Annotated in this window: 57 protein-coding genes, 1 other RNA gene, 1 pseudogene and 2 other annotated features (1 of these 61 running past the window's edge); of the genes and pseudogenes, 47 read left to right on the forward strand and 12 right to left on the reverse strand. The window is 38.6% G+C overall.

Annotated elements, in window-relative coordinates; all coding sequences use genetic code 11:
* The first annotated feature begins 253 nt into the window (after positions 1-253).
* From nusG to rplL, 9 genes are all read left to right on the forward strand, one after another.
* On the forward strand, positions 254-796 hold the full coding sequence (gene nusG / locus CBG10_RS00690) for a transcription termination/antitermination protein NusG (RefSeq protein ID WP_003666296.1): 543 nt from the start codon (positions 254-256) through the stop codon (positions 794-796).
* A gap of 129 nt (positions 797-925) precedes the next feature.
* Positions 926-1351, forward strand: coding sequence for a 50S ribosomal protein L11 (gene rplK, locus CBG10_RS00695; protein ID WP_003666299.1), 426 nt, complete (start codon positions 926-928; stop codon positions 1349-1351).
* A gap of 91 nt (positions 1352-1442) precedes the next feature.
* The gene (rplA, locus tag CBG10_RS00700; protein WP_003666300.1) at positions 1443-2135 is read left to right on the forward strand and encodes a 50S ribosomal protein L1; all 693 of its coding nucleotides are present in this window, start codon (positions 1443-1445) and stop codon (positions 2133-2135) included.
* A gap of 175 nt (positions 2136-2310) precedes the next feature.
* The gene (locus tag CBG10_RS00705; RefSeq protein ID WP_003666302.1) at positions 2311-3504 is read left to right on the forward strand and encodes an aminotransferase-like domain-containing protein; all 1194 of its coding nucleotides are present in this window, start codon (positions 2311-2313) and stop codon (positions 3502-3504) included.
* Positions 3505-3760: 256 nt separating this feature from the next.
* Positions 3761-3895 (forward strand): hypothetical protein, encoded by a 135-nt coding sequence (locus CBG10_RS11645; RefSeq protein WP_257525234.1) that lies wholly within the window; start codon positions 3761-3763, stop codon positions 3893-3895.
* A gap of 314 nt (positions 3896-4209) precedes the next feature.
* Positions 4210-5190 carry a glycosyltransferase family 2 protein gene (locus CBG10_RS00710; protein ID WP_263851429.1) on the forward strand — a complete coding sequence of 327 codons (981 nt, stop codon included), beginning with the start codon at positions 4210-4212 and terminating at the stop codon, positions 5188-5190.
* A gap of 16 nt (positions 5191-5206) precedes the next feature.
* Entirely contained in the window at positions 5207-6328 is a 1122-nt protein-coding gene (gene wecB / locus CBG10_RS00715) for a non-hydrolyzing UDP-N-acetylglucosamine 2-epimerase (protein WP_094511341.1), read from the forward strand.
* Positions 6329-6374: 46 nt separating this feature from the next.
* Positions 6375-6493, forward strand: a sequence feature (ribosomal protein L10 leader region).
* Between the two features lie 32 nt (positions 6494-6525).
* Complete coding sequence (gene rplJ / locus CBG10_RS00720; RefSeq protein WP_003666309.1) at positions 6526-7026, forward strand: 50S ribosomal protein L10; 501 nt, start codon at positions 6526-6528, stop codon at positions 7024-7026.
* Positions 7027-7088: 62 nt separating this feature from the next.
* On the forward strand, positions 7089-7454 hold the full coding sequence (gene rplL, locus CBG10_RS00725; RefSeq protein WP_003666310.1) for a 50S ribosomal protein L7/L12: 366 nt from the start codon (positions 7089-7091) through the stop codon (positions 7452-7454).
* 185 nt (positions 7455-7639) lie between these two features.
* Here rplL and CBG10_RS00730 read toward each other — a convergent pair whose 3' ends face one another.
* From CBG10_RS00730 to mscL, 3 genes are all read right to left on the reverse strand, one after another.
* A complete protein-coding gene (locus tag CBG10_RS00730; protein WP_094502073.1) occupies positions 7640-7924 on the reverse strand; it encodes a hypothetical protein in 285 nt (94 codons plus the stop codon).
* Positions 7925-8052: 128 nt separating this feature from the next.
* On the reverse strand, positions 8053-8283 hold the full coding sequence (locus CBG10_RS00735) for a hypothetical protein (RefSeq protein ID WP_094511343.1): 231 nt from the start codon (positions 8281-8283) through the stop codon (positions 8053-8055).
* A gap of 133 nt (positions 8284-8416) precedes the next feature.
* Positions 8417-8788 carry a large-conductance mechanosensitive channel protein MscL gene (gene mscL / locus CBG10_RS00740; protein ID WP_003666313.1) on the reverse strand — a complete coding sequence of 124 codons (372 nt, stop codon included), beginning with the start codon at positions 8786-8788 and terminating at the stop codon, positions 8417-8419.
* A 190-nt stretch (positions 8789-8978) separates the two neighbouring features.
* Here mscL and CBG10_RS00745 point away from each other — a divergent pair, with 190 nt between their 5' ends.
* From CBG10_RS00745 to CBG10_RS00755, 3 genes are read left to right on the forward strand one after another with little or no spacing between them, the layout of a single operon-like run.
* The gene (locus CBG10_RS00745; protein WP_003666314.1) at positions 8979-9311 is read left to right on the forward strand and encodes a PadR family transcriptional regulator; all 333 of its coding nucleotides are present in this window, start codon (positions 8979-8981) and stop codon (positions 9309-9311) included.
* A complete protein-coding gene (locus tag CBG10_RS00750; RefSeq protein WP_003676338.1) occupies positions 9304-9915 on the forward strand; it encodes a DUF1700 domain-containing protein in 612 nt (203 codons plus the stop codon). Before CBG10_RS00745 ends, CBG10_RS00750 begins: the two co-directional genes overlap by 8 nt.
* Positions 9916-10671: a DUF4097 family beta strand repeat-containing protein gene (locus CBG10_RS00755; protein WP_094502071.1), complete on the forward strand. Its 756-nt coding sequence runs from the start codon at positions 9916-9918 to the stop codon at positions 10669-10671.
* Positions 10672-10770: 99 nt separating this feature from the next.
* Here the strand turns inward: CBG10_RS00755 and adhE are convergent, their stop codons facing one another.
* The 4 genes from adhE to nrdH all read right to left on the reverse strand — a co-directional run bounded on the left by adhE (position 10771) and on the right by nrdH (position 17386).
* On the reverse strand, positions 10771-13407 hold the full coding sequence (gene adhE / locus CBG10_RS00760; protein WP_094507826.1) for a bifunctional acetaldehyde-CoA/alcohol dehydrogenase: 2637 nt from the start codon (positions 13405-13407) through the stop codon (positions 10771-10773).
* Positions 13408-13759: 352 nt separating this feature from the next.
* Positions 13760-14779, reverse strand: a complete 1020-nt coding sequence (gene nrdF, locus CBG10_RS00765) for a class 1b ribonucleoside-diphosphate reductase subunit beta (RefSeq protein WP_094502067.1) — start codon at positions 14777-14779, stop codon at positions 13760-13762.
* Positions 14780-14893: 114 nt separating this feature from the next.
* Positions 14894-17065 carry a class 1b ribonucleoside-diphosphate reductase subunit alpha gene (gene nrdE, locus CBG10_RS00770; protein ID WP_094502065.1) on the reverse strand — a complete coding sequence of 724 codons (2172 nt, stop codon included), beginning with the start codon at positions 17063-17065 and terminating at the stop codon, positions 14894-14896.
* Between the two features lie 99 nt (positions 17066-17164).
* Positions 17165-17386 (reverse strand): glutaredoxin-like protein NrdH, encoded by a 222-nt coding sequence (gene nrdH, locus CBG10_RS00775; protein ID WP_003666324.1) that lies wholly within the window; start codon positions 17384-17386, stop codon positions 17165-17167.
* A gap of 256 nt (positions 17387-17642) precedes the next feature.
* On the opposite strand from nrdH, the gene tadA reads away from it, so the two are divergent.
* The 19 genes from tadA (at position 17643) to tsaD (ending at position 33940) form a co-directional block, all read left to right on the forward strand.
* Positions 17643-18155 (forward strand): tRNA adenosine(34) deaminase TadA, encoded by a 513-nt coding sequence (tadA, locus tag CBG10_RS00780; RefSeq protein ID WP_094511345.1) that lies wholly within the window; start codon positions 17643-17645, stop codon positions 18153-18155.
* Between the two features lie 35 nt (positions 18156-18190).
* Positions 18191-18288: signal recognition particle sRNA small type (gene ffs, locus CBG10_RS00785), an RNA gene on the forward strand.
* Positions 18289-18427: 139 nt separating this feature from the next.
* A complete protein-coding gene (gene dnaX / locus CBG10_RS00790; protein WP_094511347.1) occupies positions 18428-20263 on the forward strand; it encodes a DNA polymerase III subunit gamma/tau in 1836 nt (611 codons plus the stop codon).
* Between the two features lie 20 nt (positions 20264-20283).
* Positions 20284-20592: a YbaB/EbfC family nucleoid-associated protein gene (locus CBG10_RS00795; RefSeq protein WP_035160796.1), complete on the forward strand. Its 309-nt coding sequence runs from the start codon at positions 20284-20286 to the stop codon at positions 20590-20592.
* Between the two features lie 3 nt (positions 20593-20595).
* Positions 20596-21198 carry a recombination mediator RecR gene (gene recR, locus CBG10_RS00800; protein WP_179225404.1) on the forward strand — a complete coding sequence of 201 codons (603 nt, stop codon included), beginning with the start codon at positions 20596-20598 and terminating at the stop codon, positions 21196-21198.
* A gap of 4 nt (positions 21199-21202) precedes the next feature.
* The gene (locus CBG10_RS00805; protein WP_003667379.1) at positions 21203-21451 is read left to right on the forward strand and encodes a YaaL family protein; all 249 of its coding nucleotides are present in this window, start codon (positions 21203-21205) and stop codon (positions 21449-21451) included.
* Between the two features lie 9 nt (positions 21452-21460).
* On the forward strand, positions 21461-22102 hold the full coding sequence (tmk, locus tag CBG10_RS00810) for a dTMP kinase (protein WP_094502059.1): 642 nt from the start codon (positions 21461-21463) through the stop codon (positions 22100-22102).
* Positions 22103-22118: 16 nt separating this feature from the next.
* Positions 22119-22442: a cyclic-di-AMP receptor gene (locus tag CBG10_RS00815; RefSeq protein WP_003666336.1), complete on the forward strand. Its 324-nt coding sequence runs from the start codon at positions 22119-22121 to the stop codon at positions 22440-22442.
* Between the two features lie 14 nt (positions 22443-22456).
* Positions 22457-23470 carry a DNA polymerase III subunit delta' gene (holB, locus tag CBG10_RS00820; protein WP_094504141.1) on the forward strand — a complete coding sequence of 338 codons (1014 nt, stop codon included), beginning with the start codon at positions 22457-22459 and terminating at the stop codon, positions 23468-23470.
* A gap of 10 nt (positions 23471-23480) precedes the next feature.
* Positions 23481-23831, forward strand: a complete 351-nt coding sequence (locus CBG10_RS00825) for a DNA replication initiation control protein YabA (protein ID WP_003676322.1) — start codon at positions 23481-23483, stop codon at positions 23829-23831.
* An 8-nt stretch (positions 23832-23839) separates the two neighbouring features.
* Positions 23840-24706: a 16S rRNA (cytidine(1402)-2'-O)-methyltransferase gene (gene rsmI, locus CBG10_RS00830; RefSeq protein WP_019252263.1), complete on the forward strand. Its 867-nt coding sequence runs from the start codon at positions 23840-23842 to the stop codon at positions 24704-24706.
* Between the two features lie 9 nt (positions 24707-24715).
* Complete coding sequence (locus CBG10_RS00835; protein ID WP_094502053.1) at positions 24716-25477, forward strand: acyl-[acyl-carrier-protein] thioesterase; 762 nt, start codon at positions 24716-24718, stop codon at positions 25475-25477.
* Between the two features lie 163 nt (positions 25478-25640).
* Complete coding sequence (locus CBG10_RS00840) at positions 25641-27155, forward strand: exopolyphosphatase (protein WP_094504143.1); 1515 nt, start codon at positions 25641-25643, stop codon at positions 27153-27155.
* A 1-nt stretch (position 27156) separates the two neighbouring features.
* Complete coding sequence (locus CBG10_RS00845; RefSeq protein ID WP_094502049.1) at positions 27157-29400, forward strand: RNA degradosome polyphosphate kinase; 2244 nt, start codon at positions 27157-27159, stop codon at positions 29398-29400.
* 3 nt (positions 29401-29403) lie between these two features.
* The gene (locus CBG10_RS00850) at positions 29404-30375 is read left to right on the forward strand and encodes a Ppx/GppA family phosphatase (protein WP_019252267.1); all 972 of its coding nucleotides are present in this window, start codon (positions 29404-29406) and stop codon (positions 30373-30375) included.
* 111 nt (positions 30376-30486) lie between these two features.
* The gene (gene galE / locus CBG10_RS00855) at positions 30487-31482 is read left to right on the forward strand and encodes a UDP-glucose 4-epimerase GalE (protein WP_003666351.1); all 996 of its coding nucleotides are present in this window, start codon (positions 30487-30489) and stop codon (positions 31480-31482) included.
* 144 nt (positions 31483-31626) lie between these two features.
* Positions 31627-32352: a tRNA (adenosine(37)-N6)-threonylcarbamoyltransferase complex dimerization subunit type 1 TsaB gene (tsaB, locus tag CBG10_RS00860; RefSeq protein ID WP_094511349.1), complete on the forward strand. Its 726-nt coding sequence runs from the start codon at positions 31627-31629 to the stop codon at positions 32350-32352.
* Positions 32336-32890 (forward strand): ribosomal protein S18-alanine N-acetyltransferase, encoded by a 555-nt coding sequence (gene rimI / locus CBG10_RS00865; protein ID WP_019252269.1) that lies wholly within the window; start codon positions 32336-32338, stop codon positions 32888-32890. The genes tsaB and rimI overlap by 17 nt, the downstream gene beginning before the upstream one ends.
* An 18-nt stretch (positions 32891-32908) precedes the next feature.
* Positions 32909-33940 carry a tRNA (adenosine(37)-N6)-threonylcarbamoyltransferase complex transferase subunit TsaD gene (gene tsaD, locus CBG10_RS00870; RefSeq protein ID WP_094504146.1) on the forward strand — a complete coding sequence of 344 codons (1032 nt, stop codon included), beginning with the start codon at positions 32909-32911 and terminating at the stop codon, positions 33938-33940.
* A 111-nt stretch (positions 33941-34051) separates the two neighbouring features.
* On the opposite strand, the gene proC is transcribed toward tsaD, so the two are convergent.
* From proC to proB, 3 genes are read right to left on the reverse strand one after another with little or no spacing between them, the layout of a single operon-like run.
* Entirely contained in the window at positions 34052-34825 is a 774-nt protein-coding gene (gene proC / locus CBG10_RS00875) for a pyrroline-5-carboxylate reductase (RefSeq protein WP_094504147.1), read from the reverse strand.
* A 17-nt stretch (positions 34826-34842) separates the two neighbouring features.
* Positions 34843-36087, reverse strand: coding sequence for a glutamate-5-semialdehyde dehydrogenase (locus CBG10_RS00880; RefSeq protein WP_094511351.1), 1245 nt, complete (start codon positions 36085-36087; stop codon positions 34843-34845).
* An 11-nt stretch (positions 36088-36098) separates the two neighbouring features.
* The gene (gene proB / locus CBG10_RS00885) at positions 36099-36887 is read right to left on the reverse strand and encodes a glutamate 5-kinase (protein ID WP_094502033.1); all 789 of its coding nucleotides are present in this window, start codon (positions 36885-36887) and stop codon (positions 36099-36101) included.
* A gap of 309 nt (positions 36888-37196) precedes the next feature.
* Positions 37197-37440: a binding site (T-box leader), on the forward strand.
* Positions 37441-37478: 38 nt separating this feature from the next.
* Between proB and CBG10_RS00890 the strand changes: the two genes are divergently transcribed.
* The 3 genes from CBG10_RS00890 to CBG10_RS00900 are packed head-to-tail and all read left to right on the forward strand — an operon-like array spanning position 37479 to position 40438.
* Positions 37479-38264 (forward strand): carbon-nitrogen family hydrolase, encoded by a 786-nt coding sequence (locus CBG10_RS00890; RefSeq protein ID WP_168353422.1) that lies wholly within the window; start codon positions 37479-37481, stop codon positions 38262-38264.
* A gap of 16 nt (positions 38265-38280) precedes the next feature.
* A complete protein-coding gene (locus tag CBG10_RS00895) occupies positions 38281-39459 on the forward strand; it encodes a pyridoxal phosphate-dependent aminotransferase (RefSeq protein WP_029507767.1) in 1179 nt (392 codons plus the stop codon).
* A gap of 13 nt (positions 39460-39472) precedes the next feature.
* Positions 39473-40438 carry a ketopantoate reductase family protein gene (locus tag CBG10_RS00900; RefSeq protein WP_094507849.1) on the forward strand — a complete coding sequence of 322 codons (966 nt, stop codon included), beginning with the start codon at positions 39473-39475 and terminating at the stop codon, positions 40436-40438.
* A 30-nt stretch (positions 40439-40468) separates the two neighbouring features.
* On the opposite strand, the gene CBG10_RS00905 is transcribed toward CBG10_RS00900, so the two are convergent.
* Entirely contained in the window at positions 40469-42406 is a 1938-nt protein-coding gene (locus CBG10_RS00905; protein WP_094511355.1) for an ABC-F family ATP-binding cassette domain-containing protein, read from the reverse strand.
* 239 nt (positions 42407-42645) lie between these two features.
* Between CBG10_RS00905 and CBG10_RS00910 the strand changes: the two genes are divergently transcribed.
* From CBG10_RS00910 to CBG10_RS00950, 9 genes and pseudogenes are all read left to right on the forward strand, one after another.
* Positions 42646-43290 (forward strand): redox-sensing transcriptional repressor Rex, encoded by a 645-nt coding sequence (locus tag CBG10_RS00910; RefSeq protein ID WP_003666366.1) that lies wholly within the window; start codon positions 42646-42648, stop codon positions 43288-43290.
* A 234-nt stretch (positions 43291-43524) separates the two neighbouring features.
* On the forward strand, positions 43525-43809 hold the full coding sequence (gene groES / locus CBG10_RS00915) for a co-chaperone GroES (protein WP_003666368.1): 285 nt from the start codon (positions 43525-43527) through the stop codon (positions 43807-43809).
* Positions 43810-43900: 91 nt separating this feature from the next.
* A complete protein-coding gene (gene groL, locus CBG10_RS00920) occupies positions 43901-45529 on the forward strand; it encodes a chaperonin GroEL (RefSeq protein WP_094502023.1) in 1629 nt (542 codons plus the stop codon).
* A 92-nt stretch (positions 45530-45621) separates the two neighbouring features.
* Positions 45622-46110 carry a prolyl-tRNA synthetase associated domain-containing protein gene (locus tag CBG10_RS00925; protein ID WP_094511357.1) on the forward strand — a complete coding sequence of 163 codons (489 nt, stop codon included), beginning with the start codon at positions 45622-45624 and terminating at the stop codon, positions 46108-46110.
* Between the two features lie 81 nt (positions 46111-46191).
* Positions 46192-47802: an APC family permease gene (locus CBG10_RS00930; protein ID WP_094511359.1), complete on the forward strand. Its 1611-nt coding sequence runs from the start codon at positions 46192-46194 to the stop codon at positions 47800-47802.
* A gap of 84 nt (positions 47803-47886) precedes the next feature.
* On the forward strand, positions 47887-49725 hold the full coding sequence (locus tag CBG10_RS00935; RefSeq protein ID WP_003667429.1) for an APC family permease: 1839 nt from the start codon (positions 47887-47889) through the stop codon (positions 49723-49725).
* Between the two features lie 27 nt (positions 49726-49752).
* Entirely contained in the window at positions 49753-50013 is a 261-nt protein-coding gene (locus tag CBG10_RS00940; RefSeq protein ID WP_019251227.1) for a hypothetical protein, read from the forward strand.
* A gap of 260 nt (positions 50014-50273) precedes the next feature.
* The gene (locus tag CBG10_RS00945; protein WP_094511361.1) at positions 50274-50684 is read left to right on the forward strand and encodes a MarR family winged helix-turn-helix transcriptional regulator; all 411 of its coding nucleotides are present in this window, start codon (positions 50274-50276) and stop codon (positions 50682-50684) included.
* Positions 50684-52063, forward strand: a pseudogene (locus CBG10_RS00950) (MFS transporter). Before CBG10_RS00945 ends, CBG10_RS00950 begins: the two are co-directional and overlap by 1 nt.
* 42 nt (positions 52064-52105) lie before the next feature.
* On the opposite strand, the gene CBG10_RS00955 reads toward CBG10_RS00950, so the two are convergent.
* Complete coding sequence (locus CBG10_RS00955; RefSeq protein WP_094511362.1) at positions 52106-52738, reverse strand: YigZ family protein; 633 nt, start codon at positions 52736-52738, stop codon at positions 52106-52108.
* 61 nt (positions 52739-52799) lie between these two features.
* On the opposite strand from CBG10_RS00955, the gene CBG10_RS00960 reads away from it, so the two are divergent.
* The 4 genes from CBG10_RS00960 to secA form a co-directional block, all read left to right on the forward strand.
* Positions 52800-54131: a DEAD/DEAH box helicase gene (locus CBG10_RS00960; protein WP_094502009.1), complete on the forward strand. Its 1332-nt coding sequence runs from the start codon at positions 52800-52802 to the stop codon at positions 54129-54131.
* Positions 54132-54381: 250 nt separating this feature from the next.
* Entirely contained in the window at positions 54382-54792 is a 411-nt protein-coding gene (locus CBG10_RS11390) for a ComF family protein (protein ID WP_225359844.1), read from the forward strand.
* A gap of 131 nt (positions 54793-54923) precedes the next feature.
* The gene (gene hpf, locus CBG10_RS00970; protein ID WP_003666382.1) at positions 54924-55472 is read left to right on the forward strand and encodes a ribosome hibernation-promoting factor, HPF/YfiA family; all 549 of its coding nucleotides are present in this window, start codon (positions 54924-54926) and stop codon (positions 55470-55472) included.
* 210 nt (positions 55473-55682) lie between these two features.
* Positions 55683-57671 carry the 5' portion of a preprotein translocase subunit SecA gene (secA, locus tag CBG10_RS00975; RefSeq protein WP_003666386.1) on the forward strand. The gene runs 375 nt beyond the window's last position, so the window shows 1989 of its 2364 coding nt (coding positions 1-1989); it begins with the start codon at positions 55683-55685; the stop codon falls past the right edge of the window.

Genomic DNA, 57671 nt, shown 5'->3' on the forward strand with positions numbered 1-57671 from the left:
AATTGGAGCAGTACAAGGAATAATTCCGATTAACACGGCCACAAGTAGACCAATGGGACAACTTTTTAAGGCACTAACCCACTAAAACTGTATATTTAAAGGCTACCTATGAAAACTTGACAGATACCTTTGTTTAACATTAGTAGTCAAATAGAAATTAGTTTGTTATACTAAATTTAAGGGAACTTCGTAGCTATTACGAAGTTTTTTATTTTACTGAAAAATGATTTGAATTATGATAGGAGGATTCATCGTGGAATCACATGAAAAACGTTGGTATGTGCTCCATACCTACTCTGGTTACGAAAACCGGGTTAAGAGCAACTTGGAATCACGGGCTCAATCAATGGGAATGGAAGACTACATTTTTCGCGTAGTTGTTCCTGAAGAAGAAGTTCGCCAGGTTAAGGACGGTCAAGCAAAAGAAACAATTGAAAAGACATTCCCAGGATATGTTTTAGTTGAAATGGTAATGACTGATCAAGCTTGGTACATTGCTCGTAATACTCCCGGTGTAACTGGTTTCTTAGGATCTCACGGTGGTGGTTCCAAACCAACCCCATTGCTTCCTGAAGAAGTTGATCGGATTATGAAACGGATGGGAACTGAAACAACCGTTAGTGATATTGATGTTAAGGAAGGCGATACTGTGAAAGTTATTGCGGGCTCCTTTGCAAATATGACTGCCAAGGTTGTAGAGGTTGATCACGAAAAGCAAAAGATTAAGGCAACCGTTGAAATGTTCGGCCGTGAAACTGCTGCTGAATTAGGCTTCGACCAGATTGATACATTTTAGTTAGTAAAAATCATTGAAATAAATTGAGAATTGTGGTATGTTTTCTAAGTATGCTATTAACATACTGTGGGAGAGGTAAAACTTACTGCCTCATCATGACCACAACACGGACTAAGGAGGTTTTGTCTCGTGGCAAAGAAAGTAGCTAACATTGTCAAGTTGCAAATTCCTGCCGGTGCCGCTACACCAGCTCCACCAGTAGGTCCTGCACTTGGACAAGCAGGTATTAACATTATGGGCTTCACTAAGGAATTCAACGCACGGACTGCAGACCAAAAGGGTATGTTGATCCCAGTTGTAATTACTGTATATGAGGACCGTTCATTCGACTTCATTACTAAGACGCCACCTGCTGCTGTCTTACTAAAGAAGGCCGCTGGTGTTGAACATGGTTCCGGTGAACCTAACACAAACAAGGTTGCTTCAGTAACGAAGGACCAAGTTAAGGAAATCGCTGAAACTAAGATGCAAGATCTAAACGCAGCTGACGTAGAAGCAGCTATGCGCATGATTGAAGGTACTGCTCGTAGCATGGGCTTCACTGTTGAAGACTAATTACTAGCAGTCGGGATGCACTATGAAAATAGTGCACCCACGTGGGAGGTATAACTCCGCTAGACCACATTTGCAAGGAGGAAAACACAAGATGGCTAAAAAACGTGGTAAGAAGTACCAAGACGCGCTCAAGAAAGTTGACAGCAAGAAAGAATACGCTGTTAAAGACGCTGTCCAATTAGTAAAAGATATTGCCTACGCTAACTTCGACTCTACTATCGAAGTAGCATTTAACTTAAATGTTGACACAAAGCAAGCTGACCAACAATTACGTGGTGCCGTTGTTTTACCAAACGGTACTGGTAAGGATCAAACAGTTATTGTTTTCGCTAATGGTGAAAATGCTAAGGCTGCTCAAGAAGCTGGTGCTGACTTTGTTGGCGACGATGATTTAGTAGAAAAGATTCAAGACGGTTGGCTTGACTTTGATGTTGCAATCGCAACACCAGACATGATGCCTAAAGTAGGTCGTTTAGGACGTGTCCTTGGACCTAAGGGCTTAATGCCAAACCCTAAGACTGGTACTGTTACGATGGACGTAGCCAAGGCTGTTTCTGATGCCAAGGCTGGTCAAGTAACTTACCGGACTGACCGTGATGGTAACGTTGCTGTACCATTCGGTAAGGTTTCATTTGATACTGACAAGTTAGTTGAAAACTTGGCTACTTTAGAAGATATTGTGGCTAAGGCTCGTCCAGCTTCAGTACGTGGAACATACATCAAGCACGCTTCCATTTCTTCAACGTTTGGACCAAGTGTTACGCTTGATTTAACTACATTTTAATTTGAATTAATTAAAATTAACAAGACTTTGAGATTTTTGCTCAAAGTCTTTTTTTGTTTCAATTTTTACTTCACAATAGAGATTTGTTGTGCTATATTATTAATCAATGATAAAAAGATTAAAAAATAATTAGATTTTATCATTTGAGTTTAAAATTAATTAAGGAGTGACGACAATGACACAATTTAAATATTCAAAGCGTGTTCCAGCAGATGGTACGGATGCGGTTGGTGCAATTTTACAAGCAGCGGCGGATCCTAAAATTATTTCATTTGCTGGGGGATTGCCGGCACCCGAATTGTTTCCTGTTAAAGAAATGAAAGCTGCTGTTGATAAGGTTTTTGAAGAACATGGTCAAGAAGCGATGCAGTATGGGGCAGCGAAGGGAGTCACAGCTTTACGTGAGGTTATCCAACAACATGTAAAGGAAAAGGAAGATGTGGATTCCAAATTAGACAATGTTTTAGTAACAACGGGATCAGAACAAGCCTTAGATTTAGTGGGCAAGGCATTTGTTGACCCGGGTGATACTGTATTAGTTGAACAGCCAACGTACCTCTGTGCTTTAGATGTTTTTCGTTCTTACGGTGCTAATTTTGCGAGTGTTGAGATGGATGAAGATGGGATGAAGATGGATGCTTTAGAAGAAGCACTAAAGGCTAATCCAAATACCAAACTCATCTATACTGTGCCAAACTTCCAAAATCCAACTGGACGGACAATGACTGAAGAACGACGAAAGCAGTTAGCTGAATTAGCAGAAAAATATGATGTATATGTACTAGAAGATAATCCATATGGTGAAATTCGTTTTGCTGGCCAACATGTACCAGCAGTTAAGTCATTTGATAAATCAGGTCATGTCCTTTACATGAGTACATTTTCAAAGACGTTAGCCCCAGGATTTCGTTTAGGATGGTTGGTTGCTGATAAAAATGTAGTTAATAAATTGACGGTTCTTAAGCAATCAGCTGATCTCCATACAGATAACTTAGCTCAATTCGCGGTTGCCCAATTCTTTGCCGATAACGATGTGGATGCCCATGTTAAAGAAATTAGTGCTTTATACGGCAAACGTAAAGATTTGATGCTTGAGGGAATTAAAAAGTATTTCCCAGAAGGAGTTAAATATACGGATCCTGAAGGTGGCATGTTCTTGTGGGTAGAAGTTCCTGGTGTTGATGATACAGTAGAGTTATTTAAGGAATGTCTTGAACATGATGTAGCCTTTGTTCCAGGTGATCCGTTCTTTGCTGGTGAAGTTCAACCTGGTGCTTTCCGTTTGAACTATTCAAATATGAAAGAAGACCAGATCGAAGTTGGTTTGAAACGTTTAGGAGCGGCCTTAACAGCTGCAGTTAATAAGTAATTATTTCAGCCATTAATAAATACAATCCTAATAAAAAACAAAATTAAATGATTGTGAGACTATGGAGCATTTTCCGTAGTCTCTTTTTTATTACCGAAAATGAATTGTGTTAATAAACTTCCTCTGTACTTTGAGTTAATTGTGATTATAATTATATTAATTGCTGAAAAGTTTTAAATATTCGGGTTTCTGGCTATCTAATTGGGATAGGAATAAGCATTATCAAAAATTTTTAAGGGAAAAGGAGTTTTTGATAATGTCAATGATAGATTTCACTAATACAGAAATGGCAGTAGCCGTTATCTTTACTTTAATAATAATGTTTGTAGCATCTTTTGTAACTAGTCTCTTATTTTGGCTGATTTACCACCAAAATATGAAAAAGGGATAATTATAGATGGTAATTATAGTTTTTACGCTTATTTGGGGGATCGCGCTGTTTATATTTTTATTTTATTCGTTGATTAGTCTCTTATTTCGGGTAATTTCATATCCTCGGGACTTTTATCACTTTGCAGGGAACCAGCAACCAGCAAAAATTGACCGTGATTTACAATATTATGTCATTGTCCCATGCTTTAATGAAGCAGCAGTTATTCAACGAACAATCAAATGCTTGTTGGGATTTAAGCAATTTAAAATAGTGGTAGTAGTGACGATTCAGTTAGTCAGATTAAGCAGATTACTAACTCACGGGTCCATCTTTTGCGTCGGTATACTCCTAATGCCCATACAGGTAAGGGCGACGTATTAAATTTTGCCCTGGATTATATCTGTCAGAGCGCTATTCGTCAGCAGGTTCCTTTTGAAAAGGTTATTGTTGGCGTAGTGGATGCAGATGCCCAATTAGCTGATAATGCCCTGCAGCGATTAAATGCCTATTTTTCCTCACCAAGGACGAATATTACCCAAATGCGAGTTAAAATGTATCCACATTTTAAAAATTGGTTGCAGATTTTACAAGATATTGAGTTTTTTAGTATTAATCATATGGCCCAAATTATGCGAATGTATACTAAAACAGTTGGTTTAAGTGGAAATGGCCAGTTTTTCCGACTTGCACCAATTATTGATAAAATTGGTGCGCATCCATGGGGCAATGCGCTCTTAGATGACTACGAATTAACGATAAAAATGATGTTGAAAAAATTGCATGTTGATTATATGACAGATACGTATGTTTACCCGGAAGCATTAACGTCTCCAAAAAGGTTTATTCGGCAACGAAGCCGGTGGGTACAAGGCGATTTAAATTGTCTTAAGTATCTTCCCCAGATTATTAAAAGTCGCATTTTAAGCAGGACGCAGAAACTTGGCATATATTATTTCCTGTTTCAACCATGGCTCAATTTTCTTGCGGATGTTGCGATTATTATTTTAACGACGATTACCCTTACTCATTGGCACGATCTTTATGGTCACTTGACTCTTATGACCTTTTCATTAATGATGGTTGGCTTAATAGCTTTTTCGTTATTTTGGGGAATAATATTTGGGATATTTTACTACCATGATTTAGTCGTCTATCATGAACCTCCTTTAAAAAAGCACCAATTGGCCTTATTACCGCTTGGAATTTCCTATATGTATGTTATCTTATTTTTTAGCATTATAATGGCTTATTGGCGGTGGAGTTTTCGCCAAAATTCGTGGATAAAAACGGAACATGGAAAAAACGTTTCTTGAATAGCGAGGAGATATGATGAGAAAGGTAAAAGTAATGACGGTATTTGGAACTCGGCCAGAGGGAATTAAAATGGGTCCAGTGGTCAAGGCTCTGGAGCATGATGATCGCTTTTCATCAATAGTTGTTTCAACTGGTCAGCATGCTGAAATGCTTCAACAGGTTTTAGCTGTTTTTCAAATAACCCCTGATTATGATTTAAAAATAATGCGTCCTGGACAAACATTGACGAAAATTACAATTAAAACGATGACAAAGCTTGAGCCGATCATTCAAAAAGAGCAACCGGATATTGTGCTGGTTCATGGCGATACTAGTTCTGCCTACGCATCAGCTTTGGTTGCCTTTTATAATCAGGTTGCTATTGGTCATGTCGAAGCTGGTTTGCGAACATGGGATAAATATTCGCCTTATCCAGAAGAGATGAACCGGCAAATGATTGATGATCTTGCTGATTTATATTTCGCTCCCACCCAAACAAGTGCTAACAATCTCAAAATGGGAAATCATCTGCATGGAATTATAGTGACGGAAAATACTGCCATCGATGCTTTGCGGTATACGATTGATCATTCGTATCATCACCAAGTATTAGACGAAATTGATCCCGACAAGAAGATTATTTTACTTACTATGCATCGGCGAGAAAATTGGGGTAAACCGATGGAAGAAACCTTTAAGGCGATTAAAGAGATTGTGGATCAACGGAATGATATTGACATTATTTACCCGGTTCATCTGAATCCTAAAGTTCAAGCGGTTGCTAATAAAATTTTTGAAAACGATAATCATTTTCATTTGATTTCGCCATTAGATGTTGTTGATTTCCATAACATTATGAGTAAGTCTTTACTTGTGATGAGTGACTCGGGCGGGGTTCAAGAGGAAGCACCAGCACTTCATAAACCAGTTCTAGTTTTGCGTGATACTACAGAGCGGCCGGAAGGGATAACTGCTGGAACTCTTAAATTGATTGGGACGCAATTTAATAATGTAACGAAAGAGTTATCGTCCCTATTAAATAGTCCTGAAGAATATAATAAGATGAGTGAAGCACAGAATCCTTATGGGGATGGGCATGCAAGCGAACGAATTTTAGATGCTATTGCTAAATGGGTAGCAACTCAAAAAGAATTATAAAAAGTCCCTTTACAGAACTTCAGAGAATATGTTAAACTGTAACAGTTGATTAAATATGACTCTGCCTAAGACTCAGGTGGCGAAAGCCTTAATCGAATGCCTGCCGAGGAAGAAATGAAAGTTCCTTCTCTATGTCTGCGGTCATAGGGATTTTTTTATAAATCCGATCAAAAAAACATTGCAGGAGGTGAAAATTCATGAGTGAAGCAGCTATTGCTAAGAAAGCTGAAATCGTTAAGCAAACTACTGATATGCTTAATGCAGCTCAAAGTGCTATCGTTGTAGATTACCGTGGTTTAACTGTTGCGGAAGTTACTGACTTACGTAAGCAACTTCGTGATGCTGGTATCCAAATGTCAGTTATTAAGAACAAGATTCTTGATCGTGCTGTTGAAGGTACTGACTACGAAGATCTTCGTTCTACTTTTGTTGGACCAACTGCTGTTGCCTTCTCTGACGAAGACCCAATTGCTCCAGCTAAGATCTTGAAGAAGTTCGCTGATGACCACGACGCTCTTGAAATCAAGGGTGGTTTCATCGAAAAGAGTGTTAAGACTCTTGACGAAATCAACGAATACGCAAATATGCCAGGTCGCGAAGAACTGTTGTCAATGCTTGCATCTGCATTGCAAGATCCAATGCGGAAGATTGCTCGCGCAGTCAAGGCTATTGCCGACAAGGAAGACGAAGCCGCATAATTGCTGTATATCAATACAATATAAAATTAAAATTAATTACCTAAATATTGGAGGAAATAAACATGGCTTTTGATAAGGATGCTATCATTGCTTCATTAAAGGAAGCATCAATCTCTGACCTTAACGACTTAGTTAAGGCTATCGAAGAAGAATTCGACGTTTCTGCTGCTGCTCCAGTTGCAGTTGCAGGTGCTGCTGGTGGCGATGCTGCTGCTAAGGACAGCTTCACTGTAGAATTAACTGAACCAGGTTCAGCTAAGGTTAAGGTTATTAAGGCTGTTAAGGACATTACTGGTCTGGGCCTTAAGGACGCTAAGGACCTTGTTGATGGTGCTCCATCAGCTATCAAGGAAGACGTTAAGGAAGACGAAGCTAACGACATCAAGGAAAAACTTGAAGCCGCTGGTGCTACTGTTACCCTTAAGTAGTCTTAAATTATTAAATAAAAAAGAGTTACGAGAAGTAATTTTTCGTAACTCTTTTTTTGTTTGGGTTCCATATAAGATATTCCTTTATAATACGAAAATAGCCCCTACTATTTAATAATGAGGAGCTATTTTATAATGTGTGCAAAAAATCTTAAAAATAAGAAAGTTCAAAAAGGTCAATAGTACTACTTTGCAGGGTGAGTAGTACTATCGTCACTTGTGCGGTAACCAAAGTAGAATTGAATAGCGGCGATCGCAATGTTAACCCAGTTCATAGCAATAAACCAACCGTTGATTGCGCTTGCATCGTGTGATACACCATAATAAACCCAGAAACCGATAATAATTGCACAAACATTGATCCAAGCGAAAGTCTTTTGTAGTATTTGATTATTAAGTTGGAACCACATCCAAATAACATTAATAACAAACCAAATAGCTAAGATCCAAAAAATAACATTAAATAACATGAGATATCCCTCCTTAGGGCCTAGGTAAACGGTAATAAACGCGGAACTGATGAATAGCAACATTCGAAAAAAAGTATTACACGGTGTGGTTAGCAATTGAAGTTATTTACAATAATTGGCAATGCTTACTATTTTTGGGAAAGTTGTTGCTTGGCATCTTCATATCCGTCAACATAGTCACGAATAGCATGCATCTTACCTTTAATAAACTTATTGGTGACATTAATAATGCGTTGTGGATACTTCCGGAAAGGTTCTAGTGCCTTATAATCCTTAACTGCCTGATCATAACCTTTTTGGTATGCGTTTGTTGCATTTTTTTGGCTATTTGACGTAGGACAATTTTTCTTTTTAAACATAATCATCACCTCTTTTGTTGTCCTACCATAATAGTAACAAGTATATAAATTCAATTCCAATAATAAGGTATAAAAATAAAAATATTATACAATAATAAAAATGCTGATTAAAAACTTTTAACCAGCATTTTTATTATTCTTTATTCTTTTTTAGAAGTTCAGCAATTTCTTTGAGATACATAACTTCTTCACTTGGAGTCTCTGTTTTTTTGTCTTCTTTTTTGCGGAAAGTGTTGATTGCCTTTACCATTAAGAAAACGACAAAGGAAATAATTAGGAAATTAATGACCGCATTAAGAAAACTTCCGTATTTAAACTGAGCGTCGCCGACTGTCAAGACAAGGTTAGATAAGTCAATTCGACCAATAAATAGGCCAATAAGGGGGTTGATAAGGTTATTAACTAATGATTTTACGATTGATGTAAAAGCTGCACCGACAATTATCCCAACTGCCATGTCAATAACGTTACCGCGGGCAATGAATGTTTTGAATTCTTTTAACATAAAATAGGCCTCCTTCTAGCTCTAGAGGGGAACAACTTCAATTATGATTATATCAAACAGAATTAAATGCTTAGGGCTTTTATGAGATGACATAAGGAGATTTAATTTATTTTTAAATAATACTTGTATACTATATCCAACTATTATATTATATTCCATATAATATTACTGATTAAAAAGGAGGGATAGAATGAAGATTCAAATTACAGCAGACTTACTCGATGGGATGGTCTTAGCAATTCTTGAACACAAAGATTATTATGGGTATGCCCTAACCCAGCGAATGCAATCAGCTATTACCATTTCCGAATCAACAATGTATCCTGTTTTACGCCGGTTAAAGAAAGATGGCTATTTAACAACTTATGATCAGCCTTATCAGGGACGCAATCGCCGTTATTATCAAATTACAGAGGCCGGCAAGGAACACTTACAACGTATTCGTAAGTTATGGAATGATTATAAAAATAGTTTAGATGGTATTTTTTATGGGTTAGGTGAGGGAGAAGATAAAGATGAATGAACGTCAAAAATACATCAATGATTTATCAATATATTTAAGACAATTGACTGATGAAGAACGAAATGATGCCTTAGAATTTTATGATGAGTATATTGCAGATGCTGGACTAGAAACCCGAACAGCAATTGAGGAAAGGTTAGGCACACCACGACAGTTAAGCCATAAGATATTAGCCGATTATTCAATTAAAGCGAATAATGAGTCAATCAAAGAAGGACACCCTGCTTCGCCTCATTCTAGTTGGCGCGTATTTTGGTGGGTACTAGTAGCGATTATTACATCACCGATAACTTTTGGACTAGGAATTGCCTTACTAGCACTACTATTGGCAGCCGGGGGAGTCGCCTTAAGTTTGATTGTTGGAATAGTTGCTTTAATCTTTGGGGTTGCTGCCATAGCGATCGTATCTATTTATATTGGAATTGGTTTAATTGCAACAAACTTGTTTAGCGGACTATTTTATTTTGGCTTAGGAGTGACCCTCATCGGCTTATTCCTTGTTTGTTTACCTTTAATTTACTGGTTAATCAGAGTTATTGTTCAAGGGATTGCAAATTTTGCTAAATTCATTTATGCAAAAGTGCAGGCAAGGAGGAAAAAGTAAATGAAAAAAACGTTTAAGGTAGGATTAATTGTTTTAATCTTAGGAGTAATTCTCCTTGGAATAGGCTTCTTTAATAATGGTAACAAGGCTGTTTATTTTGAGAACAATCGTCCAGCAATTTTTCATTCTCACACTAAAACGATAAGTACTAATAAAGCTTTTGAACGGATTGATATATCAGCATCGACGGCTAATGTAGTAGTTCATGAAGGCAAGAATTATCAGATTACTTATTCTGGCATTAGTAAGCACTCTCCGGCCGTAACTGTTCATAATAACGTTGCTTCAATTCGCCAAACTGGTGGCTTTCCGCTTGTCTTTAACTTTAATGATTATCAGCCCCACCAAGATTTAATCATTGTGACTATCCCGCATGATCAAGCCTTAGCTGGGCGCATTCATTTAGAAAGTGGTGATCTAACAGCTTCTAAAGTTAAAATGGACAATATTGATGTTAATAGTGGCGCAGGCGAGGTTGAATATCGTCAAGTTACATTACGCGGTGGAAGTACAAAACTTTCGTCGGGTAACTTTACAGGACATAATTTAATAGTTCAAGGACACTATACTGTTAATAATCAGTCTGGTGATAATACAATCACAAACACGACTGTCGATGGTTATTTCCTAAAGACTGATGCAGGTGATAATGAGCTTAACGGTGAAGATAAAGGTGAAGAATCATTGCATCAAAATGATGATGCAGAAAATGTGCTCCGCTTAATAACGCAATCTGGTGATAATGAAGTAAATTAAGTAGACTAAGATCAATAAAAGCCCCTCGACATCTAGGTAGTTAGATATCAAGGGGCTTTTTAATAGGAGAAAAGTCTTAATTTTTAATTATGCGCTGGATTATTTTTCTTCAACGCCAGTACCATCGTAGCAACGTTCAAGTAATTCCTTTAGTTGACTTACGAGTGGCTCAACTGGGTTAGTAGTAGTACATTGATCTTCGTAGGCGAGAACGGCAAGCTTGTCGACAACCTTGTCAAACTCTTCGCGACTAACCCCATTAGCCTTTAAGCTTAACTTAACACCACATTGGTGAGCAACTTCGATGTACTTCTTAGCATATGCTTCAGCGAGTTCTTCATCAGTATCACCTTTAAGACCGATAAAGCGAGCAATGTCAGCGTAGTCCTTAGTTGCATGGTAAGTTTCGTAGTGTGGCCAAAGAGCAAGCTTTTGTGGCCGTTTAGCGTTAAAGCGAATTACTTGTGGCATTGCGATTGCGATCAGTAAACCGTGAGGAAGGCCGAATGCTCCCCCCATCTTGTGGGCAAGGGAGTGGTTAATTCCTAAGAAGGCTTGACCAAATGCCATTCCGGCCATTGTTGAGAAGTCGTGCATCTTCCGTCGGGCAAGCTTGTCACCCTGAACAGACTTAGGAAGGTATTCCATTGCTCCCTTGATTGTTTGTAGTGACCAACCACGAGTGTAATCAGTTGCCATAACTGAAACATATGATTCAGTGGCGTGGCAGAGAACGTCTAAACCCGTGTAAGCAGTAGTCTTTGGTGGGACTGTTTCAACAAATTGGGAGTCAACAATCGCAATATTTGGTGTAAGTGCATAGTCAGCAAGTGGGTATTTAACATGAGTCTTGGAATCAGTGATAACCGCGAATGGGGTAACTTCTGAACCAGTACCAGACGTAGTAGGAATACCGATAAGTTGTGACTTAGTAGGCTTCTTGATTTGGTAAGCACGCTTACGGATATCAAGGTACTTTTGCATAACACCGTACCATGATGTTTCTGGGTGCTCATAGAACATCCACATTGCCTTGGCAGCATCCATTGGTGAACCACCACCGAGGGCAATAATTGTGTCCGGCTTGAAATCGTTCATCATGGCAACACCTTTTTCAACGGTGTTTGTTGATGGGTCTTCTTCAACATCATCAAATACTAAGAAGGCAGTGTCATTTTGCCGTTGACGTAATTGATCAATGACGCGTTGAACGTAACCCCGTTTGCTCATTCCTGGACCGGTAACGATGAATGCCCGGTTAATGTTTGGGATATCTTGCAATTCTTTTAGTGAGTTGCGTTGAAAGTATACTTTTGGGGGGATCTTAACCCATTGACGATTTTCACGCCGCTTAGCAATTGTTTTGATGTTTAAGAGGTCCCAATCAGTAACGTTGTGTGAAATGGAGTTACCACCATATGAGCCTGTACCTAAAGTAAGGGATGGGGTCATATTGTTGTAGATATTACCAATACCACCAATACCAGATGGGGAGTTAACGATAATCCGGGAAGCACGCATCTCAAGACCGTACTTAGTAGCTAAGTCATCATCAAGGGTGTGGATGGCAGCAGTATGTCCTTCACCACCGTAGTGTAATAATTGGGCACAGATGTCAAAGGCGTTTTCGTGAGAAGTTGCCTTGTACATTGTCAATACTGGTGAAAGTTTTTCGGCTGAAAGTGGGTACTTGTCACCAACACCTTCATATTCAGCAATAATCACCTTAGTATTTTCAGGAATTTTAATTCCACACATATCAGCGATGGCATTGGCAGAACGACCAGCAATTGGACCACGAACTTGGTGACGGTCTGGATCAATAAAGCCATCAGTAAACTTATCAATTTCATCAGGCTTTAAGAAGTAACAGTTCCACTTCTTAAATTCTTCCTTAACCTTATCGTAAATTTCTTCATCAACAACAATTGAGTTCTCAGTAGCACAAATCATTCCGTTATCAAATGTTTTGGAAAGAACGATGTCGTAAACTGACCGTTCAATGTTAGCAGTCTTTTCAATGTAGGCTGGACCGTTACCAGGACCAACACCAAGGGCAGGATTACCGGAACTGTAAGCAGCTTTAACAAGGGATGGACCACCAGTTGCAAGAATAGTAGCAGTCTTTGGGTGTTGCAATAATGCAGTGGTGTTTTCCCGAGTACTTTCAGGAAGCCATTGAATCATGTTCTTTGGGGCTCCCGCTTTTTCAGCTGCTTCTTGGAGAATTTTAGCAGTCTTAATGGATGATTTCATGGCTTGACGGTGGAAAGAGAAGATAATTGTATTCCGCGTCTTAGCACTAATAATTGATTTGAAAATGGTAGTTGAAGTAGGGTTAGTAACTGGAACAATTCCAGCAATGATACCAAGAGGATCAGCAATCGTGATTGTTTGGTCTTCGTCATTATCCTTGATAATACCAACAGTCTTGTCATGACGGATGTTGTTCCAAATATATTCACTTGCGTAGATGTTTTTAATTGCCTTATCTTCGGCAACACCACGACCTGTTTCTTCAGCAGCATCGACTGCTAGGTCCATGTGGTGTTCTTCAGCAGCAAGTGCCATTGCTTGACAAATTTTGTCGACTTGTTCCTGTGAGTAATAACGTAATTGTTCAAAAGCAGCTTCACTTTTGGCAATTAAGTCATCAACTAAGTTTTGCGCATTTTGCTTTTTTTCTTCTTCAGTTAATACGTTCTTTTCAACTTGTTTTTTGTTGTTAGCGGGCATAATTGAAATCTCCTTTTTCAATTCTTTTCTTTGTTAACCTTTGAACATGTATAATATTACTACGTTTTTTTGCTTTGTAAATACTTTTGTGAAAGTTTAAACAATGGTTGATTTTTTGAATTCGCTTACAACGTTGTCTTTATAATACTTATATAGTAAGAAAAAACATTGGTATTATTTTTAAGGCTAAGAGGTAATAGATTCGATAACCATCATCGATTGAAATGTATTTCACAAAATGAATATAAAGTATAATATATTGATTGAATTTAGATAGTTATTAAATTAACTAATCGCTGGAAGATTATTGTTGAGAATAATAAAAAAGCCACCAAAAAAGGTGACTTTTTTATTAATCGCGGGCATTGAGATCTTTACCTGCATTTGGATCTTTAACGTCATAATCGCTATCATTCATTGCCTCAACGGCTCCCATACGATATCCATTACCGACTTGGCTAAAAAAATCATGATTTGAAGTTGAAGTAGAGATACCATTCATAACAACAGGGTTAACGTCAGAAGCAGTATCAGGGAATAATGGGTCTTGACCAAGGTTCATCAAAGCCTTATTAGCGTTATAACGAATGAAAGTCAAAACATCATCTGTCCAACCAACTTGATCGTAAAGGAGATGAGTATATTTTTCTTCATTATCATATAGTTCATAAAGGAAATTATACATCCAATCCTTCATATCTTGTTGTTGTTTTTCCGTTCGATCACGCAATCCGACTTGGAATTTGTATCCAATATATGTCCCGTGAACTGATTCATCCCGTAAAATTAGCTTAATGATTTCGGCCACGTTATTTAACTTATTGTGACCAAGATAATAAAGGGGAGTGTAGAAACCAGAATAGAATAAGAAAGTTTCAAGGAAAACGTTGGCTACTTTCTTTTTTAGTGGATCTTGACTTGGATCAAGATACATATTTGCAATTTTGACAGCCTTGTTTTGCAAATATTCTTCAGTATCGGACCATTCAAAGATTTCTTTGATTTGATCTGGGGTATTAAGAGTAGAGAAAATAGTTGAGTAACTTTTAGCGTGAACTGATTCCATAAATTGGATGTTGTTAAGAACAGCTGTTTCATGAGGAGTTTTAACATCTTCTTTAAGGGCAGTTAATCCTGCTTCTGATTGGACAGTATCTAGAAGGGTTAGACCACCAAAAACATGTCCGACAGTCCATTGATGATCATCATCTAATTCACGCCAATCATCCATATCATTGGCAACAGGAATCCGGGTATCAAGCCAGAACTGTTCTGTTAGCTTTTCCCAGGTAGCTTTATCGATCATGTCGGAAACTTCATTCCAGTTGATTGCTTTATATTGATTTACAGGTTTAAATTCTTCCAGTTTCATTGATTGAGCTCCTCCAAATACGTTGCTTTTAATAAATTAAGATACCAAAAGCCATTTGTATACATAATAACAAGTTTACCAGCGCCCAACGTTTAAATCAAATTCTGATTAGGCTTAGATAACACAGCTTTCACATTGGTTTGCGCCAATTTCACCGCTATCATCAGTAAATGTTCGAATGTAGTAAATTGACTTGATACCGCGTTTGTAGGCATAGTGCCGTAAGATATTTAAATCACGGGTAGTCATTTTATCTGTACGTCCATTCTTCCATTCATAAAGGCCTGCAGGAATTGTTGATCGCATAAAGAGGGTCATTGAAAGGGATTGATCGATGTGCTGTTGTGCAGCTGCATATGTATCAATGACCTTTCGCATATCCATATCGTAAGCTGAACGATAGTAGGGCATTGTATCGTTTGAAAGGTATGGAGCAGGATAATAAATTTTACCGATCATCTTTTCCTGCCGTTCTTCAACACGATTAATGATTGGATGCAGACTAGCAGTTGAGTCATTAATGTAAGAAGTTGAACCATTTGGCGCTACAGCAAGACGATATTGATTATAAAGACCGTCTTTCATCACCTTTTCTTTCAATTTCTTCCAATCTTCAATTCCAGGGATAAAAATACCTTCAAAAAGGCCTTTAACAACATCAGATTGTGGGCCCCAATCCTTAGTGACATATTTTTCAAAATAAGAACCATCCGCATATTTACTATTCTCAAAATCATGGAAAGTTTCCTGTCGCTCTTTGGCAATTTCATTTGATGCCACCAATGACCAATAGTTTAAAAGCATAAAGTAAACACCTGTAAATTCAATTGCAACCGGACTTCCGTATTGAATATGGTGCTTAGCGAGATAGCTATGCAATCCCATTGCCCCCAAACCAACTGAATGGGCAAGCCGATTTCCGTTTTGAATAGTTGGAACAACATCTAGGTCTTCTACGTCACTGATTCGGGTTAGTCCCCGCATCATTGCCTTAATTGATTTACCGAAGTCAGGGCTTTCCATCATGTTAGCAATATTGGTTGAACCAAGATTACAACTGATATCAATTCCCATTTCTGAGTATGATTGATCATCATTTACACGAGCTGGTACTTGTACTTGAGCAATCTCTGAACATAAATTACTCATCACGATTTTTCCATTAATCGGATTATCCCGGTTTTCTGTATCAATGTTGATAATGTAAGGATAGCCTGATTCTTGTTGGAGTTTGCTGATTTCATCTTCTAAGTCACGGGCATTAACTTTCTTCTTGCGAATATCATCGTTTGCCACTAAATTATCGTATTCTTTTGTGATATCGACATAGGAGAATGGCATCCCATATACTCGTTCAATATCATAGGGACTAAACAAGTACATATCAGCATTTTGTTCTACTAATTCATAAAACTTATCAGGAACCGTAATGCCTAGTGAAAGGGTCTTTAAACGAATCTTTTCATCAGCGTTCTCCTTTTTAGCCCCTAAGAATTCAATAATATCTGGATGGAAGACGCTTAGGTAAACAACTCCAGCTCCCTGTCGCTGTCCAAGCTGATTAGAATAGGAAAAACTATCTTCTAAGAGCTTCATTACAGGAACAACTCCACTAGCAGCACCTTGAATTTTCTTGATTGGTGCGCCGGCTTCACGAAGGTTGCTTAAATTGATTCCAACACCACCACCAATTTTAGAAAGTTGGAGGGCTGAATTGATTGTTCGGCCAATGGTGTTCATGTCGTCCGTTGTTTGAATCGCAAAGCAAGAAACAAATTCTCCTCGACGTTTACGTCCAACATTGAGGAAGGTTGGGGTCGCGGGTTGATAACGTTGGTGGATGATTTCATCAGCAAGTTGCATTGCTAACTCTTCATCACCATTAGCGAGGTAAAGAGCATTCATTGCGACCCGATCGATATAGTTTTCAAGGTAGTACTCTTTATCATTTGTTCGTAAGGCATATTGAGCATAAAACTTATAAGCAGCCATAAAAGAATGGAAGTGGAAGTTTTGTGCTTTTAAATATTCGTAAAGCTTTTCAATGAATGCTTCACTATATTTATTCATAAATCCTTCTTCAATATAATCATTTTCTTCTAACCATTGAAAACGTTCCTTTAATGAAGAAAAGTTTTTGGTATTTGGCTCAACATTATTTTTGATAAAGTCTTCTAAAGCCAATTTATCTTTATCTAGTTGAATTTGTCCGTTTTTAGGGATATTTACTTCGTTGTTATAATCGTAATATTTAACTTTGGTCATATCGATATCGGATAACGCCATTTTAATAACTCACTTTCTGAATAAATTTGATTATGTCAATAAAGAAGCCAGCGCACCAATAGCGAATTGATGCCTGGCAAAATATTAGTTTATTTAAACTTAGGCAAGTTGGTTTAATTGATCAGGACGAAAGCCAGAAAAAGCTTGACCGTTAGGAAGCTTTACAACTGGAGTCGCCATAAAACCCTCTGACTTAAGTTGCGATATGTATTCTGGTTGTTCATCGATGTTGTGTTCAATAAATGAAATTTTGTGCTGTTCAAGGAAACGTTTTGTCATTTTGCATTGGATACAATTATTTTTTGAAAATACAGTTACCATCTTCACGAGGCCTCCTAAACGATTAGTCGATGTTTTCTAGTATAACGGTGAATCAGAAAAAATCAATTAAAAAACACTATATTTCGTGCTTGCGGAATAGTGAAACACAATATATAGTACTTGAACTGGCGATTGACATCTGTGAAACTTTTTTTGATAAAATGCCTAAGCAGGTGATTAATAAAATTAATTTGAAAAACCAGTCTATTATTATACACTTAAAAGCAGGGTAATTTTAAGTAATTGGAGAAAAAGAATGAAAAAAAATAATTCATCATTATCTGAACAACAAAAGTTTATGAAGATGGCGATTGCAGAAGCAAAACAAGCCAGAATTTTAGATGAAGTACCAATTGGTGCGATTGTTGTCCACGATGGACAGGTAATTGGATGTGGTCATAATATGCGTGAAAAGTTTCAAGATGTTACCTATCATGCAGAAATGCTTGCAATTATGGAAGCATGCACAAATTTAGGGAGCTGGCGCTTAGAAGATTGCGACTTATATGTTACGTTAGAACCGTGTATTATGTGTAGCGGTGCCATTATCAATGCACGGATAAAAAATGTTTATTATGGTGCCACTGATCCGAAAGCAGGGGCAGTTAATAGCTTATACCATTTACTAAGTGATTCACGTTTAAATCATCAGGTTAATGTTCATTCTGGTATTTTAGAGGATGAGTGTAGCCAAATGTTAAAAAACTTTTTCCGTGAAATTCGCCGTCGTCGGAAAGAGGCCCGAAGAAAAAATAAGACTAACCTCTAGTAATTTAAAGAAAAATAGTGTATCATACTATTTGCCGTAAGGCCTTAGAGCAAGGGCATGCTTACGAACCGTGTCAGGTCTGGAAGGAAGCAGCACTAAGTATGATATGCCTTGTGCTCTAAGTTTTATTGATAATTAAGCTGACTCGTAATAATTTGTTGCGGGTCTTTTTTATTTTAAAATTTTAATTAAAATGTATTTTAACTACTTTATATGCTTAATTCCTTGTATAATATTTTATAGTATTTTAAATTCAGAAAGGGAGTCTAGCGATGAGTTATCAGGCATTATATCGTGTCTGGCGACCACAGCGATTCGATGATCTTGTCGGTCAACAGATTGTTACAAGAACCCTAAAAAACGCCATTATCACTCACCAGATAAGCCATGCATACTTGTTCGCTGGTCCACGTGGTACTGGTAAAACCTCAGCAGCGAAGATTTTTGCTAAAGCGGTTAATTGTCATCACTCCAAGGATGGCGAACCATGCAATGAGTGTGAGATTTGTAAAGCAATTACGAACGGGCAATTAAATGATGTAATTGAAATCGATGCGGCTTCTAATAATGGGGTTGAAGAGATTCGTGATATTCGGGATAAGGCAAAATATGCCCCTACCCAAGCGGATTACAAGGTCTATATAATTGATGAAGTTCACATGCTTTCAACAGGGGCCTTTAATGCATTACTAAAGACGCTTGAAGAACCACCAGCCAATGTGATTTTTATTCTTGCAACTACGGAACCCCATAAAATTCCTTTAACAATTATTTCGCGAGTTCAACGATTTGATTTTCGACGAATTTCAGCAGAAGATGCATTTAATCGAATGAAATATATCCTTGATCAAAAGGAAGTTACTTATGATGAAAAAGCATTATGGGTAATTGCAAATGCTGCTGAAGGAGGGATGCGGGATGCATTGAGTATCCTTGACCAGGTTCTTTCTTTCAGTGATAATGAGGTAAAGTTGGACGATGCTTTATTAGTTACAGGAAGTGTTACTAAACAGTTATTAAAGAAGTACTTTATAGAAATTAGTAAACATGAAGGGGCGACTGCTCTTGATACTATGAAGGATATTTTAGATGAAGGAAAAGACGGTCAGCGGTTCATTGAGGACTTGATTTCCTTTATTCGTGATATTCTGTTGTACCAAGAATCACCAAGCTTGATTAGTGTTGAAAGTACAGGACTAAAGCAGGAAGACTTTGAAGAAATAGTCCAACTTGCTTCTTCAGCGACCTTATACCGAATGATCGATGAACTAAATAATATTCAAGAAGAGATGCGTTTTACGACCCATCCAGATGTGTATTTGGAAGTTCTCACAATAAAACTTGCACAAATCGAACCACAAAAGAATATTCAATCGACACCAGCAGTTTCTGCGGATACAAGTACTGAAGCTACTAAGACGATTGAAAAATTACAACAAGAGATTCAGCAATTGCAACAAACAGTAAAACAGTTGCAGAATACGCCGATAAAGGCTAGTCGACCATCACCTCGTCAGCATAATGAGCAGCCGCGAGTACAACAAAAGAAAGTGCAGGTTAATCTCAATAAGATTTACCCAGTATTAGAAAATGCGACTCGTCAAGATTTAATAAATGTTCGTGAGTTATGGGGAGATATGTTGAACCTATTGTCGGTGCCGCAACGGTCCTTACTTCACGTTTCACAACCGGTTGCCGCTAGTGCCGTGGGAATAATTGTTGCTTTTGATTATCCGTTCTTATTCCAGCAAGCCGCTGATGATACAACGTTGTTAAAGAATATGGAAAGTGCTTTGCAACGTTTAAATGGGAATGAACGGCAAGTTGTTTTTGTACCTAAGGATAAGTGGCCAAAAATTCGGCAAGATTTTATTAAAGATCATGGTTTTAGTAAGAATCAGCAAAAGCCGCAGCCTACTAAACAAAAGCCACAAACTACTGAAGGAAGCGGGCAAACTCCTGTGGTCACACCAGCACCAATGGAAGAACCACTGCTACCACCAGAAGATGAAGCACCGACTGAGGAAACGTTACCTCAAGAAGATAACCAAGTAGCAACAGCACAGAAGTTATTTGGTAGTGATATTGTTAAAGTAGAAGATAATTAAGAAAAAGGATGGATGATATTATGATGCGTGGAATGAATATGCAACAAATGATGAAGCAAGCTAAGGCAATGCAAAAGAAAATGATGGCTGAACATGAAGAACTTGCTAAACAGGAATTTGTTGGAAAAGCACCAGATGATATGGTAACTGCTAAGTTTAGCGGGGATAATCAATTAATTGACTTAAAGATTAAGCCAGAAGCAGTTGATCCAGATGATATTGATATGCTTCAGGACTTGGTAATTGCTGCTGTGAAAGACGGAATGAAACAAGTTAATGATGCTACTCAACAAAAGCTTGGTAAATATACGCAAGGTATGGGGTTGTAAAAAGTGATCCAATATCCAGAACCATTAGCAAAATTAATTGAAAGCTATACTAAATTGCCAGGAATTGGGCAAAAGACTGCAACTCGCCTGGCGTTCTATACTTTGAGTATGCAAGAAGACGATGTAACAAACTTTGCTAAATCCCTTCTGTCTGCTAAAAGGGACCTTCATAACTGTAGTATTTGTGGCAATATTACTGAAGACGACCCTTGTCCAATTTGTCGCGATAAGACCCGTGATCATTCGCAAATTCTAGTTATTGAGCAGTCACAAGACGTTATGGCAATGGAACGGATGCATGAATACCATGGCTTATACCATGTCCTTCATGGAGTTATTTCTCCAGTTGCAGGAACCGGCCCAGAAGATATTAATATTACAAGTTTACTTAAACGACTAAAGAAAGATGATGAAATAAAGGAAATTATTATTGCAACGAATGCTTCATCTGATGGTGAGTTGACTGCCGGTTACCTCGCTAAGCTAATTAAGCCTGCGGGAATTAAAGTTACTCGGTTGGCGCATGGGTTATCAGTTGGCGCTGATATTGACTATGCTGATGAGATGACATTATTCAAAGCAGTGCAAGGGCGAACGGAGATGTAAGGAAATGTTTTTTAAGCGGCCGACTAAAGAGGTAGAACGTGAACGAAACCAACGTCTGCTAGAAGCGGTATACTCTACGAAGGCTAGTTGGGATCATGCACGTGAGACTGAACGGGCAGTATATGAAGCAAACGTTAATAGTGAACTTCATTATCGTTCCCGGATTCAAGAGCAGAAATTTTTATACCTATACAAAATTGCTCGCAAATTTAAGGTTCACGGGAAATTAAATGATGGAGTAATTGATCGCTAGGAGAGAGAAATGGACGGTAAATTTATATCATTTGAAGGACCGGATGGCGCGGGTAAGACAAGTGTAATCCAACAGATCCAACGGGAATTGGAAGATCAGCTTGGCACAGAAAAAGTTATGTATACTCGTGAACCGGGTGGTAATAAGATCTCTGAGCAAATTCGCCAGGTACTGTTTGATGGTCAAAATACCGATATGGATGGACGGACAGAAGCATTGCTTTTTGCTGCTGCTCGTCGGCAACACATTGTTTCAGAAATAATTCCGGGGCTGAAAGCAGGGAAAGTTATTCTGTGTGATCGCTTTGTGGATAGTTCCATTGCTTACCAGGGAGCTGGCCGGGGCCTTGGAGAAAAAGAAATTTGGCAAATTAATCAGTTTGCGATTGATGGGCTAATGCCGGCGTTGACAATTTATCTTGATATTGAATCGGAAATTGGCTTAAAACGGATTGCTGAACATCGTTCTAATCAAGTTAATCGATTAGATGAAGAAAAGCTTGAATTTCATCGAACTGTTCGTCAATCTTATTTAAAACTCTACCAGAATTATCCAGAACGCATAAAGTTGATTGATGCAAGCCAGCCATTGGAAAAAGTGATTGAGGACGTAAAAACAACAATTCATGACCGGTTTTCAGATTTGTTTTAAAAAAGGGTGATTAATAATGAAAATGATTATTGCAATTGTTCAATCAAAGGATAGCAATCGTTTACGAAAAGCATTTAATAAAGCTGATATTCACGTTACTCAATTATCAACAACTGGTGGCTTTCTTCGTGAAGGAAATGCGACATTTTTAATTGGGATTGAGGACGACCGTGTTCAAGAAGTATTATCAGTAATTAAAAAGAATGCTGAATCACGTGAACAATACGTTACATCGCAAATGCATATGGATGTTGAAGGCGGTTCGGCATTTCCTGTCAATGTAAAGATTGGTGGGGCAACTGTCTTTGTCTTACCAGTAGAAGACTTCATTAAATTTTAAGTAGGTGAAGATGGGTGGCTGAACAAGGACAAACACGTGCAGAAAAATTACAACCAGCAATAATTACTCGTTTTCAAAAAATATTATCAAATAATGAGCTTGCTCATGCTTATCTGTTTGTTGGGCCAGGTGGTTCAGGAAAAATGTCTCTTGCCCAATGGTTATCATTACGGTTATTTTGTCTTCATCCCCAGGACAATGAACCAGACTTAACCTGTGCCGAGTGTCAGCGAATTTTATCTGGAAACCATCCTGACATTGTCTATGCTGCTCCAGAAGGTCGCCAAATAAAGGTTGATGAGATTCGCCACTTAAAAGCAGAGTTTTCTAAGAGTGCGGTAGAAGGCAATAAGAAAATTTTTATTATTAAAGATGCTGATAAAATGACAAACGGTGCAGCAAATAGTCTTCTTAAGTTTATTGAAGAACCAGGAGCTGGCGTTTATATCTTTATGCTAACGACTAATAAAAGTGCTGTCTTACCAACGATTCGATCACGAACACAGGTGATTGAACTGCCACCATTAAAACGAGATGCATTGTTAACAGTTTTAACTGAGCATAATATTCCACAATCTCAACAACAGATTGCTGTTGGGATTACAGATTCCGTCGCAATGATTGAACAATGGCAAGAAGATAATTGGTTTGCGAGTGCGATCAAAGGAGTCATTCAGTGGTATCAAGATACGACACGAAATGGCATGTTAGGCTTTGTTGATGTTCAGACAATTCTGCAAAAAGTAGCTACCGACCGGGATAAACAACGAGTAATTCTGGACTTAATTACCTTAATCTGGCGTGATACGCTAATGGTAAATTCGGGAATAACAGCAGCCAACCGTCTTCACTTTAATAATATTTTAGGAGAAATGGGAGAAGTAGTTAGAAAATACTCTCCTCAACAATTGTTAGCAGCTAGTCAGTTAACGTTGGAAACTCGTCACATGTTAGAACAAAATATTAGTTTTCAAAATATTGTTGAACAATTGACGATTCGGCTTGTGCAGGTTTTAAGCATTAGTTAGGGGCGAAAAGATGAGTGAAGAATATAGTTCAGATAATCTTTATGAACAATTTGCGCAGGTGATGAACCAGACTCAGGATTTGGTTAATAAAATGGAGCAGCTACAGGCAAAAATTATTGCTATTTCTGAGGAAAATGTGGAACTTTCAATTGAAAACAAGCATTTGCGTCAGATGATTAAAGAAAAGCAGCCACATCATAGTGAAAATCAATTATCTGGATCACGGCAAAATTTAAAAGAACTTTACCAACAGGGTTTTCATGTTTGCAGTGAGTACTATGGTAAGCGTCTTGAGCCTAATGAATCTTGTACTTTTTGTTTAGATGCAATATTTGGACACGAACAAGGAATGACAAAATAGGAGATAGTATGCAGCAAATTAGTAGTTTTAATGATCACCAATCAGGAAGTTTATATTTGGTTCCAACCCCAATTGGAAATTTAGATGATATGACTTTCCGTGCAATTAAAACCTTAAAAGAAGTGGATCTGATTGCTGCTGAAGATACACGTCATACTCAGCAACTATTAAACCATTTTGATATATCGACCCGTCAAATTAGTTTTCATGAGCATAATACTGAACAACGTGTTCCAGAATTAATTGAGAAGTTAAAAGCTGGTTATTCGATTGCCCAGTGCAGCGATGCAGGGATGCCTTCGATTTCTGACCCCGGCAAGGAATTGGTAGCGGCGGCCGTTAGAGAAGGGGTGCCAGTAATCCCGCTTCCGGGCGCTAATGCAGGATTGACGGCTCTTATTGCTTCGGGGTTAGTTCCCCAGCCGTTCTACTTCTTTGGCTTTTTAGAGCGTAAACACCAGCAGCAAGTAACGGCACTGGAGCAATTAAAAGATCGTAAAGAAACGATGATCTTTTATGAAGCTCCGCACCGCTTAAAAAAGACTTTAGCTACGATGGCGGAAGTTTTTGGCGATGAACGGCGGGTTGTATTAGCACGGGAACTAACTAAACGCTATGAAGAGTTTACCCGGGGAACGCTTGCTGAAGTAACTGCCTGGTTTGCAGATCACCAACCACGAGGAGAATTCGTTATTCTAGTAGCAGGGAATGAGCACCCCACAGAGAAGACGGATAATGAGATTGGATTGCCATTAACAGAGCAGGTTGACAAGGAAATTTTAAATGGTCTTTCCACTAATGCTGCGATTAAGCTAGTGGCAAAGAAAAATAATATAAAACGCCAGGAATTATATAAACAATATCATCAATTGTAGGAGAAAAGTATGGAGTTAAAGCAAGAAGCACAAACATTCGAAATGCCACACTTACTAACATATTATGAGTGTGATGAAACAAGTCATCCAAGCTTGAGTATGATATTGAGTATGATTTCTATGGTATCCGATGAGCACAGTATGTTTTTAGGAATGGGAACCGAAGAAATACAGGCTACTGGCGGTACGTGGGTAGTAAGCGGCTATGAAGGACAGCTTTCCGCAAAGCAGCCTTCTTTTGGGGAAACTGTCATTTTAGGAACAAAAGCTGTTTCCTACAATCGCTTTTTTGCTGTTCGTGATTTTTGGATAACGGATAAAGAACACCAGGTTGAATATGCACGAATTAGGTCGATTTTTGTGTTTATGAATCTAAAGACGCGGCGAATGCAATCTATTCCACCTGCTTTGATTGAGCCGTTTAAAGCTCCTGTTGCGAAAAGGATTCCTCGCCTAAAACGACCTCAAAAATTGGACGAAAATGCTTCGGTAATAAAGAAAAATTATCAAGTTCGTTATTTTGACCTTGATGCTAATCATCATGTTAATAATGCTCGTTACTTTGATTGGCTTCTTGATCCGCTTGGGCGCGATTTTTTACGCGGAAATCAGATAAAGAGATTTAATTTGCAATATCTTCAAGAGGTACGCAATGGGGAAATAGTGGAAAGTAAAGTTAATAAGCTCCAAACAAATGATGAAAAGGTAACTTATCATCAGATTGGTGTTGGTGAGCAAATTGATGCAATTGCTGAGATAGAATGGTATTAAAAATTAATCAATGAATAATAGCGACTGGTTTCTAGACAGGAAATTAGTTGCTATTTTATTTTAGCCCTAATATAGACAAAAAGATCTTGAATGGTTTAATGTAGAGACATTTAAAGGAAGATGGTATTCTATGAATAGTAGTAATTATGAGGAGTGAGTTGACGTGAAAAGATCTTTAACGGCGATTATTTACCTTGAACCCGATCAAGTTAATTTACGGATCATTGAGATACCTACTTTAAAAGTGATAAATAATATTCGATCGGGCCTTCTAAATATCGGGAACGCTAAAGTTGCTAATTATTCAGAAAACATGACTACAATTGTTAATAATATTGAGGGATTTAAACAAATTATCAATGATTATCAAGCAACCGCAGTTAAGTTTTATGGCGATTTAGAAGACCTTGACCCCGTCGCAACCCGGTATGTGGCTGATCAGTTAGAAGTGCGGACAGGGTTACAGATTGAATGGCTAAACAATAACCAACTAATGGCTCAGTCAATGAGCTACCTTTTAACCTTGTTGCCAGATTTTGAGAAACTTAGTAAGCACAATATGTATCTTCTAAGCATCGGTCTTAGCTCAACTACCTTGGCCTATTTTCACCATGGAAGCTTCGAACGGGCATGGGATATCGATCTTGGTAATGCAAAAATCAGTCAGTTGGTGGGCCGTCTCCGAAAAACTGCCACTAATCCAACTGAAATTATTCAAGATTATATTAGTAGTAAACTAGAGTATTTAACACCAGAACTAACGAAGAAAAAGCATACAGTAATGATGGTGCAAAATGCTCTCTCACTCAATAAATTGTTTTTGCCAAATGATCAGCAGATCGCGGAAGTTCCCCTAAATGAATTTCATGATGATTACCAAAAGATTTTATCGCCAGTAAAAGATGGCTTAATGAAAAATATTCAGATTGATGACCAACAATTCGAATTATTATTACCAAATTATTTGGTAACGGCGCGAACAGTGCGCTTAATTCAACCAGCGGGCCTTTACGTAACTGATATTTCAACGATGGATGGGATTTCCCATGGAATTGGGGTTGATAATCCTAAAACGAGACGGCAAATTAATGAAATGATCAGAACAGCTGCCGATAATATTTCTTCACGATACGGTGTTGATTCAGCTCATCGGGATTTTGTAACGCGCTTTTCGCTCCAACTCTTTGATCAATTACGCCCAATTCATCGTCTTGGTCAACATGAGCGATTATTATTAGAAATAGCTAGTAGAATTGATGACATTGGTAATTTTATTAATCAACGAGGACACTACCGTCACTCTGCTTATATTATGGAGGCTAATCCTTTAATCGGCCTTTCGGATAAAGATAATCGGATTATTGCTGAAGTGGCCAGATATCATAGTGCAGAGTCTCCAGATATTAGTCAAGCTCATTACCGCCATCTCGATGATGAGATCCAGATGCCAGTAGCAAAATTAGCTGCTATTTTACGATTAGTTGACGCATTGGATGATTCACGGCTGCAAAAAATTTCAAATATTAAATTGAAATTAGTAGGAGATAGCCGTTTAATCATTAAAGCAACAGCTAATGATGACCTTGTTCTTGAAAAGTGGTCTTTTAGTAAAAAGTCGCAACTATTTAAGGATGTATACGGAATTGAACCGGTCTTAACTGAGAGGAGCGATCTTTAAGATGTATAAGGAGTTTTATAAGCCACAGAATTATGTCAATCGGGAATTGAGTTGGATTGACTTTAATGGACGAGTACTTGGAGAGGCCACTGATACCGCCAATCCGTTGTTAGAACGTGCTAATTTCTTGGGAATTACCCAAAGCAATGTTGATGAATTTTTTATGGTGCGTGTTGCCTCGCTTCATAAACTTGCTGCTGCCAACGTTACTACTACTGATGCGTCTGGTCTAACTCCAGAAGAGCAGTTGGATGCAGTGAATGAAAAAGAACATCGGATGGTTAAGCAACGGTATGAAGTTTACAATCAGCAAATTATTCCGGATCTTGCTAGAAACGATATTCATATCCTCCATGTTCACGAACTTGCTGAGAAACAATATGAATTTATTCGCCGATATTTTAATGATGAGCTGATGCCAGTTTTGACTCCCATGGCAGACGATGCCTCACGTCCGTTTCCCTTTATCTCCAATAATTCCTTAAATATTGCTGTTCAGCTGCGGCGGCAAATCCATCCAATAAGTAAACCAGTTGCAGAGGAAATTTTAGAAGGGGATCAAGAAGTTCATCGTCCACAAATTGAACCACATGATGATCGTCAAGAAGCGGATATCAAATTTGCAACAGTCCGTGTTCCGGAAATTTATAAGCGGTTAGTCCGGCTGCCAGGAGAAAATATTTTCATTTTGATTGATGAAATTATTACTGAATTCCTTAGTACGCTTTTTCCTGGATATGAGATATTAGCTACGGCATCATATCGAGTTATGCGGGATATGGACTTAGACGTGGCTGAAGAAGATACGTCAGATTTACTCCGGGCAGTCAAACGGCAATTGCGAGAACGAGAACATGGGCGGGTGATGCGCCTAGAAGTTCCAGCTTCAATCGATGAATGGTTAAAGGATCAGTTAATTGATAATCTGCATGTAAGTGAACGATCACTGTATGAAGTAGATGGGCCCGTTGATTTAACTTTCTTGAAAAAATTATCGGGGATGGTTGATGGACATGATGACTTGCGCTATCCGCCATATAAGCCATACCTCAATCCAGCGTTAGATATGGACCATAATATTTTTTCTTCAATTCGCCAAAAGGACTACTTAATGCAGCATCCTTATGATAATTTTCAAGCCGTGGTTAACTTTATCCACCAAGCAGCCATTGATCCAGATGTTTTAGCAATCAAGATGACTCTTTATCGGGTCTCTGGTAATTCACCGATTATTAAGTATCTCGGAATGGCCGCGCAACAGGGCAAGCAAGTAACGGTCTTAGTTGAAGTTAAAGCGCGGTTTGATGAACAAAATAACGTTCGATGGGCACAACGGCTTGAACAGATGGGGTGCCACGTTATTTACGGTTTAGTTGGCCTTAAAACGCACTGTAAAGTTGCCTTGGTTATCCGTCGTGATGAAGATGGACTGCGGCGTTACATGCACCTAGGAACTGGTAACTATAATGACGTAACAGCTCATTTTTACACCGATATGGGATTATTTACTTGTGACCATGAGCTGGGTATCGATATGACGAACCTGTTTAATATGCTGTCAGGATTTGCTCGACCAGCTTATTTCAATGAATTACGGGTATCTCCTGATGGAATCCGGACATTTATTAATGCCAAAATTGATGAGCAAATTGAAAATGCCAAAAATGGTAATCCTGCATTAATTCGGATGAAGATGAATTCCTTGTCTGACAAGCAAATCATCGCCCGCCTATACGCAGCCGCTGCTAGTGGAGTTAAGGTTGAATTATTGATTCGCGGAATTACCTGTTTACGGAATGATCTGCCAGAACTGCATGGGAATATTGAAGTTCATTCTATTATTGGCCGTTTCCTTGAACACTCTCGGATCTACTACTTTAAGAGTAATGGTCATGAGGAAGTCTACCTTGCAAGTGCCGATATGATGACGAGAAATCTTAATCGACGGGTTGAAGAATTGTATCCCGTTACCCAGCCAGACACAAAAGCTCATGCAATTCATATTTTTGACGTTATGTGGAAGGATAATGTCAAGGCTCGCCGGTTAGTAGGAGATCATTATGAACGGATTGATCGTGGTGATGCTGCACCATTCAGCTCACAAGAATACTTTGTTAAACAAGCAATGAAATTGAATGCGCGTGAGAAAAAGGAGAAGAAAGCAAAAAAACATTTTTCTTCAGTTTTTGAAACTTTAACTCGCCATGTTCCCAATCTTCATTTAGATGAGCGAAAGGATGAGTAATTTATGAGCAATGAGCAGTACTTGGCAATTCTTGATTTAGGTTCGAATTCAGTTCGGCTTAAAATAACAAAAATTCAAGATAACGGGAGCTTTGAAACGGTTCAATATGAAAAAAGATACGTTCGTCTTGCTTCAAATATGGGGCCAGAAAAAATGCTGAAGTCAACTCCCGTAAAGCGGACTATTGATGCCTTAAAAGAATTTCGGGCAATTTGTGATCGATATCGAAATAAGAATCTGACAATTATTGCGGTTGCAACTGCCGCCGTTCGTCAAGCGCAAAATCAACTGCAATTTCTGGAAAAGGTCCAGCGAGAAACCGGTTTTGAAATTCACGTAATTAGTGGGGAACGAGAAGCATATCTTGACTATGTTGGAGTTAACCAGACTCTTCCAATTGATAAAGGAATAATCGTTGATACTGGAGGAGCAAGTATGGAATTAATCTCGGTAAATAATGGGGAAGCAGAAGAAGCAGTTAGTATTCCGATCGGCTCCGTCAGCATTTCTCAAACTTACCACCTTGAAGATCAGATTAATCCGGCTGATTTATTTGATGCCATGGTTAAAATTGATGAAGTCCTCTCTCAACAATTGTGGTTGAATCGGATGCGGGAAACAAAGATTGTGGCACTCGGGGGATGCAACCGTGCATTGGCGAAGGTATATCGGTGGCAACAAGCTCTTAATCCTGATGAAGTCAGACCGGTTCATGGGCTAACAATGCGTTCAGAAGAAGCCTTTTTGATTATGCGGCAGTTATTAGAAGAGGATCGGCAGACGCGGGCAGGAATCCGTGGAATTACGAAAGTGCGAGCAGATGTAATTGTCGGGGGGCTTTTACCACTTATCTCTCTTGTCCGGCAATTATCAATTAACGAGATTAGTTTTAGTAATAGTGGATTAAGAGAGGGCTTATTATTTAAGTACCTTGAGCAGCAGATTAATTTTAATCAGCTAAAATCTTCACTATAAAATTATCTGCTAAAAACTTTATTTTCTTTTTACTAAATTTTACTAATTAGAAATAGTAAAACTGTGCTACAATCACTATGAAAGCTTTAGTTGGATCAAGGAGGAAACAAGATGTCAATTTTAGTTGCTGGTGGTGCCGGATATATCGGTTCCCATATGGTAAAAGATCTTATTGAAAATGGTGAAGACGTAGTAGTTGCTGATAACTTATCAACGGGTCACCGGGATGCGATTAATCCCAAGGCTAAGTTTTACGAAGGTGACATTCGTGATCGTCAATTCTTAGACAAGATTTTTGACAATGAAGATATTACTGCAGTTGTTCACTTTGCTGCTTTCTCAATTGTCCCTGAATCAATGAGTAAGCCATTGAAGTACTTTGATAACAATACTGGTGGAATGATTACTTTGCTTGAAGCAATGCATGATCATGATATTAAGTATATTGTCTTTAGTTCAACCGCTGCTACTTATGGGGTTCCAGAGCATATGCCAATTAAGGAAACGGATCCCCAAAAACCAATTAACCCATATGGCTTGAGTAAGTTAATGATGGAAGAAATGATGGATTGGGCTGATAAAGCTTATGGTATTAAGTTTGTTGCCCTCCGTTACTTTAATGTTGCTGGGGCTGCTCCTGATGGCACGATCGGTGAAGACCATGGTCCAGAAACACACTTAGTTCCAATTATTCTTCAGGTTGCGCAAGGTAAGCGTGATGAATTGAGTATCTTTGGGGATGACTACAATACACCAGATGGTACCAATGTTCGTGACTATGTTCATGTTATGGATTTAGCAGATGCTCATATTCTTGCTATTAAGTACCTTCAAGAAGGTAACAAGAGTAATGCCTTTAACCTTGGTTCATCCACTGGCTTCTCTAACAAACAAATGCTAGAAGCAGCCCGTGAAGTTACGGGTCAACCTATTCCAGCTAAAATGGCACCACGCCGTCCAGGAGATCCAGATTCATTAGTTGCTGCTAGTGATAAGGCTCGTAATATTCTTGGATGGAGTCCTAAGTATGATGATGTTCACGACATTATTGCAACTGCTTGGAAGTGGCATTCAACTCATCCAAAGGGTTATGATGATCGCGACTAATAATCGGTTTTAAAATAACAAACAGGCTCTCAGCAAAAAATTGTTGGGGCCTGTTTTGTCGTAAATGAACAAAAGAAATTAAAAGAGAAGTCAAAGCTGATCCAGTGTGATAAGATGTAAGATGATTGAAAGGATTGATAAAAGATGAAGATTCTAGCCATCGATACATCCAACCACCCAATGAGCGTAGCGTTGGTTGAAGATGAGCAATTGTTGACAACGACGACCCTTAATATGGTTCGCAATCATAGCATTTATTTAATGCCGGCAATTAGTAAGTTATTTGAATTAGTTCAGTGGCAGCCAACAAATATTGATCGAGTAGTGGTTGCACAGGGACCTGGATCTTATACGGGAGTACGAATTGCAGTTACAACCGCTAAAGTATTGGCTGATACAGAAAAAATTGACTTAGTTGGCGTATCAAGTTTAGCAGTGTTAGCACGTAATGTGGTTCCGACATCATCAGCAATTATTGTTCCTTTCTTTGATGCACGACGGGGAAATGTATTTGCTGGGGCTTACCAGTGGGAAAATGGCGAGTTAATGACTAAAATAGAAGATCAGCATTTAGGAATTGATGTTTTGCTTGACCAGCTTGCAAAATTAGATCAACAAGTTGTTTTAGTGGGTAATATGACTGATAAGATTCAGGCCAAATATGATCAATTGCCAGCTAATGTGACACTTTTGCCACGATCTTATAGCATTCCGTCAACGTATCAATTAGCTCTTGCTGGTGAAACGAAGGAACCGGTTAAAGAGATTGACCCCTTTGTTCCACACTATTTACGAATTACTGAAGCAGAGGCTAATTGGCAAAAACTTCATCCTGGAGAAAAAAGAAAGAATTATGTTCGAGAAGTTTAAAGAATGGTTTGTCAATACGACCAATCCTACTAAACGACCGACCCTTGATTTTACGCGACGAATAGTAATGATATCCGGCCATCAGTATGTGGTTCGGATGGCAAGAGAGCAAGATATTCAAACTTTAGTCGAAATTGAAGAAAGAATCTATGGGAAAGCACCATGGAGTTATGCTGCTTTCCGCATTGAACTACAGCGGCCATGTGATCGACTATATTTAGTTATTGAGGATGACCAGCAGATTGTTGGGTTTATGGGAACGGCTATTGATTGGTATCATTATGATTTGCATATTACGAATATTGGGATTACCCCAAGTTACCAAAATAAAGGGATTGGAACGTATCTTATTTTAACAGCCAAAAACTATGCCCGGCATTTAAAATTACATTCGATGAGTTTAGAAGTACGAGTGCATAATGTATCAGCTCGGCGCTTATATGAGAGTTTAGGCTTTCGTAACCAGCATATTAAACCACGTTATTACTTAGACAATCATGAAGATGCCGTTGATATGCAAGCAAGCTTACTTAGGTAGAGGTGAAAGTATTTTATTATGACAGAACGCACATTAATTTTAGCGTTTGAATCAAGCTGTGATGAAACAAGTGTTGCTGTAATTGAAAATGGAACTAAAATCCTTTCCAATATCGTTGCAACGCAAATCGATAGTCATCAGCGGTTTGGTGGAGTAGTACCAGAAGTAGCTAGTCGCCATCATATTGAACAAATTACCAAGTGTACAAATGAAGCTTTAGAGCAAGCAGATGTAGACTATAATGACCTAGATGCTGTGGCAGTAACATACGGTCCGGGATTAGTCGGGTCATTATTAATTGGTGTGACGGCAGCGAAGGCGATCGCATGGGCTCATAATCTTCCGTTAGTGCCGGTTAATCACATGGCTGGTCATATCTATGCCGCACGCTATGTTGGAGAGTTTAAATATCCACAAATGGCATTATTAGTTTCCGGTGGACATACAGAATTAGTCTATATGCCATCAGAACATGAATACCAAATTATTGGTGAAACACGTGATGATGCTGCCGGTGAAGCCTATGATAAGATTGGTCGTGTGTTGGGAGTTAATTACCCAGCAGGAAAAACGATTGATGAATGGGCAGCTAAAGGCAAAGATACTTTTAATTTTCCACGAGCAATGGAAAAAGAAGATAATTATGACTTTAGCTTTAGTGGGTTGAAGAGTGCCTTCATCAATACTGTTCATAACGCAGACCAACGTGGGGAAAAATTAGATAAATATGATCTTGCAGCCAGTTTCCAACAAAGTGTTATCGACGTGCTTGCTGAAAAAACAATGCGTGCATTAGATGATTACCCAGTGAAACAACTGATTTTAGCTGGTGGGGTCGCTGCAAATCATGGTCTCCGTACTCGTTTAGATCATGACATGAAGGAATTTCATTCTGATGTCCCTATGCTGCAAGCACCATTGAAATTATGTGGCGACAATGCTGCAATGATTGGGGCCGCTGGTTATGTTAACCACAAACATGGCGATCGAGCAGGCTTAGACTTGAATGCAGTACCAGGATTGATGTTTGATCGAATTCAGAATAAATAATAACCATAATTAAACAGTCATGGCCTCTAGTGTTCGTGTTTCCGAACACTGGAGGCCATTGTTATACTGCGCTCTTCGTCTCTTATGAACGTAACTGCAGTTTTTTGCGTTTTATGATTCGCCATTTGCTTTGTCAACGGCATCTATCAAGGCGTAACGGAAACCATTTTTTTCCAATGCTTCCACGCCCTTGATTGTTGTACCCGCTGGTGACGTTACTTGATCGCGTAATAATGCCGGGGCAAGCTTGTTATCATAGGCTAGTGTTCCCGTACCTTTTACCATACTAGCAATAACTTCATAGGCAGTTTGGCGATCGAGACCATGCTTGACGGCGGCATCGCTCATTGCGTCCATCATCACATCAACGAATGCAGGGCCACAGCCGCTGATAACACCAATTATATCTAGTTGGCGTTCTGGAACTTCAATGACATCACCAAGACTATTTAAAACAGTCATTACTTTTGAAATTGCTTCAGCAGAAATTCCGGTTGGTAAGGCAAGCCCAATTGTGCCAGCATTAACTTCAACTGGTGTGTTGGGAATAATATTAACAATTTCTTTATTCGGAAGAACTTTTGCTAAGTCTGCATGAGTAATTCCAGCAGCGGCGGAGATAAAAATAGTGTGGTCGTTAAGTACAGCTAATTCTTTAGCGACTGCGGTTGTAATAGGGGCTGGGGTGGTCAAAATTACGATATCGGGTGTAAGGTTAACCACTTCACTATTTGTATTAACGAGTTTAAACCCGAGCTTCTCAGCAAGGCTAGTAACACGTGGATTAACAGGATTCATTGCGCTGAGGGTAAAATTCTGCGTATGGCTTAATCCCTTCATAATTGCAGTCCCCATATTTCCAACACCAATAATTGTAACTTTCATCTAAAAAACCTCCTAGATTATTTCCGAATTTGCCCATTACCGGTAATTTCATATTTGATTGTTGTTAATTGTTGTAATCCCATTGGTCCCCGAGCGTGAAGTTTTTGGGTACTGATACCAATTTCAGCGCCAAAGCCAAATTCTCCCCCATCAGTAAACCGCGTGGAGGCATTAACGTAAACACAGGCAGAATTAATGGCCTGTTGGAAGTAGCGTCCCCGGGTAATGTTGTTTGTAATAATTGATTCTGAATGATGAGTACTGTAGTGGTTAATATGGCTAATTGCATCATCGAGGGAATCAACAATTTTTACGGCCATAATTAAATCGTTGTATTCTGTATCCCAGTCTTCCTCAGTAACGGGGCGGATAGTTGATACTAGTTGGCAAGCCGTTTCGTCACCGCGTAATTGGACTCCATGTTCCGTTAAAGCTCTTGCGATAACAGGAAGAAATTCAGCGGCAATATCGCGGTGGATAAGTAATTTTTCAGCGGCATTGCATACAGAAGGCCGTTGTACTTTTGCATTTACAGTAATATTGGTCGCCATTGTTAGGTCGGCATCCTTATCAATATAAATGTGGCAATTACCCGCACCAGTTTCGATAACTGGGACCGTAGCTGTTGTTACAACCCGCTGAATAAGGGCTCGGCCGCCTCGGGGAATCAAGACATCAATGTAGTCAGTGAGATTCATCATTTCATCAGCAATCGCATGACTAGTGTCGGTAATAAGCTGAACCGCATCGACCGGTAAATGTTGTTTTTGCAATGATTCGCGAAGAATTTTTACTAAGGCAGTATTAGTCTGGATAGCTTCCTTTCCGCCCCGTAAAATAACTGCATTGCCACTCTTAAAGGTGAGGCCGGTCGCGTCCACGGTTACGTTTGGTCGTGCTTCAAAGATAATGCCAATTACTCCTAATGGTACGCGCCGTTGAAGGATTTGCAACCCATCTTTGGTAATCCAACCCTTATCGATTTGGGAAGTGGGATCGGTCAAATCAGCGATTGTCCGGAGACCGTTAGCCATGTCCGCGATACGTTGGGAATTGACCATTAACCGATCCGTAAATTTAGTTGGCATTTGGGTAGCAGTAGCCAAATCTTGTTGGTTGGCAGCGATGATTTGTTTTTTATTTTTGATCAAATCATCTGCCAATTGAAGCAATGCCTTATTTTTGGTAGCAGTGTTCATTAAAGCTAGTTTGTTTGCAGCAATTTGAGCTCTTTTTCCAATTGCGATTAAGTCTTGGTTCATTATCATCACTCCTATTTTCCAAAATGAGTACCAATAGTATGACCATCAAAAATATCAAAAAGAATTTTAGGATCACGACCATTGCATAAAATCATTTGTTTGCCTGCTTGCATCATTGTGGCAGCCGCCCGTAATTTAGTTACCATTCCGCCTGTTCCAAACCTGGTGCTGCTACCGCTTGCGGCGTTCTCTATTTCGGGCGTTAGGACTGGCACTTCTTTAATGACTTGTGCGTCAGGAAATTTATGAGGATCTTTGTCATAAAGGGCATCGATATCCGAAAGAATGATTAGTTCATCTGCGTCAATGGCAATAGCGACCTGGGAAGAGAGTTCATCATTGTCACTGAAGGTAGTGTAATGGTCAAGCTCATCAACTGACACTGGGTCGTTTTCATTAACGATCGGAATTACATTTTGCTGAAGTAAAGTATTAATTGTATTAAGCGTATGTTGCCGACTAACAGGGTAAGTGAGCACATCACGAGTAAGGAGAAGTTGGGCGACGTGCGTTTGATAATCTAAAAAGCGTTGCGAATAGATTCGCATTAAAGCAGCCTGACCGATAGATGCTAAGGCTTGCTGCTGTTCGATTTCGGCAGGACGATCTGTTAATCCTAAACTTGCAAGACCAACGCCAATTGCTCCCGAGGAAACAAGAATAAGTTGGTATCCTTGATTATTTAATGTTGCGAGAACAAATGAGAGCTGGTCGATTGTTCGTAAATTAATTTTTCCATTAGGGAGAACAAGGCTACTCGTCCCAATCTTAACAACCACTTTTTGTATTTTATGAGTCATAGAAAATCCTTTCAAAAAACAAAAAGCGCCCTTAACCGAGACACCAATTATGGCGGTACCATTCTCGTTTAAAGACGCGCTTTACACTTTTAAATTATTTTATTATTAGAATATATTAAAGTTGTAGCAGGGCTTCGGTACTGGCAATAGCTTGCAGTCGGTGGCTATTGTTCCTGGACTGACCTATTTTTATCTACAATTGAAATTTTAATTGGAGTACTAAGCTTTTGTCAAGACTAATTATTTTCGAAAGTTAATTAGAAAACGATTGACAAATAATTAAAAATAAATTAGAATACGGACAGCAATTAAATATTAGTCGTTTAAGAAGAGTAAAAGCAATTTAGCATTAAGAGAGTTTTCGGGTGGTGGAAGAAAATTACAAGTTGCTTTGAAGATGGTCTTAAAAAATACAACAAGTGTGAGGAAAAAACTAAGCACTTGTCGGCTGATATCCGTTATCAAGTATCGAAGTTTATTATGAACTTCCTGAGGCTATTCATGTGAGTGGATAGTAAATTAAGGTGGCACCACGAAAATACTCGTCCTTACTTAAGTTAAGGACGGGTATTTTTTATGGAGGTGGAAGTGATGAGACGAAAAATTGCATTAGCTCAACTTAATATTCAATTAGGAAATCCTGCCGAAAATTATCAAAAAGCTAAGCAAGCAATTGAAGAAGCTGCTAATCATCATGCAGATATCGTAGTCTTGCCAGAGATGTGGAATACTGGCTATGCCTTAGATCAATTATCAGAAGTGGCAGATGAAAATGGTCAAAAGACGCAACAATTCCTTAGTGAGTTAGCACTAAAAAATCAAATTAACATTGTCGGCGGTTCAGTAGCGGTGAGATGTGGACAATCTTTTTTTAATACAACCTATGTTTATGATCAAAAGGGAAATCTAATTAGCAGTTACGAGAAGGTGCATTTATTTGGACTAATGAATGAAGACCGATATCTAAAAGCCGGGCAAAAAGAAAATCACTTTGAATTAGCTGGTGTTCCGAGTGCAAGTTTTATTTGTTATGATTTGCGATTCCCTGAATGGATTAGAACAGTCGCTCGTTATGGAACTGACATCTTATATTTTCCAGCAGAATGGCCAAGCAAACGGATTAAACAGTGGGAAATAATGTTACGGTCGCGGGCAATTGAAAACCAAGCCTTTGTAGTCGCGGTCAATCGTGTTGGGACGGATTTAGCGAATAGTTTTAATGGCCATTCATTAGTAATTGATCCGCTTGGCCGTATTATCCATGATGCAGGAGAAGTTGAACAAGTAAGTTATGCAGTAATTGACCTAGCACAGTTAGCACAGGTTCGGGGACCGATTCCGGTGTTTAAGGATCGTCGACCAAGTCTTTATCATTAAGAAGGAGATGGAAAAGATGAATTTTGAACAATCTAAATTATTAGACACTTTACCGAAACAATTTTTTGCCAATTTAGTTGCCAAGGTTAATAAAAAAATAAGTGAAGGGGTCGATGTTATTAATCTTGGCCAAGGAAATCCTGATAAGCCAACGCCAGATTATATTGTTAAGAGCACGCAAAAATGGGTGACGGATCCGCAAACTCATAAGTATTCACTATTTCGGGGATTGCCAGCGTTTAAGGAAGCGGCAGCAAATTTTTACCAAGAAAAATATGGAGCTGATTTTGATCCGGAAAAAGAAGTAGCAATTTTGGGTGGTTCCAAGATTGGGCTTGTAGAATTGCCATGGGCATTGATGAATTCCGGCGACACTTTCCTGCTTCCTGATCCAGGCTATCCAGATTACTTATCAGGAGCAGCACTAGGAGAAGTTAATTTTGAAACAGTGCCATTATTAGCAGAAAATAACTTCCTGCCAGACTTAGAGGCAATTCCTGAAGAGGTGGCGCAACGTGCTAAATTCTTCTATCTTAACTATCCTAATAATCCTACCGGCGCTGTAGCTACTCCTGAGTTTTATCGAAAATTAGTGGCGTGGGCCAAAAAGTACCATGTGGGAATTATTAGTGACTTTGCCTATGGCGCAATTGGCTTTGACGGCCAAGCCCCAGTTAGTTTTATGGAAACACCAGGTGCTAAAGATGTGGGGATTGAATTTTATACCTTTTCTAAGACGTTCAACATGGCAGGCTGGCGAATCGCATTTGCAGTTGGTAATGCAGATATTATTGAAGCCTTAAACTTAATTCAAGACCATTTATTTGTTAGCCTTTTTCCCGCCTTACAGGAAGCTGCTATTGATGCCTTGACGCTGCCACAGCGTGATGATGCAATTGCCGAAATTGTAGGTCGTTATGAAGAAAGACGGAATGCCTTTATTAATGCGGCGGAAAAAATTGGCTGGCATGCATTTACTCCCCAGGGTACTTTCTATGCTTGGATGCCGGTTCCGAAGGGCTACACCAGTGAAAGCTTTGCAGACTTGTTATTAGACAAAGCTGGCGTGGCAGTAGCACCCGGCAATGGCTTTGGTAAACATGGTGAAGGTTATGTGCGGATTGGCCTTTTGATTGAGCCAGCACGATTAACGGAAGCCGTTGAGCGGATTGCTAAACTGAATTTATTTAATTAAGGAGGAAAAGATTATGGCTTTGAAATATACGGTTTTAGGAGCAGGTGCAATGGGTCTACGATTTGGCGTATTGCTTCAAGAACTGGCTGGCGCTAAGGTTGATTTTGTTGATAACTGGGCTCCCCAAGTTGAAACCATTAAACAACAGGGTGGGGTTTATGTTTCTCGGGACCATGAAAATCGTCACCTTGTCCCGATTAATATTTACTCACCAGAAGAATATGATGGTGATCCAGATGTGTTGATCGTTTTTGCCAAACAGATGACGCTTAGTGATTTGTTACAACGCAGTGCTCATTTCTTCCATCCTGATCACCAATATGTCTTTTCGGGGATGAATGGCATGGGACATATTGAAAAAATTAACCACTATTTTCCTAAAGAACATGTCGTGGCCGGTACTTGTTTAATTGGTACGGTTCTTAATAAGGCGGGAGATGTGGACTTTATTGGTAAACCTGGTGCTGGTTCGATCAACTTATCTCCCCAAGTCGGCGAACCTGACGAGTGGGTAAAACAAATTGTTGAGGACTTTACCACGGCGAATATTAATCCTCACCTTAATGATAATTTTTATGGTACCCTCCTAACAAAAGTAGTCTTCAATTCTGTCATTAATACGATCTGCACACTTTTTGAGATTCAAATGGGGCAATTTATCGATTACGATGGTGCAGAAAAGCTTGGTAAACAGCTAATTAATGAAGCATTTGATGTTGCAGAACGGGCTGGTATTCAGCTCTTAAGTACCCGTGAAGAGGAGTGGCAAACGATTAAATATGTTAGTGAAGTTACTAACCCGCTGCATTATCCATCGATGTACCAAGATATGAGTAAAAATCGTCCAACAGAAGTCGATTACATTAATGGATATATTTATGATTTAGGTAAAAAATATAACTATGAAGCAACAACTCATGACTTCTTACGTAATTTAGTTCACCTTGCAGAAAATACTCGTAAATTCCGACAAAACTAAAAGAAGAAGCGGATCTTTCCGCTTCTTCTTTTAGTTTTCTTGATCAAATTCTTCCAGTTTTTCTGCTGTTTCTGTCCATGCAAGTTCGACCTCTTCGGATTTAGCTGATAACTCATCAAGTTCTTTTTGGAGATCGGTTAATTTTCCAATATCCGTAGCAATCTCTGGTTGGCTCATTTGTTCTTGAATTGCAGTTTGCTTTTCTTCTAATTCCGCCATCTGTTGTTCTAGTTCATCGACTTGTCGCTGAATTTTTCGGCGAGCACGCTGTTGTTCTTTACTCTGCTGATAAGATTGCTTACCAGCTGGTGCTTTAGCGATCGTGTTGGAATTATGCGAAGTAGCCTTAGGTGAACTTTCTTTTTCCTTAGCAACTAGATAGTCATCATAATTGCCTTCATAATGTTTAATTCCATCATGTTCCATTGCTAGGATATCGGTTGCAACCTGATTAATAAAGTAACGGTCGTGAGAAATAAAGAGAACAGTTCCGCTAAATTCGTTAATTGCGTTTTCAAGCACTTCTCGACTATCGATATCTAAGTGATTAGTGGGTTCATCAAGGATAAGAAAATTAATCGGTTTAAATGAGAGTTTAGTTAACTCTAGTCGTGCTTTTTCACCACCAGATAGGTCATGAACGACTTTATAAACATCATCACCAACGAATAAGAAACTACCTAATAATGAACGAATATCCTTTTCAGGCACTTCTGGATGGTCATCCCATACTTCTTCCAGAACCGTTTTATTTGGGTGCAATTGCTGTTGTTCCTGATCATAGTAACCAATATCGAGGTTAGCACCGAGTTTAATCGATCCGCTAATTAACGGAATTTTATGGAGGATAGATTTTAGTAAAGTTGACTTTCCGATTCCATTTGGCCCGATAATCCCAACACGCTGTGGCTTACGGACATTAAATGAAAGTGGTCCGGCAAGAATCTGTTCATCGTAACCAACTTTTGCCTGCTCCACATCAAGAACTTCATTTCCACTATCTTTTTCAGAATGGAATTGGAAATGAATTGATTTATCATCAGTTTCTGGACGCTCAAGCCGCTCCATTTTTTCTAATTGCTTTCGCCGCGCCTGGGCACGTTTAGTTGTTGAGGCGCGAACAATATTTCGATTAACAAAGTCTTCTAACTTGGCGATCTTTTTTTGTTGTTGGTCATAATGTTTCCACTTTGCTTGTAACCGTTCTTGCTTGTGTTTAACAAATTGCGTGTAGTTACCGGTATAGTGGGTGAGTGTTTTATTATCGAGATCATAAACGTCGCTAACAACACGATCTAAGAAGTAACGATCGTGAGAGACGATAAGCAACGCGCCTTGATAACTTTTAAGGTAATCTTCTAGCCACGAAAGAACGTTCATGTCGAGGTGGTTAGTCGGTTCATCTAGAATCAAAAGTCCAGGTGCTTGCAGAAGAATCTTTGCTAAGGCGAGTTTAGTTTTTTGCCCTCCTGAAAGAGAATTAATTGGTGTGTCATAGCTTTCTTCACCAAAGCCAAACCCATGTAAAATTCCCCGCATACGTGATTCGTATTCAAAACCACCCTGTTTTTTAAAGGTAGTTTGTAAATTATCATATGTTGAAAGAATTTGTTGATAATTACTATCGGTACTGTCGAGATCAGCAAGTTGCTGTTCAAGATCATGAATTTGTGCTTCCATTTTATGGAGAGGAGCAAAAACAGTATCTAACTCAGTCCAAATGCTATTTTGACTATCGAGTCCTTGATCCTGGGCCAAGTAACCAATTGTCAAATCTTTAACCTTCGTAATTGTTCCCTCATCTGGTTCGGTTATTCCAGCGATCATTTTTAACAAGGTCGTTTTACCAGCACCATTACGCCCAACAAGCGCAGTACGGCCATGCTCTTGGATTTGCATGTTCATATTGTGAAATAAAACGTCCGCGCCAAATCGACGCACAACGTCATTTGTCTGTAAAAGTAACATATTGAAACCTCATTTATTTCGTTGATTTAATATGGTTTTATTTTAGCAGATTTTTAATTTTAAATAAAAAGTTGAAAATATTTTTGTATTTTAGTTCACAAAAAGGGGTTTAATTGCTAGAATATACTCAGACTTAAATTTCACAAAGTAAAATTAGTAACATTATCTTTGTCAAAAACTTAGTAATTAGTTGGCAAACTAGGTTGAGAAGGGCTTATTTTAGGAGGAATAAAAGTAGAATGGCTAATAAAAAGATTCCACGCGCGACTGCGAAACGGTTGCCAATATATTTCCGTTATTTAAATGTATTGAAAGACGCAAACAAGCAACGGGTATCATCAACTGAACTTTCGGAGGCTGTGCAAGTTGATTCGGCAACGATTCGGCGTGACTTTTCATATTTTGGTGAATTAGGTAAGCGGGGATACGGTTATGACGTTGAAAGTCTATTAAAGTTTTTTAAGGGAATCTTGCACCAAGACTCATTAGTTAGTGTTGCCTTAGTCGGGGTTGGTAGTTTAGGGAGTGCCTTGTTAAACTTTAATTTCCACCAAGACACCAATTTACGGATTAGTGCAGCATTTGATACTAAGCCAGAATACGCCAATACAGTCAAAAGTGGTATTCCAATTTACCCATCCGAGGATATGGTAAAGCAGTTAAAGGAGCAGCAGATTGATGTTGTTATTCTAACTGTTCCTGGAATCAAGGCACAACATGTTGCAGACCAATTAGTTGAAGCTGGTGTAAAGGGAATTCTTAACTTTACTCCTGTTCGTTTATCTGTGCCTAAAAATGTTCAAGTTCAAAACATTGACTTAACAAACGAACTTCAAACATTAATTTACTTCATTAAAAATTATACTGAAGATTCAATTGAATAAATTAGGAGAGCATTGGTTTAATGAAAACGTTAAACTAATGCTTTTTGTTTACTAAATTATTAGTAAAAGTCATCGATTATATGGATGATCTTTTAAATTTCAAAAAATGGTCAAAAAAAGTCAAAGTGTTTTTGTTGCATTTTAAAGAGAACATGTTATATTTAAACATGTAGTTAGCACTTGAAGAGTTTGAGTGCTAAAAATAAAATTTATTAACAAGATGGAGGGATTAACGTGTTAAAACCATTAGGAGATCGCGTTGTTCTAAAAGCTGAAACTGAAGAAGAAAAGACAGTTGGTGGAATTGTCCTTGCTTCTAATGTGAAGGAAAAGCCAACTACTGGAAAGGTTATTGCCGTTGGAGAAGGTCGTACTTTAGAAAACGGACAAAAGCTTGCTCCAGCTGTTAAGGAAGGCGATCGCGTATTATTCGATAAGTACGCAGGCAACGAAGTAGAATATAACGGTGAAAAGTTCTTAGTTGTTCATGCTAAAGACTTAGTAGCAATCGTTGAATAGTTAAATAAGCGAATTAAGAGCAGGAGACAGAAAGAATAAAATTCCTTCACCGTCTCTTTTAAATAATAAATTTAATTTTGAGGTGACATAAATGGCAAAAGAAATTAAGTTTTCTGAAGATGCACGGAGCGCTATGCTCAGTGGTGTTGATAAATTAGCTGATACTGTTAAGACAACGATGGGTCCAAAGGGACGGAATGTTGTTTTGGAACAAAGCTATGGCACACCAACTATTACTAATGATGGTGTAACTATTGCTAAGAGCATTGAACTTGAAAACCAATTTGAAAATATGGGTGCAAAGTTAGTAGCCGAAGTTGCTTCAAAGACTAACGATATTGCCGGTGACGGTACTACAACTGCTACTGTTTTAACTCAAGCAATTGTTAATGCTGGTATGAAGAACGTTACTTCTGGTGCAAACCCAGTTGGTATTCGTCGTGGTATTGATAAGGCTACTGAAGTTGCTGTTGAAGCTTTGAAGAAGATGTCACATGATGTAAAGACAAAGGATGATATCGAACAAATTGCTTCTATTTCAGCTGCAAATCCAGAAGTTGGTAAGTTAATTGCTGATGCAATGGAAAAGGTTGGTCATGATGGTGTAATTACTATCGAAGATTCTCGTGGTGTTGACACTAGTGTTGACGTTGTTGAAGGAATGAGCTTTGATCGTGGTTACATGTCACAATACATGGTAACTGATAACGACAAGATGGAAGCAGATCTTGATAACCCATATATTTTGATTACTGACAAGAAGATTAGTAATATCCAAGACATTTTGCCATTACTTCAATCAGTTGTTCAAGAAGGCCGTGCTCTCTTGATCATTGCTGATGACATTACTGGTGAAGCATTACCAACTCTTGTATTAAACAAGATTCGTGGTACCTTTAATGTTGTTGCTGTTAAGGCTCCAGGCTTCGGTGACCGTCGTAAGGCTCAACTTCAAGATATTGCTGTTTTGACTGGCGGAACTGTTATTTCTGACGACCTTGGGATGAGTCTTAAGGACGCTACTGTTGATCAATTAGGTCAAGCTAACAAGGTTACAGTTACAAAAGATACTACTACTATCGTTGATGGTGCTGGTTCAAAGGAAGCTATCCAAGAACGTGTTGACCAAATTAAGCAAGAAATTGCTAAGTCAACTTCTGACTTCGACAAGGAAAAGCTTCAAGAACGTCTTGCAAAGCTTTCAGGTGGGGTTGCCGTTGTTAAGGTTGGTGCCGCAACTGAAACTGAATTGAAGGAAAAGAAGTACCGGATTGAAGACGCCTTGAATGCTACTCGTGCTGCTGTTCAAGAAGGATTTGTTCCTGGTGGTGGAACTGCTTTGATTAACGTAATTCCTGCTCTTGACAAGATTAATGCTGATGGTGATGAATTAACTGGTATCAACATTGTTAAGGCTGCCCTTGAAGCACCAGTTCGTCAAATTGCTGAAAACGCTGGTGTTGAAGGCTCTGTTATTGTTAATGAATTAAAGAATGAAAGAGAAGGCATTGGTTACAACGCTGCAGATGGCAAGTTTGAAGATATGATCAAGGCTGGTATTGTTGACCCAACAATGGTTACCCGGTCTGCTCTTCAAAACGCTGCTTCTGTATCAGCATTGCTTCTTACTACTGAAGCAGTTGTTGCTGATAAGCCAGATCCAAATGCTAATAACCAAGCTCCTGCTGCTCCACAAGGCGGCATGGGCGGTATGATGTAATACCATTTGACTAAAATTTAATTTTGTGGGCAGAAAAGATTCTAATGTTTGGTTTTCAAATGTTAGGATCTTTTTTTATTGGAGGAAAATCAATGACGAAAAATGCGGCCAGTGTCTATGAATATTTAAATGCCAAAAAAATAAACTATCAAATTGTTACGCATCCCCCAGTTTACACAGCGGAACAAGCAGACAAGTATGTTCAAAAATATCAATTTGCCCGCACTAAAAACCTTTTTCTAAAAAATAGAGCTGGCTATTATTTAGTTACAATTTTAGAAAATAAGCGTCTCAATATGAAAAAAATGAAAGAGAATCTATCGACTAGTCGGTTTTTATTTGCCCGTCTAGAAGAATTAGCTATGAAATTAGGAATAACAAGTGGGGCTGTTTCACCTTTTAACTTGTTTAATGATAAACAACATCAGGTTACCTTTATTATTGATGCTGATATCTTTAAGAACGAGGATTTAATAGGTTGTCACCCAAATGATAATACGGCCACTGTGATTTTAGGAATAGAAGATTTGCTTCAAATAATAAAGCAGAATGGTAATCCAGTTAAGGCGGTTCAACTATAAAGTTAATCTAAAAATCTTAAATTGTGGTAAAGTAAATTAGTATTAATTTTTAACCAAACTATAACTGAAAGGAACTAAGAAATGGAAAAAATGAAGTTCCAGAAGATAACGCTATTTTCTGGTGTAATGCTTGCCTTAAATTCCTTAATTGGTTCAGGATGGTTGTTTGGTGCCGGAACTGCTGCAAAGGTTGCGGGACCAGCTGCTATTTTGTCGTGGATCTTAGGAGCAATAATCATTATTAGCATTGCCCTTACTTATGTTGAATTAGGGGCGATGTTTCCAGAAAGTGGAGGAATGAGTCGTTATGCTCAGTATAGCCACGGTCCGTTTTTAGGCTTTATTGCTGCATGGGCAAATTGGATTTCATTAATCACTTTAGTCCCAATGGAAGCCGTGGCCTCAGTTCAATATATGAGTTCGTGGCCGTGGGCATGGGCAAACTGGACCCACCACTTTATGAAAAATGGTAATATTACAACTCCTGGATTGTTGATTGTATTTGCCTTTATGCTGGTTTTTACTTTGATCAATTTCTGGTCGGTAAAATTGATGACTCGCTTTACTAATTTAATATCAATTTTTAAGATTTTATTACCCACATTAACAATTGTGATGCTTATTGCGGCGGGTTTTCATCCTAGCAATTTTGGTCATAGCGTAACTACTTTTATGCCATATGGTAGCCGTTCAATCTTTGAAGCAGCTGCTATTTCTGGAATTATTATGTCTTATGATGCCTTTCAAACGGTAATCAACATGGGAGGAGAAATGATTAATCCTCATAAAAATATCGTGCGAGGCGTATTGATTTCAATGATTATTACTGCTGTGATCTATGTCATGTTACAAGTTGCTTTTATTGGAGCAATTGATCCGAATTTATTAGCGCAAAAAGGATGGCATGGGATTAACTATACGTCTCCATTTGCTGATATTGCGATCCTGCTGGGGATGAATTGGCTTGCAATTTTACTATATATGGATGCTTTTGTTTCACCATTTGGGACAGGGGTTGCGTTCGTGGCGACTGCCTCACGAGCATTGGCAGCAATGACTCATACCGGACATTTGCCCCAATGGTTGGGACGGTTAGAACGGCGCTACATGATTCCGCGGTTTGCAATGGTTGTGGATCTGATTTTAGCAGTGGTAATGGTTAGTCTCTTTAGAAATTGGAGTTTGTTAGCCACTGTAATTACTGGTTCAACTTTAATTGCTTATCTTACTGGGCCGGTTACTGTAATGTCGCTTCGTAAAATGGATGCTAATCTAAAGCGGCCGTTTCATCCACATTTTATGTCCTGGTTAGCGCCATTTGCATTTGTCTTGACGAGTCTTTCAATTTATTGGACAATGTGGCCAACAACTGTTCAGGTAATTGGGGTTATCTTATTAGGCTTACCGATCTATCTTTATTATGAGGTTAAGTATCGTCACGCATCAGGGCTACGTGACTTACGCAATAGTTATTGGATGTTGGCTTATCTTGTTTTTATCTCAATAGTTTCTTACATTGGGAGTGAAGGATTTGGCGGCAAGGACTGGTTGAAGTACCCATGGGATTTTGTTGTTATTATCATCTGCTCGTTAGGATTTTACCGGTGGGCTGTAGCTAGCCGGATGAAAAAAATTGATTCTACGGCAGAAAAGGTTAATGCCAAGGTAAAGATGCCAGAAAAAGATCAATAGATATATTTGTAGGTTGCAAAATTAAAGAATAAATTGTAGTATTGTCACCTACTTAAAAAGTGTAAAAATCAAAGGAGAAATAGTATGTGGCGCTATTTGAAACGTGTTTTAATCGGGAAACCGTTAAAAACCCTTGATGAAGGGCAAACACACTTAACTAAATTTAAAGCATTAGCCATGCTTTCTTCTGACGCAATATCGTCAGTAGCATATGGACCAGAGCAAATTACAACTGTTCTGGTAACTTTATCTGCAGCAGCAATCTGGTATTCAATTCCGATTGCGGCAGTTGTGTTGGTTCTTTTGTTAGCTATCACGTTATCATACCAACAAATCATTCATGCCTATCCTAGTGGTGGTGGTGCTTATGTCGTTGCCACACGGAATTGGGGGAGTAATGGAGGATTATTTGCTGGAGGATCATTACTAGTTGACTACATGTTAACGGTGGCCGTTTCAACGACATCTGGAGTTGAAGCGATTACTTCGGCAGTTCCTGCTTTATATAAATTTTCAATTCCAATTGGGATCGTTATCGTCCTTTTAATCATGTTTATGAATTTACGGGGAATGAGTGAAAGTGCAAACTTCCTCACAATTCCGGTATATTTCTTTGTTATTATGATGATTGTGATGGTAGTATGGGGTGGTTATAATATTGCCACTGGTCATATTCATTACCGGGCAATTGTCGATTATGGAACACCGGTATCGGGAATGTCATTTGTTTTGCTTATTCGGGCATTCTCGGCTGGTTCATCATCCTTAACTGGGGTGGAAGCCGTAAGTAATGCTGTTCCTAACTTTAATAAGCCTAAAGAAAAGAATGCATCAACTACCCTGGCAATTATGAGTGCTATTTTAGCGTTCTTCTTTATTGCCGTTATCTTCTTTAGCTTTTATCTGGGGGTAGTTCCTAATTCACGGACAACAATTCTCTCCCAAATGGCCGCGCAAATCTTTGGTGGGCATGGGTTAGGTTTTTACCTCTTGCAACTTTCAACTGCAATGATTTTAGCAGTTGCTGCTAATACTGGTTTCTCAGCCTTTCCAATTCTTGCCTTTAATATGGCTAAAGATAAATATATGCCACACGCATTCATGGATCGTGGTGATCGGTTAGGCTACTCTAACGGAATTATTTCCTTAGCGATTGGAGCAATTATTTTGATCTTGATCTTCCATGGTCAGACTAATATGTTAATTCCGCTTTATGCAGTAGGGGTATTTGTTCCATTTACTTTATCGCAATCTGGGATGATTATTCACTGGTTTAGAGAACGGGAAGGTTTCTGGTTAGGGAAAGCCTTTATTAACCTAGTAGGAGCCTTGATTTCATTTGTTCTTGTTATTTGTTTGTTCTGGCAACACTTTGCAAATGTTTGGCCATACTTAATTATCATGCCGCTGCTTTTATGGATGTTCCATTCGATTCACCGGCACTACGTAAAAGTAGCCGCTCAGTTGCGGGTTGCTGAAAAAACAAAAGTCCAATTACATGATTACGATGGCGCAACAGTGATCGTTTTAGTTGGTAATGTAACACGGGTAACTCGTGGTGCAATTAATTACGCTCGGTCGATTGGTGATTATGTTATTGCCATGCATGTTTCATTTGATGAAAATCCAGGCAAAGAGCATAAAACAGCAAATGAATTTAAAGCTGAATATCCAGATGTTCGTTTCGTTGATATTCACTCTTCGTACCGTTCGATCGCTAAACCAACATTACGTTTCGTTGATGTAATTGCCAAGCGGGCGGAAGCAAGAAATTATTCGACAACTGTTCTTGTTCCTCAATTTATTCCTAAACATCCATGGCAATTGGCCTTGCATAATCAGACTAGTGTTCGTTTACGGGCGTTATTGAATTCCCGCGAGAACATTATTGTTGCTAGTTATAACTACCATCTTCAAGAATAGTTTATTTAGAGAGAAAGTATTGATTTAATGAATAAAAAGCAACTATTATGGGGACTTTTGTTTGCAGTTGGCCTTTTCATGGCGGCAAGTTATACCATTGATAATCGTGGCTTTCATTCTGGAATATACGGTATCATTGGTTGTGCTTTAATCTTAATTGCGTATGCAGGAATGAATTGGGAAAAACTGCAATCAAAAGATCAGCATACGGGAAAAATTTTATTGCTTTTAAGCAGTATTTTAGGGATTATCATTGTCCTTGATATTGCTGAAATAATTTTAAGATAATTAAATAAAGCTTATTGAGGGAGCAAGACAGAAGTCACTTGTGACTTCGTTTTTCGACGCGAAGCTAGCCTCTGGGAGCCCCCGCAAGCAACAATAGGCCTCCAATGTTCTTTGTCGGACGTTGGAGGCCATTGTTGTACTGCGTATTTGCTTTTTATGAAAGCAACTTAACTTATGTCTCAGTCTCTTTTTATATTGACTAATAAGCTAAATCATATTCTCCTTTTTGTTAGTCGGCTAACGAAAAGGAGAGATGAAAATTGCTAATAGGTCGTCTAGTAAAACAAGCTAATAATGCGATGAATCAAGAAATGAATGCATTTGCGCAGCAGCATGGATTGACAGGGACGCAAATGTCGATTATTAATTTTTTAACGCATTTCCCGGGAAATAGTTGTGATCAACACCAGATTAAAAATAAATTTGGAATAAAGAGATCACCTACTACTGTATTGCTTCAACGAATGGCAAAGAAAAATTTGATTGAACGTTATCCGTCACCAGAAGATCGTCGTCAAAAAATCGTTACGCTTACTGCAGAAGGGCAAAAATTATCCTCAGATGTAAGTGCGTATATTACACAATACGAAGAGAAATTAAAAGCAGATTTTAGTGAACAGGACATTTCGAAAATAAAACGATTCTTATCAACGATGATAGAGGAGAAATAATGAGTATGAATACTGAAAAAATTCCAGCAAAAGTTGTTGCAGCAATTGTGACAACTGGATTGATGTCATTTTGTGGCGTGATAGTTGAAACTTCAATGAATGTAACTTTTCCGATCCTAATGCGTGAATTTTCAATTACTACTAATCAGGTTCAGTGGATGACTTCCATTTATTTACTTTTAGTCGCAATTATTGTTCCTCTATAGGCAATTTTGAAAAGCTACTACCGAACAAGGTTTTACGGTTGCAAACTTGCTTTTTATTGGTGGGATAATGATCGATGCGCTGGCGCCGTCGTTTGGGTTGCTTTTAGTTGAGCGGGTAATTCAGGGGATTGGAACTGGGATTGCATTACCATTGATGTTTAATATTATTATGGAGCAAGTTCCAACAAGCAAAATTGGTTTTATGATGGGAATTGGTAATCTTATTACTGGAGTTGCTCCAGCGATCGGTCCTACTTTCGGTGGAATCGTTGCCAGTAAGCTTAATTGGCGGTGGGTATTTTATTCATTAATTCCGCTGTTAATTATTTCATTTGTGCTTGGTGAATGGGGAATTACCCAAAAATCACCGATTAAAAAACAACAGATTGATATCTTTAGTATGTTAATGATTGTCTTCATGTTCTGTGGTTTTGTAACAGGGTTTAGTAACCTGGGAAGTCAAGCCTTTATGACCTTTTCAGTTGGTGGCGCATTGTTAATTGGGATCTTAGGAATGGGCCTTTTTGCTTGGCGTTCATTAACCCTAAAAGAACCAATTTTACAATTACGATTATTTAGAAATAAAAAATTTCTGGGCATGTTCTTGGCTTCTTTTTAACCCAACTTATTTCATTAGGTTTTGCATTTCTTTTACCAAACTATATTCAATTGGTAAATGGTAATAGTGCAATGACAGCTGGCTTGATTGTCCTCCCAGCTGGTTTTGTTGGAGCGATATTTGCACCATTAGGAGGACGAATTTTAGATAAGTTTGGCGCTCGTAAGCCTATTTTGATTGGTACTTCGTTGTGTTTACTTGCGCTTGTTGCTTTTACGATTTCTGGACGACATTTAACAAATATATTTATTGCGCTAGTTTATATTCTCTATATGGGTGGAATGGGGATGTGCATGGGCTGCGTAATGACAAGTGCACTAACTGTTATTGGTAAAGAAAAGCAATCACAAGGAAATGCAATTCTTAATACCCTTCAGCAATTTGCCGGGGCAATTGGTACTTCATTGGTAGCGATGATTGTAGCTGCTAATCAATCACACTTAAATGTTGTTCGTCGGGTCTCAACAGCAATTGGTACTCAAGAAGCCTTTGGTATGTTAACGGTTTTTTGTATTATAATTTGGATAAGTTACTATCGAAGTGTGAAAAAATAAAATATTAAAAAATTCAGGCTAGAAGATTCTAACCTGAATTTTTTAATATGGAATTTCGTTAAAGTGCTGATCGCCTTCAGTTATTTGAAGCTGGTCGTTAAAACGATTAATGAGCTTCTCCTTAACATCTTCTAAGTCCGTTTCGTTTACGTAAATACTTGTTTCAACATTAACCCCGTACTCCTCACCGGCCACCTCAAGATTGTTCTCCTTGAGGTAGTAAAGAAGGGGATCGTGAAGAGCATAGGTAACAGTGATTTTTAGAATTGCTTGCTTGATCCGTTGGACGAGACCAGCTTGGTGGATTGCTTCAGTAGTTGTATTGTTATATGCCCGGATGAGACCACCTGCGCCTAGCTTAATCCCGCCGAAATAACGGGTAACCACTGCTACGACATTATGGATCTTTGCAAGTTTAAGTGATTCAAGGATCGGAATTCCCGCTGTTCCACTTGGCTCGCCATTATCGCTTTCTCGTTGAATTTGGTCATTGTCACCAATCATATATGCGAAGCAATTATGAGTAGCTTTTTTGTTAGCTGCTTGGATGCTGGTGATAAATTGTTGAGCTTCTTCTTCTGAGGAGACACGAGCAATGGAGCAAATAAACCGTGATTTTTTAATTGTTTGCTCATAAGTGGTATTTTTAGCAATTGTTAAATATGGTTCTGTCATTTTTAAACTTCCTTCGTGCTATTTTGATTAATTTACGTATATATAAAGTAGGAGGTGAATAATGGATTTAGACAATTATTATGGGCGACGAGTCTTAGTTCCGCGTCATGAGTTGATACAATCAGGAATTCAAGAACTACCAACAATTAGAATCGATACTGCGAATATTAGATGTTATCGCTGCAATTATGTCACAGAAAAATCGCTGGGTGCTTTGCCACGAGGTGAGTTTTATTGTCCACATTGCATTAATCTTGGTCGTGTTTCAACGTTAAATAAATTTTATCATGTTCCAGAGCCAAATCAATTTACGGTTACCGAACCGGTGTTGACCTGGAAAGGAAAATTATCGCCTCTTCAGCAACAAGCTTCAGAAAAAATTTCCCAGGGAATGGCTGATCATGTTCAGCAATTGTTATGGGCAGTTACGGGTGCCGGGAAGACTGAGATGATGTTTGCGGGGATCGCTGCAGCAATTAAACGTGGTGAAAGAATCGGAATAGCTTCTCCACGAGTAGATGTCTGTTTAGAATTATTTCCTCGTTTAAAAGCTGCTTTTGCTAATTGTGATATTGCTCTTTTACATGGTCGACAAGAATTACCTTATCATTATGCTCAATTGACTATTTGTACAACTCATCAATTACTTCGTTTCTATCATGCTTTTGATAATTTAATTATTGATGAAGTAGATGCCTTTCCGTACGCTGCTAATGCTTCGTTATTATATGCAACAAAGCAAGCAATAAAAAAGAATGGAGGATGTCTATATTTAACCGCAACCCCAGGAGATGCTTTGCTCCGAGAAATCAAAAGTAAACGATTGATTGTTAATTATTTACCTCTTCGCTATCATGGGCATTTACTTCCAGAAATAAAAGTTAGACTAGCTTTTGGATGGAGGCGACGATTAGAACGCCATCAATTACCCCCGCAAGTTATTCAACAGTTGCAGAAAACGCTAAAAGAAGGCCACCGCTTTTTGTTATTTGTTCCTCATATTGCTGATTTAGCATTAGTCAAAGCTGCATTACAGCATTCTTTTACAACTTTCCGCTTTGCTACTGTTCATGCAAGTGATCCGCAGCGGTTAGAAAAGGTACAAAAAATGCGTGATGGTGATTATGACTTTTTAGTCACGACTTCTATTCTTGAACGAGGGGTTACTTTTCCGGAAATTGATGTCTATGTTTTGGGTGCTGATGATCCAGTCTTTTCTTCATCAGCATTAGTACAAATTGCTGGTCGCGCTGGCCGTGCACAAAGTCGACCAACTGGACGAGTTGTTTTTTGGATTAATTGTAATTGTCACCAAATTAACCAAGCTGTTTCCCAGGTGAAGTATTTGAATCAGAAAGGTCAAAGGTTGATAGATGAATTGTCTCCTATGTAATAAAAAAATAACTTTCCAGCTAACTTTGAAAGAGATTTTTGGCTTTCGTGAAATTATCACGCCAGTAGTTTGTACTCAATGTAAGGAAAGATTTGTATGCTGGGGTGATCGAGGATGTACAGGATGCGGTAAAGAAAATGTTAATAAAAATGGTTTCTTATGCTCAGACTGTCAAACTTGGGGGAAAATTTACGGCTGGAACTTGCATCATCGAGGATTATATCGGTATAACGAGGCAATGAAAGAGTATATGCAACGTTATAAATTTAATGGCGATTACCGTTTGCGAATGGTGTTTCAGCGCGAATTTAGTAAAGTAGTTAATGAACAGAAAACGGATTTAATTGTCCCAATTCCAGTAACGTCTACAACGATGCAAACGCGCGGCTTTAATCAAGTTATTGGTCTATTACGAGAAGTATCTTACCAACCGATCTTACGAACTAAAGCAAGTTCAAAAGTAGCGCAATCAAGTAAGACTAAAGAAGAACGACTTACAACTAAGCAACCATTTATTCTTGAATCTCCAGAAAAAGTAATTAATAAACGAATCCTTTTGGTTGATGATGTCTATACGACGGGGAGGACGTTATACCATGCAGCGGTACTTTTCAAACAAGCCGGCTGTAAAGAGATTGGTAGCGTTTCACTGGCACGTTAAATTCTTCTTAAGATGCATTAATAAAGTTTGTTAATTAACACAAACTAATCTATAATAAAAATAGGATATGAGAAGAGTGGTCCTTCTGATATCAGATCAAGCAGTTGCTTGGCTGAAAGGAGAGAAGTACAATGTTAAAGTTCAATATTCGTGGTGAAAATGTCGAAGTTACTGAGTCAATTCGTGATTACGTTGTAAAGCGAATCAGCAAGCTTCAAAAGTTCTTTGAAGATAGTGTTGAAGCTACCGCCCACGTGAACTTAAAAGTTTATCCAAACCGGACGTACAAGGTTGAAGTAACAATTCCACTTCCGTACCTAACGTTGCGGGCAGAAGAGACTTCTAATGATATGTATGGAAGTATTGACTTAGTTACAGATAAGCTTGAACGGCAAATCCGGAAGTACAAGACGAAGGTTAACCGTAAGTCACGTGAAAAAGGCCTAAAGAACCTTGAATTCATCTCATCTGATAATGATGGAGCAGATGAACAAGATGATGAATTAAAGATTGTACGGACGAAGCAAGTTTCATTAAAGCCAATGGATCCTGAAGAAGCTGTCCTTCAAATGGATATGCTTGGACACAATTTCTTTATCTTCCAAGATGCTGAAACTAATGGTACAAGCATTGTTTACCGTCGTAATGATGGTCGTTATGGCTTGATTGAAGCTGAATAGTCAATGCCAATATGAAGAGCGCGGATGAGAAATCATTGGCGCTTTTTATATCTTATAACTTATAGCCACCTTGTAATATCCATACTAATAATTTTTATTTATACCATGAACGTGGTAAAATGTTATGGTTAGAGTAAAAAATATAATTGGCTTGAGTAGTACTTTTTTATTGATTTTGGACTTAAGCCAGAAAGTAGGAAGGACGCTTTTATGGCCAATATTCTAAAAAAATGGATTGAAAGCGATCGTCGTGAATTACGGCGAATTAATAAAATAGCAAATAAAGTAGAAAGTTATGCTAAACAGATGTCTGAATTGACTGATGAACAACTTCAGGCAAAAACTGATGAATTTCGGGAACGTTATAAAAAAGGTGAATCCTTGGATCATATGTTGCCAGAAGCATTCGCGGTTTCTCGTGAAGGTGCTAAACGGGTTCTTGGACTTTATCCATTCCATGTTCAAATTATGGGAGGAATTGTTCTTCACGAAGGTAATATCGCAGAAATGCGGACTGGTGAAGGTAAGACATTAACTGCCACAATGCCGGTTTACCTTAATGCGATCTCGGGAAAAGGTGTTCATGTTATTACTGTTAATGAATACTTGTCAAAGCGTGATGCTACCGAAATGGGACAGCTTTATAATTGGCTTGGGTGTTCTGTTGGTATTAACAATTCAGAGATGAGCCCTGATCAAAAACGAGAAGCATATAAAGCTGATATCATGTATTCCACTAATAGTGAAATTGGATTTGATTACCTTCGTGATAACATGGCTGTTTACAAAGAAGACCAAGTCCAACGTGGGTTAAACTATGCTTTAGTTGATGAGGTGGATTCAATTTTAATTGATGAAGCGCGAACACCGTTAATCATTTCAGGACCAGGAACGGGAACTTCTAAGTTATACAAACAGACTGATCGGTTTGTTAAGCAGTTAAAGAAAGATGTTGATTACAAGATTGATCTTGAATCAAAGACGGTTTCATTAACTGATGAAGGAATTAAAAAAGCTGAAAAATACTTCAACTTAAAGAACCTATATGATCCAGAAAATACTGCGTTGACCCACCACTTGGATCAGGCTTTGCGTGCTAACTATATCATGCTTTTGGATAAGGATTATGTGGTTCAAGATGGTGAAGTATTAATTGTTGACTCCTTTACTGGACGTGTAATGGAAGGTCGGCGTTTCTCTGATGGCCTGCACCAAGCTATTGAAGCCAAAGAAGGCGTAGAAATTCAAGAAGAAAATAAGACAATGGCTAACATTACATACCAGAACTTATTCCGGATGTATAACAAACTGGCGGGGATGACTGGTACTGCTAAAACTGAACAAGAAGAATTCCGTGAAATTTACAATATGGAAACTATTACTATTCCAACTAACCGTCCCGTTCAGCGGAAAGACGAGCCTGACTTGCTTTATCCAACATTACAAAGTAAGTTTGCAGCTGTTGTCGATCGGATTAAGAAACTTCATGCTAAAGGGCAACCAATTTTAGTTGGGACAGTTGCTGTTGAAACTTCTGAATACCTATCTCAACTTCTTGATAAAGAGAACATTCCGCATGTTGTTTTAAACGCTAAGAATCACGCTAAGGAAGCGGAAATTGTTAAAAATGCTGGTCAAAAAGGTGCAGTAACTATTGCTACCAACATGGCTGGACGGGGTACAGATATTAAATTAGGCCCTGGAGTACGTGAAATTGGTGGACTTGCAGTTATTGGTACTGAACGACATGAATCACGGCGGATTGATAATCAGCTTCGTGGACGTTCTGGACGGCAAGGTGATCCTGGTTTATCACAATTCTACCTATCGCTTGAAGATGATTTGATGAAGCGATTTGGTGGGGACCGGATCAAAGCCTTCTTAGAACGGATGAAGGTTAATGATGAAGATGCTGTCATTAAAAGTCGTTTCTTAACTCACCAGGTTGAATCAGCTCAAAAGCGGGTTGAAGGTAACAACTATGATTCACGGAAGAACGTTCTTCAATATGATGATGTTATGCGTGAACAGCGTGAAATTATCTATAAGGAGCGGCAACAAATTATCACTGAAGATAAGTCGTTGAAGTGGGTCCTTATGCCAATGTTTAGAAGAACAATCCAGCGTGAAGTTGATCAACATACCCTTGGTGACAAGAAGGATTGGGATTTACAAGGAATTGTTGACTTTGCAGAAGAA

Source organism: Limosilactobacillus reuteri (assembly GCF_002254085.1).
Taxonomy (GTDB): Bacteria; Bacillota; Bacilli; order Lactobacillales; family Lactobacillaceae; genus Limosilactobacillus; species Limosilactobacillus reuteri_K.

What these genes read in the sequence shown, in the direction of transcription:
- rplA (WP_003666300.1), top strand. Translation starts at nt 1,443, where the DNA reads ATGGCTAAAAAACGTGGTAAGAAGTACCAAGACGCGCTCAAGAAAGTT.
- CBG10_RS00705 (WP_003666302.1), top strand. Translation starts at nt 2,311, where the DNA reads ATGACACAATTTAAATATTCAAAGCGTGTTCCAGCAGATGGTACGGAT.
- CBG10_RS11645 (WP_257525234.1), top strand. Translation starts at nt 3,761, where the DNA reads ATGTCAATGATAGATTTCACTAATACAGAAATGGCAGTAGCCGTTATC.
- wecB (WP_094511341.1), top strand. Translation starts at nt 5,207, where the DNA reads ATGAGAAAGGTAAAAGTAATGACGGTATTTGGAACTCGGCCAGAGGGA.
- rplJ (WP_003666309.1), top strand. Translation starts at nt 6,526, where the DNA reads ATGAGTGAAGCAGCTATTGCTAAGAAAGCTGAAATCGTTAAGCAAACT.
- rplL (WP_003666310.1), top strand. Translation starts at nt 7,089, where the DNA reads ATGGCTTTTGATAAGGATGCTATCATTGCTTCATTAAAGGAAGCATCA.
- CBG10_RS00730 (WP_094502073.1), bottom strand. Translation starts at nt 7,924, where the DNA reads ATGTTATTTAATGTTATTTTTTGGATCTTAGCTATTTGGTTTGTTATT.
- CBG10_RS00735 (WP_094511343.1), bottom strand. Translation starts at nt 8,283, where the DNA reads ATGTTTAAAAAGAAAAATTGTCCTACGTCAAATAGCCAAAAAAATGCA.
- mscL (WP_003666313.1), bottom strand. Translation starts at nt 8,788, where the DNA reads ATGTTAAAAGAATTCAAAACATTCATTGCCCGCGGTAACGTTATTGAC.
- CBG10_RS00745 (WP_003666314.1), top strand. Translation starts at nt 8,979, where the DNA reads ATGAAGATTCAAATTACAGCAGACTTACTCGATGGGATGGTCTTAGCA.
- CBG10_RS00750 (WP_003676338.1), top strand. Translation starts at nt 9,304, where the DNA reads ATGAATGAACGTCAAAAATACATCAATGATTTATCAATATATTTAAGA.
- CBG10_RS00755 (WP_094502071.1), top strand. Translation starts at nt 9,916, where the DNA reads ATGAAAAAAACGTTTAAGGTAGGATTAATTGTTTTAATCTTAGGAGTA.
- adhE (WP_094507826.1), bottom strand. Translation starts at nt 13,407, where the DNA reads ATGCCCGCTAACAACAAAAAACAAGTTGAAAAGAACGTATTAACTGAA.
- nrdF (WP_094502067.1), bottom strand. Translation starts at nt 14,779, where the DNA reads ATGAAACTGGAAGAATTTAAACCTGTAAATCAATATAAAGCAATCAAC.
- nrdE (WP_094502065.1), bottom strand. Translation starts at nt 17,065, where the DNA reads ATGGCGTTATCCGATATCGATATGACCAAAGTTAAATATTACGATTAT.
- nrdH (WP_003666324.1), bottom strand. Translation starts at nt 17,386, where the DNA reads ATGGTAACTGTATTTTCAAAAAATAATTGTATCCAATGCAAAATGACA.
- tadA (WP_094511345.1), top strand. Translation starts at nt 17,643, where the DNA reads ATGAAAAAAAATAATTCATCATTATCTGAACAACAAAAGTTTATGAAG.
- dnaX (WP_094511347.1), top strand. Translation starts at nt 18,428, where the DNA reads ATGAGTTATCAGGCATTATATCGTGTCTGGCGACCACAGCGATTCGAT.
- CBG10_RS00795 (WP_035160796.1), top strand. Translation starts at nt 20,284, where the DNA reads ATGATGCGTGGAATGAATATGCAACAAATGATGAAGCAAGCTAAGGCA.
- CBG10_RS00805 (WP_003667379.1), top strand. Translation starts at nt 21,203, where the DNA reads ATGTTTTTTAAGCGGCCGACTAAAGAGGTAGAACGTGAACGAAACCAA.
- tmk (WP_094502059.1), top strand. Translation starts at nt 21,461, where the DNA reads ATGGACGGTAAATTTATATCATTTGAAGGACCGGATGGCGCGGGTAAG.
- CBG10_RS00815 (WP_003666336.1), top strand. Translation starts at nt 22,119, where the DNA reads ATGAAAATGATTATTGCAATTGTTCAATCAAAGGATAGCAATCGTTTA.
- CBG10_RS00825 (WP_003676322.1), top strand. Translation starts at nt 23,481, where the DNA reads ATGAGTGAAGAATATAGTTCAGATAATCTTTATGAACAATTTGCGCAG.
- rsmI (WP_019252263.1), top strand. Translation starts at nt 23,840, where the DNA reads ATGCAGCAAATTAGTAGTTTTAATGATCACCAATCAGGAAGTTTATAT.
- CBG10_RS00835 (WP_094502053.1), top strand. Translation starts at nt 24,716, where the DNA reads ATGGAGTTAAAGCAAGAAGCACAAACATTCGAAATGCCACACTTACTA.
- CBG10_RS00845 (WP_094502049.1), top strand. Translation starts at nt 27,157, where the DNA reads ATGTATAAGGAGTTTTATAAGCCACAGAATTATGTCAATCGGGAATTG.
- CBG10_RS00850 (WP_019252267.1), top strand. Translation starts at nt 29,404, where the DNA reads ATGAGCAATGAGCAGTACTTGGCAATTCTTGATTTAGGTTCGAATTCA.
- galE (WP_003666351.1), top strand. Translation starts at nt 30,487, where the DNA reads ATGTCAATTTTAGTTGCTGGTGGTGCCGGATATATCGGTTCCCATATG.
- tsaB (WP_094511349.1), top strand. Translation starts at nt 31,627, where the DNA reads ATGAAGATTCTAGCCATCGATACATCCAACCACCCAATGAGCGTAGCG.
- rimI (WP_019252269.1), top strand. Translation starts at nt 32,336, where the DNA reads ATGTTCGAGAAGTTTAAAGAATGGTTTGTCAATACGACCAATCCTACT.
- tsaD (WP_094504146.1), top strand. Translation starts at nt 32,909, where the DNA reads ATGACAGAACGCACATTAATTTTAGCGTTTGAATCAAGCTGTGATGAA.
- proC (WP_094504147.1), bottom strand. Translation starts at nt 34,825, where the DNA reads ATGAAAGTTACAATTATTGGTGTTGGAAATATGGGGACTGCAATTATG.
- CBG10_RS00880 (WP_094511351.1), bottom strand. Translation starts at nt 36,087, where the DNA reads ATGAACCAAGACTTAATCGCAATTGGAAAAAGAGCTCAAATTGCTGCA.
- proB (WP_094502033.1), bottom strand. Translation starts at nt 36,887, where the DNA reads ATGACTCATAAAATACAAAAAGTGGTTGTTAAGATTGGGACGAGTAGC.
- CBG10_RS00890 (WP_168353422.1), top strand. Translation starts at nt 37,479, where the DNA reads ATGAGACGAAAAATTGCATTAGCTCAACTTAATATTCAATTAGGAAAT.
- CBG10_RS00895 (WP_029507767.1), top strand. Translation starts at nt 38,281, where the DNA reads ATGAATTTTGAACAATCTAAATTATTAGACACTTTACCGAAACAATTT.
- CBG10_RS00900 (WP_094507849.1), top strand. Translation starts at nt 39,473, where the DNA reads ATGGCTTTGAAATATACGGTTTTAGGAGCAGGTGCAATGGGTCTACGA.
- CBG10_RS00905 (WP_094511355.1), bottom strand. Translation starts at nt 42,406, where the DNA reads ATGTTACTTTTACAGACAAATGACGTTGTGCGTCGATTTGGCGCGGAC.
- CBG10_RS00910 (WP_003666366.1), top strand. Translation starts at nt 42,646, where the DNA reads ATGGCTAATAAAAAGATTCCACGCGCGACTGCGAAACGGTTGCCAATA.
- groL (WP_094502023.1), top strand. Translation starts at nt 43,901, where the DNA reads ATGGCAAAAGAAATTAAGTTTTCTGAAGATGCACGGAGCGCTATGCTC.
- CBG10_RS00925 (WP_094511357.1), top strand. Translation starts at nt 45,622, where the DNA reads ATGACGAAAAATGCGGCCAGTGTCTATGAATATTTAAATGCCAAAAAA.
- CBG10_RS00930 (WP_094511359.1), top strand. Translation starts at nt 46,192, where the DNA reads ATGGAAAAAATGAAGTTCCAGAAGATAACGCTATTTTCTGGTGTAATG.
- CBG10_RS00935 (WP_003667429.1), top strand. Translation starts at nt 47,887, where the DNA reads ATGTGGCGCTATTTGAAACGTGTTTTAATCGGGAAACCGTTAAAAACC.
- CBG10_RS00940 (WP_019251227.1), top strand. Translation starts at nt 49,753, where the DNA reads ATGAATAAAAAGCAACTATTATGGGGACTTTTGTTTGCAGTTGGCCTT.
- CBG10_RS00955 (WP_094511362.1), bottom strand. Translation starts at nt 52,738, where the DNA reads ATGACAGAACCATATTTAACAATTGCTAAAAATACCACTTATGAGCAA.
- CBG10_RS00960 (WP_094502009.1), top strand. Translation starts at nt 52,800, where the DNA reads ATGGATTTAGACAATTATTATGGGCGACGAGTCTTAGTTCCGCGTCAT.
- CBG10_RS11390 (WP_225359844.1), top strand. Translation starts at nt 54,382, where the DNA reads ATGCAACGTTATAAATTTAATGGCGATTACCGTTTGCGAATGGTGTTT.
- hpf (WP_003666382.1), top strand. Translation starts at nt 54,924, where the DNA reads ATGTTAAAGTTCAATATTCGTGGTGAAAATGTCGAAGTTACTGAGTCA.